55 protein-coding genes, 3 tRNA genes, 2 riboswitches and 1 other annotated feature (1 of these 61 running past the window's edge) are annotated in these 57,671 nt (G+C 32.6%); of the genes, 47 read left to right on the plus strand and 11 right to left on the minus strand.

Annotated features, from left to right (window positions below):
* On the plus strand, nucleotides 1-526 hold a 526-nt coding region (locus LN736_RS08065; protein ID WP_229981318.1), incomplete at its 5' end, for a transposase.
* A 457-nt stretch (nucleotides 527-983) separates the two neighbouring features.
* On the plus strand, nucleotides 984-2,336 hold the full coding sequence (locus LN736_RS08070) for a DUF2334 domain-containing protein (RefSeq protein WP_150358870.1): 1,353 nt from the start codon (nucleotides 984-986) through the stop codon (nucleotides 2,334-2,336).
* Nucleotides 2,337-2,403: 67 nt separating this feature from the next.
* Here the strand turns inward: LN736_RS08070 and LN736_RS08075 are convergent, their stop codons facing one another.
* The 3 genes from LN736_RS08075 to LN736_RS08085 form a co-directional block, all read right to left on the minus strand.
* Entirely contained in the window at nucleotides 2,404-3,327 is a 924-nt protein-coding gene (locus LN736_RS08075; protein WP_150358871.1) for a S66 peptidase family protein, read from the minus strand.
* A 172-nt stretch (nucleotides 3,328-3,499) separates the two neighbouring features.
* Nucleotides 3,500-3,835: a cupin domain-containing protein gene (locus tag LN736_RS08080; RefSeq protein ID WP_150358872.1), complete on the minus strand. Its 336-nt coding sequence runs from the start codon at nucleotides 3,833-3,835 to the stop codon at nucleotides 3,500-3,502.
* A 369-nt stretch (nucleotides 3,836-4,204) separates the two neighbouring features.
* Nucleotides 4,205-4,480, minus strand: a complete 276-nt coding sequence (locus LN736_RS08085; protein ID WP_150358873.1) for a hypothetical protein — start codon at nucleotides 4,478-4,480, stop codon at nucleotides 4,205-4,207.
* A gap of 233 nt (nucleotides 4,481-4,713) precedes the next feature.
* Between LN736_RS08085 and LN736_RS08090 the strand changes: the two genes are divergently transcribed.
* Nucleotides 4,714-5,301: a hypothetical protein gene (locus tag LN736_RS08090; RefSeq protein WP_150358874.1), complete on the plus strand. Its 588-nt coding sequence runs from the start codon at nucleotides 4,714-4,716 to the stop codon at nucleotides 5,299-5,301.
* 337 nt (nucleotides 5,302-5,638) lie between these two features.
* Here LN736_RS08090 and LN736_RS08095 read toward each other — a convergent pair whose 3' ends face one another.
* Nucleotides 5,639-6,025: a GtrA family protein gene (locus LN736_RS08095; protein WP_179977834.1), complete on the minus strand. Its 387-nt coding sequence runs from the start codon at nucleotides 6,023-6,025 to the stop codon at nucleotides 5,639-5,641.
* Between the two features lie 203 nt (nucleotides 6,026-6,228).
* Here LN736_RS08095 and LN736_RS08100 point away from each other — a divergent pair, with 203 nt between their 5' ends.
* The gene (locus LN736_RS08100; RefSeq protein WP_179977833.1) at nucleotides 6,229-7,245 is read left to right on the plus strand and encodes an alpha/beta fold hydrolase; all 1,017 of its coding nucleotides are present in this window, start codon (nucleotides 6,229-6,231) and stop codon (nucleotides 7,243-7,245) included.
* A gap of 79 nt (nucleotides 7,246-7,324) precedes the next feature.
* Here LN736_RS08100 and LN736_RS08105 read toward each other — a convergent pair whose 3' ends face one another.
* On the minus strand, nucleotides 7,325-7,516 hold the full coding sequence (locus LN736_RS08105; protein WP_407647121.1) for an alpha/beta-type small acid-soluble spore protein: 192 nt from the start codon (nucleotides 7,514-7,516) through the stop codon (nucleotides 7,325-7,327).
* A 391-nt stretch (nucleotides 7,517-7,907) separates the two neighbouring features.
* Here LN736_RS08105 and LN736_RS08110 point away from each other — a divergent pair, with 391 nt between their 5' ends.
* The 4 genes from LN736_RS08110 to LN736_RS08125 all read left to right on the plus strand — a co-directional run bounded on the left by LN736_RS08110 (nucleotide 7,908) and on the right by LN736_RS08125 (nucleotide 12,238).
* Nucleotides 7,908-9,284, plus strand: coding sequence for a PhoH family protein (locus tag LN736_RS08110; protein ID WP_150356946.1), 1,377 nt, complete (start codon nucleotides 7,908-7,910; stop codon nucleotides 9,282-9,284).
* A 224-nt stretch (nucleotides 9,285-9,508) separates the two neighbouring features.
* Nucleotides 9,509-10,510 carry a phosphodiester glycosidase family protein gene (locus tag LN736_RS08115; protein ID WP_150356947.1) on the plus strand — a complete coding sequence of 334 codons (1,002 nt, stop codon included), beginning with the start codon at nucleotides 9,509-9,511 and terminating at the stop codon, nucleotides 10,508-10,510.
* Nucleotides 10,511-10,544: 34 nt separating this feature from the next.
* Nucleotides 10,545-11,570, plus strand: a complete 1,026-nt coding sequence (locus LN736_RS08120) for a hypothetical protein (protein WP_150356948.1) — start codon at nucleotides 10,545-10,547, stop codon at nucleotides 11,568-11,570.
* Nucleotides 11,571-11,587: 17 nt separating this feature from the next.
* Nucleotides 11,588-12,238, plus strand: a complete 651-nt coding sequence (locus LN736_RS08125; protein WP_179977832.1) for a site-2 protease family protein — start codon at nucleotides 11,588-11,590, stop codon at nucleotides 12,236-12,238.
* Nucleotides 12,239-12,252: 14 nt separating this feature from the next.
* Here LN736_RS08125 and LN736_RS08130 read toward each other — a convergent pair whose 3' ends face one another.
* Nucleotides 12,253-13,329 (minus strand): hypothetical protein, encoded by a 1,077-nt coding sequence (locus tag LN736_RS08130; protein ID WP_229981319.1) that lies wholly within the window; start codon nucleotides 13,327-13,329, stop codon nucleotides 12,253-12,255.
* Between the two features lie 184 nt (nucleotides 13,330-13,513).
* Here LN736_RS08130 and trmB point away from each other — a divergent pair, with 184 nt between their 5' ends.
* Entirely contained in the window at nucleotides 13,514-14,158 is a 645-nt protein-coding gene (gene trmB / locus LN736_RS08135; RefSeq protein WP_179977830.1) for a tRNA (guanosine(46)-N7)-methyltransferase TrmB, read from the plus strand.
* An 86-nt stretch (nucleotides 14,159-14,244) separates the two neighbouring features.
* A complete protein-coding gene (locus LN736_RS08140) occupies nucleotides 14,245-16,224 on the plus strand; it encodes a methyl-accepting chemotaxis protein (protein WP_229981320.1) in 1,980 nt (659 codons plus the stop codon).
* A gap of 54 nt (nucleotides 16,225-16,278) precedes the next feature.
* Here the strand turns inward: LN736_RS08140 and LN736_RS08145 are convergent, their stop codons facing one another.
* From LN736_RS08145 to tpx, 4 genes are all read right to left on the minus strand, one after another.
* Nucleotides 16,279-17,337: an HD-GYP domain-containing protein gene (locus tag LN736_RS08145; protein WP_179977828.1), complete on the minus strand. Its 1,059-nt coding sequence runs from the start codon at nucleotides 17,335-17,337 to the stop codon at nucleotides 16,279-16,281.
* Between the two features lie 130 nt (nucleotides 17,338-17,467).
* Nucleotides 17,468-18,826, minus strand: a complete 1,359-nt coding sequence (locus tag LN736_RS08150) for a PFL family protein (protein WP_150356953.1) — start codon at nucleotides 18,824-18,826, stop codon at nucleotides 17,468-17,470.
* 18 nt (nucleotides 18,827-18,844) lie between these two features.
* A complete protein-coding gene (locus tag LN736_RS08155) occupies nucleotides 18,845-19,114 on the minus strand; it encodes an ACT domain-containing protein (RefSeq protein WP_150356954.1) in 270 nt (89 codons plus the stop codon).
* 146 nt (nucleotides 19,115-19,260) lie between these two features.
* Nucleotides 19,261-19,350: riboswitch (glycine riboswitch) on the minus strand.
* Between the two features lie 168 nt (nucleotides 19,351-19,518).
* Nucleotides 19,519-20,013, minus strand: a complete 495-nt coding sequence (tpx, locus tag LN736_RS08160; RefSeq protein ID WP_179977827.1) for a thiol peroxidase — start codon at nucleotides 20,011-20,013, stop codon at nucleotides 19,519-19,521.
* Between the two features lie 184 nt (nucleotides 20,014-20,197).
* On the opposite strand from tpx, the gene ymfI reads away from it, so the two are divergent.
* The 4 genes from ymfI to LN736_RS08180 all read left to right on the plus strand — a co-directional run bounded on the left by ymfI (nucleotide 20,198) and on the right by LN736_RS08180 (nucleotide 22,749).
* The gene (ymfI, locus tag LN736_RS08165; protein ID WP_150356956.1) at nucleotides 20,198-20,941 is read left to right on the plus strand and encodes an elongation factor P 5-aminopentanone reductase; all 744 of its coding nucleotides are present in this window, start codon (nucleotides 20,198-20,200) and stop codon (nucleotides 20,939-20,941) included.
* A gap of 128 nt (nucleotides 20,942-21,069) precedes the next feature.
* Entirely contained in the window at nucleotides 21,070-21,906 is an 837-nt protein-coding gene (locus LN736_RS08170) for a response regulator transcription factor (protein ID WP_179977826.1), read from the plus strand.
* Between the two features lie 71 nt (nucleotides 21,907-21,977).
* Nucleotides 21,978-22,352, plus strand: a complete 375-nt coding sequence (locus LN736_RS08175) for an SdpI family protein (protein WP_179977825.1) — start codon at nucleotides 21,978-21,980, stop codon at nucleotides 22,350-22,352.
* A gap of 61 nt (nucleotides 22,353-22,413) precedes the next feature.
* Nucleotides 22,414-22,749 (plus strand): hypothetical protein, encoded by a 336-nt coding sequence (locus LN736_RS08180; RefSeq protein ID WP_179977824.1) that lies wholly within the window; start codon nucleotides 22,414-22,416, stop codon nucleotides 22,747-22,749.
* 62 nt (nucleotides 22,750-22,811) lie between these two features.
* On the opposite strand, the gene LN736_RS08185 is transcribed toward LN736_RS08180, so the two are convergent.
* The gene (locus tag LN736_RS08185) at nucleotides 22,812-24,038 is read right to left on the minus strand and encodes an SH3 domain-containing protein (RefSeq protein WP_150356960.1); all 1,227 of its coding nucleotides are present in this window, start codon (nucleotides 24,036-24,038) and stop codon (nucleotides 22,812-22,814) included.
* Between the two features lie 527 nt (nucleotides 24,039-24,565).
* Between LN736_RS08185 and aroF the strand changes: the two genes are divergently transcribed.
* From aroF to LN736_RS08350, 33 genes are all read left to right on the plus strand, one after another.
* Nucleotides 24,566-25,600 carry a 3-deoxy-7-phosphoheptulonate synthase gene (gene aroF / locus LN736_RS08190; RefSeq protein WP_150356961.1) on the plus strand — a complete coding sequence of 345 codons (1,035 nt, stop codon included), beginning with the start codon at nucleotides 24,566-24,568 and terminating at the stop codon, nucleotides 25,598-25,600.
* A gap of 31 nt (nucleotides 25,601-25,631) precedes the next feature.
* Entirely contained in the window at nucleotides 25,632-26,501 is an 870-nt protein-coding gene (locus tag LN736_RS08195) for a prephenate dehydrogenase (RefSeq protein ID WP_150356962.1), read from the plus strand.
* Nucleotides 26,502-26,514: 13 nt separating this feature from the next.
* Nucleotides 26,515-27,597, plus strand: a complete 1,083-nt coding sequence (gene aroB / locus LN736_RS08200) for a 3-dehydroquinate synthase (protein ID WP_179977823.1) — start codon at nucleotides 26,515-26,517, stop codon at nucleotides 27,595-27,597.
* Between the two features lie 14 nt (nucleotides 27,598-27,611).
* Nucleotides 27,612-28,898, plus strand: coding sequence for a 3-phosphoshikimate 1-carboxyvinyltransferase (aroA, locus tag LN736_RS08205; protein ID WP_229981321.1), 1,287 nt, complete (start codon nucleotides 27,612-27,614; stop codon nucleotides 28,896-28,898).
* A complete protein-coding gene (gene aroC, locus LN736_RS08210) occupies nucleotides 28,876-29,958 on the plus strand; it encodes a chorismate synthase (protein ID WP_150356965.1) in 1,083 nt (360 codons plus the stop codon). The genes aroA and aroC overlap by 23 nt, the downstream gene beginning before the upstream one ends.
* Nucleotides 29,959-29,973: 15 nt before the next feature.
* A complete protein-coding gene (locus LN736_RS08215; RefSeq protein WP_150356966.1) occupies nucleotides 29,974-31,092 on the plus strand; it encodes a bifunctional chorismate mutase/prephenate dehydratase in 1,119 nt (372 codons plus the stop codon).
* Nucleotides 31,093-31,167: 75 nt separating this feature from the next.
* Nucleotides 31,168-31,980 (plus strand): shikimate dehydrogenase, encoded by an 813-nt coding sequence (aroE, locus tag LN736_RS08220; protein ID WP_150356967.1) that lies wholly within the window; start codon nucleotides 31,168-31,170, stop codon nucleotides 31,978-31,980.
* A 3-nt stretch (nucleotides 31,981-31,983) separates the two neighbouring features.
* A complete protein-coding gene (locus LN736_RS08225; protein WP_150356968.1) occupies nucleotides 31,984-32,493 on the plus strand; it encodes a shikimate kinase in 510 nt (169 codons plus the stop codon).
* Between the two features lie 170 nt (nucleotides 32,494-32,663).
* Complete coding sequence (locus LN736_RS08230; RefSeq protein ID WP_150356969.1) at nucleotides 32,664-33,095, plus strand: hypothetical protein; 432 nt, start codon at nucleotides 32,664-32,666, stop codon at nucleotides 33,093-33,095.
* A 107-nt stretch (nucleotides 33,096-33,202) separates the two neighbouring features.
* Complete coding sequence (locus LN736_RS08235) at nucleotides 33,203-33,856, plus strand: L,D-transpeptidase family protein (RefSeq protein WP_150356970.1); 654 nt, start codon at nucleotides 33,203-33,205, stop codon at nucleotides 33,854-33,856.
* Between the two features lie 90 nt (nucleotides 33,857-33,946).
* Nucleotides 33,947-34,705 (plus strand): YncE family protein, encoded by a 759-nt coding sequence (locus LN736_RS08240; RefSeq protein ID WP_150356971.1) that lies wholly within the window; start codon nucleotides 33,947-33,949, stop codon nucleotides 34,703-34,705.
* Nucleotides 34,706-34,915: 210 nt separating this feature from the next.
* On the plus strand, nucleotides 34,916-35,188 hold the full coding sequence (locus LN736_RS08245; RefSeq protein ID WP_150356972.1) for a metal-sensing transcriptional repressor: 273 nt from the start codon (nucleotides 34,916-34,918) through the stop codon (nucleotides 35,186-35,188).
* 37 nt (nucleotides 35,189-35,225) lie between these two features.
* Nucleotides 35,226-37,466 carry a heavy metal translocating P-type ATPase gene (locus LN736_RS08250; RefSeq protein WP_229981322.1) on the plus strand — a complete coding sequence of 747 codons (2,241 nt, stop codon included), beginning with the start codon at nucleotides 35,226-35,228 and terminating at the stop codon, nucleotides 37,464-37,466.
* An 84-nt stretch (nucleotides 37,467-37,550) separates the two neighbouring features.
* A complete protein-coding gene (locus LN736_RS08255; protein WP_150356974.1) occupies nucleotides 37,551-37,778 on the plus strand; it encodes a heavy-metal-associated domain-containing protein in 228 nt (75 codons plus the stop codon).
* 238 nt (nucleotides 37,779-38,016) lie between these two features.
* Complete coding sequence (locus LN736_RS08260; RefSeq protein ID WP_150358978.1) at nucleotides 38,017-40,188, plus strand: heavy metal translocating P-type ATPase; 2,172 nt, start codon at nucleotides 38,017-38,019, stop codon at nucleotides 40,186-40,188.
* Nucleotides 40,189-40,252: 64 nt separating this feature from the next.
* The gene (locus LN736_RS08265; protein ID WP_179977820.1) at nucleotides 40,253-41,767 is read left to right on the plus strand and encodes a phosphohexomutase domain-containing protein; all 1,515 of its coding nucleotides are present in this window, start codon (nucleotides 40,253-40,255) and stop codon (nucleotides 41,765-41,767) included.
* A gap of 139 nt (nucleotides 41,768-41,906) precedes the next feature.
* Nucleotides 41,907-43,907: a fructose-1,6-bisphosphatase gene (locus tag LN736_RS08270; RefSeq protein WP_150356915.1), complete on the plus strand. Its 2,001-nt coding sequence runs from the start codon at nucleotides 41,907-41,909 to the stop codon at nucleotides 43,905-43,907.
* Between the two features lie 363 nt (nucleotides 43,908-44,270).
* Nucleotides 44,271-44,666: an HNH endonuclease gene (locus LN736_RS08275; RefSeq protein WP_150356914.1), complete on the plus strand. Its 396-nt coding sequence runs from the start codon at nucleotides 44,271-44,273 to the stop codon at nucleotides 44,664-44,666.
* Between the two features lie 234 nt (nucleotides 44,667-44,900).
* Nucleotides 44,901-45,080 (plus strand): hypothetical protein, encoded by a 180-nt coding sequence (locus LN736_RS08280; protein ID WP_150356913.1) that lies wholly within the window; start codon nucleotides 44,901-44,903, stop codon nucleotides 45,078-45,080.
* Between the two features lie 192 nt (nucleotides 45,081-45,272).
* The gene (locus LN736_RS08285; protein WP_150356912.1) at nucleotides 45,273-45,719 is read left to right on the plus strand and encodes a CBS domain-containing protein; all 447 of its coding nucleotides are present in this window, start codon (nucleotides 45,273-45,275) and stop codon (nucleotides 45,717-45,719) included.
* Nucleotides 45,720-45,787: 68 nt separating this feature from the next.
* Nucleotides 45,788-46,032 (plus strand) — a binding site (T-box leader).
* A gap of 147 nt (nucleotides 46,033-46,179) precedes the next feature.
* Nucleotides 46,180-46,695: a tryptophan transporter gene (locus tag LN736_RS08290; RefSeq protein WP_150356911.1), complete on the plus strand. Its 516-nt coding sequence runs from the start codon at nucleotides 46,180-46,182 to the stop codon at nucleotides 46,693-46,695.
* 166 nt (nucleotides 46,696-46,861) lie between these two features.
* Entirely contained in the window at nucleotides 46,862-47,059 is a 198-nt protein-coding gene (locus LN736_RS08295; protein WP_150356910.1) for an alpha/beta-type small acid-soluble spore protein, read from the plus strand.
* Nucleotides 47,060-47,142: 83 nt separating this feature from the next.
* A riboswitch (cobalamin riboswitch) is annotated at nucleotides 47,143-47,317 on the plus strand.
* Between the two features lie 272 nt (nucleotides 47,318-47,589).
* Complete coding sequence (locus LN736_RS08300) at nucleotides 47,590-49,107, plus strand: hypothetical protein (RefSeq protein WP_150356909.1); 1,518 nt, start codon at nucleotides 47,590-47,592, stop codon at nucleotides 49,105-49,107.
* A 146-nt stretch (nucleotides 49,108-49,253) separates the two neighbouring features.
* The gene (locus LN736_RS08305; protein WP_150356908.1) at nucleotides 49,254-49,844 is read left to right on the plus strand and encodes an ECF transporter S component; all 591 of its coding nucleotides are present in this window, start codon (nucleotides 49,254-49,256) and stop codon (nucleotides 49,842-49,844) included.
* Between the two features lie 79 nt (nucleotides 49,845-49,923).
* Complete coding sequence (locus tag LN736_RS08310; RefSeq protein ID WP_150356907.1) at nucleotides 49,924-50,883, plus strand: P1 family peptidase; 960 nt, start codon at nucleotides 49,924-49,926, stop codon at nucleotides 50,881-50,883.
* A 78-nt stretch (nucleotides 50,884-50,961) separates the two neighbouring features.
* On the plus strand, nucleotides 50,962-52,140 hold the full coding sequence (gene rpsA / locus LN736_RS08315) for a 30S ribosomal protein S1 (protein WP_179977819.1): 1,179 nt from the start codon (nucleotides 50,962-50,964) through the stop codon (nucleotides 52,138-52,140).
* 189 nt (nucleotides 52,141-52,329) lie between these two features.
* Complete coding sequence (locus LN736_RS08320; RefSeq protein WP_150356905.1) at nucleotides 52,330-54,105, plus strand: EAL domain-containing protein; 1,776 nt, start codon at nucleotides 52,330-52,332, stop codon at nucleotides 54,103-54,105.
* Between the two features lie 195 nt (nucleotides 54,106-54,300).
* Nucleotides 54,301-54,375 (plus strand) — tRNA-Gln (locus tag LN736_RS08325).
* Nucleotides 54,376-54,377: 2 nt separating this feature from the next.
* Nucleotides 54,378-54,453 (plus strand) — tRNA-Lys (locus tag LN736_RS08330).
* Between the two features lie 67 nt (nucleotides 54,454-54,520).
* Nucleotides 54,521-54,604, plus strand: a tRNA-Leu gene (locus tag LN736_RS08335).
* A gap of 152 nt (nucleotides 54,605-54,756) precedes the next feature.
* On the plus strand, nucleotides 54,757-56,094 hold the full coding sequence (locus tag LN736_RS08340) for a hemolysin family protein (RefSeq protein WP_150356904.1): 1,338 nt from the start codon (nucleotides 54,757-54,759) through the stop codon (nucleotides 56,092-56,094).
* Between the two features lie 122 nt (nucleotides 56,095-56,216).
* A complete protein-coding gene (locus tag LN736_RS08345; protein ID WP_229981323.1) occupies nucleotides 56,217-57,401 on the plus strand; it encodes an SAM-dependent methyltransferase in 1,185 nt (394 codons plus the stop codon).
* Between the two features lie 81 nt (nucleotides 57,402-57,482).
* Nucleotides 57,483-57,671: the 5' portion of an HAD family hydrolase gene (locus LN736_RS08350; protein WP_229981324.1), read on the plus strand. The gene runs 471 nt beyond the window's last position; the window shows 189 of its 660 coding nt (coding positions 1-189); its start codon is at nucleotides 57,483-57,485; its stop codon lies off the right edge, out of view.

Below are 57,671 nucleotides of genomic sequence, written 5' to 3' on the forward strand. Positions count from 1 at the left end.
ATTTGCAATATGTTCAGATGGATATAGAGAGGCCAACCCAAAATATCTGAGAAAATCAGAAAAAAGGCTTGTCAAACTTCAAAGGGATCTATCAAGGAAGAAAAAAGGCAGTAATAACAGAAAAAAAGCTAGGTTAAAATCATCTAAATTACACGAGAAGATAGTGAATCAAAGGGCAGACTTCTTAAATAAGTTATCAATAAAACTAATCAGAGAAAACCAATCTATAGTTATTGAGGACTTGAAAGTTAAGAATATGCAGCAGAATCACAGGCTGGCAAAGGCAATAAGCGAAGCAAGCTGGAGTGAATTCAGAAGAATGCTGGAATACAAGGCTGGATGGTATGGCAGAAAAATAATAGTGGCACCCGGTAATTATGCAAGTAGTCAATTATGTTCAGTTTGTGGATATAAGAATAGAGAAGTAAAAAATCTTGCACTCAGGGAATGGACCTGTCCTAAATGCAGCACACACCATGACAGGGATATAAACGCCAGCAAAAATCTGCTGAAATTAGCCATATAATTTTGGTAATACACTGAGGTTGGTTCGACCTTTAGAGCTTAGGTAAACTTATTCCGTTAGGAATATTGACTAAGAAGCCATCCACTTCTATAAGTGGTGGTAGTTCACATAAGAGGAAAGAAGAAAAATTAGTAAATACTAAAAAGTGTAAGTACTGTTTGAGTGATATTCCCATAGATGCAACTAGATGTCCGTATTGTACTTCGCATCTTGATTAATACATATAAACCTAGGCCTGTGATTTCAAGGTTAAATGAAGTCGCCAATTATGTATTATAAAAGTTCAATAAAAAGAGAACCATTTTATAGACACCCGGCTTTAATCGGGTGCTTTTTTGCGGAAATTTTTACTTATCACTCCTGATGTGTAAATATAAAGAGTATTATATCTTTACAAATGTAAAATATAAATATATTACATTTATGTTTTATCAATCAATCAGGAGATGAATAGATAATGTTCATAAAAAAAGCAAAGTATAAATTTAAATTAATATTATTAGCAGGTATTGTCATTGTCATTTCTGGTGCATTTATCTTAGGAAATAAGAAGCTGCCGAAACAGAATGACGCAAGTAAAATTTTAGAACAATCTAATAGAAAATTTAGCTCTTTTAAAGGCTTAGATATGAAAGAAGAAGACATAAGATTAAATTTTAAAATGAAACCTCTGAGTCTTCAACTTCCTATATATAATGATAATAATAGGTTATATATTCCGGTTTCTGAAATATGTAATACAGAGCTTACAAAAGATAACGCTGTTGTTAAAATGAACGATAAATCTGTACGAATTAATCTATTGAAAAACTCCTATTATGAAGGTAATAAGGAGTATAATTTACGAAAAAAGGCCATTGCATCAGAAGATGTTCTTTACCTATCTCTTTTTGACTTCACTAAGTTATTTAATTTGAAAACAGATTGGGATGTTGAAACAAAAACATTGTCTTTATTTTATAATTCAGATATTTTATTACAAAAGATTGAGAAAAAACATGGCAGGCCAGCTTTAATTAGGTTAGAGGATATTACTGCTGGCCAAAGGTATGCAACATCAGAGTCACTGGAAAAACTCCGAATTATAGCAGATTATTTATACCATGAAAATGTCCCCTTTCATGTTGCCTGGATTCCTAGATATATGAATCCTCCAAAAGGTATTGATAATGATCCGTCTACTCAGCTTAGCATGTATAATACAGATTTTGTATTTACACTTGATTATCTTATAGATAAAAATGGAATAGTTGGTTTACATGGATATACACATCAACAGGGAGAAGAAGAAAGTGTTGATGGAATTGAGTTCAATAGCAAAATTAATGCTGGTGAAGAATGTGTTCGTAGAAGAGTCAATTTAGCAATAAATTGTGCTAAAAAGCTAGATATACCCGTATACTTTTTTGAAAGCCCCCATTATGATGCAACAAGGTCACAAAAAAGAATTATGGGTGAATATTTTAATTATATTTATGAAGCATATAGATCTCAGAATGAAAAAGCAATAAGCAAAGTAAAAATTCAAAATAGAGTAGTGAGTTTTATTCCTACTCCACTTGATTGTGTGAATGGTGCAAAATGTATAGATAATATGATTGATAGAATTTATACATTACCTAAAAAAACCTTGGCTAGTTTTTTCTATCATCCTAATATTGAATTTGAATATATTAAGATTACAAAAGACAAATCAGGGTATACCACTTATACTTATTCTGAAGAGTCACCTCTTCATCAATTGTTAAGGGTATTCTCAGATAAAAATTATGAATTTAAATCCATTAAAGACTTAGACACCAGTATCTAAAATACATCGTCTTATTCCTATCTAATCTCACAACTAAAAAACGAACAAGAACAATTAGCAAAACAAATTATATATGCACTGTTGGTTCAAGTATTGTCAACGTATTATTATAAGTATTAAGGTTAGCTTGAGCACCTATAGGTATAGCCATTTTATACGTGCCATGCCCAGATGCTAAATTTGTCATAAGAGGTTTATTCAATGGTATTATAACTTCATTAATTAAATCTGCATATGATTTACCATATGCAGGATCACAATTTGTGCATTCACCCATAATGATACCTGCGCAATCCCTAAGTTTACCTGATAATATTAAATGGTTTATATGTCTGTAGACTGTATTAATAGGTTCATGAACTTCTTCAATTAGGAGTATCTTTCCTTTAGTATCAATTTCAAAAGGTGTGCCAAGGTTATCTACAAATGATGTAAGATTACCTCCTACTATAGTTCCTGTTACATTGCCAGGAACCCTGCTTATTAAAGGCATTCCAGGAGGATTTTCAAGTCTTCTTGGTGAGGTAAGTGTAGATGTAGCAGTGAAAAATTGATTCATGTTGTATGCGGGAGTACTTGGTTTAAAGTCTATTAAAAGAAGACTATGAAAAGTAATTAAATTGGCCCATGTATACAAAACATTTAATAAGATTGTTATATCACTGTACCCAGTGATAATTTTAGGATTCTGTGTGATAACAGGATAATCAAGATATGGTATAATACCTGCGACGCCTACTCCACCTCTTGAGGGTATGATAGCTTTTACATCAGGATTCTTAAACATTTCCATTAAATCAGAGGCCCTCTGTTGTTCCGTGGCTGCAATATATCCATCATAAGAATATGTGTAGTTCCCTAAGATTACATTAAAGCCCATATTTCTAAGAGTTTGTATACCAGTATTAATGACATCTGCAGATAATGGGCTTCCTAAAGTAACTATTCCTATTGTATCTCCTGCACGTAAAATTTCTGGCCTTATTGCCATGTCAATTCACCTTCTAAATAATTTAATGACATATAATTTCAAATTTCCTCATGAACAGAAAATTTGGATTTATAAAATTACTAGGATATTATATGAAGTTACTCAAATAGTTGTTAATTAATAATAAAATGAATTTGAAAAAAGGCAGCATAGCTGCCCTTTTTCAAATTGTTTAATGTTTTATAACTGTTAGAAGCATTTTAAATCTTTCACGAGCTTCAAGTCCATGGGGAATATCAGAAGGCATTATTATTGTTTCACCTGCTTCAACATTAAAAACATTATCACCTATAGTGATTTCAGCTGCACCGTCTAATATTTGAACCATAGCATCTCCAGAAGTTACATGAGTGCTGATGCCTTCACCTTTATCCAGTGAGAATAAAGTAATATTGACAGAAGATATTTGTGCAATAGTTCTGCTTATAACCTGGCCTTCTTGATAAGATATTAGATCATTTAGATTAAGTACCTTGGAAAATTCTACATTTTTAAATAAGCTATTCATATTTTTACCTCCTTGTATAATTGAATTTTTATTTTAGTATAGCGTTTTTAGTGATAAAAATATGTAGCGTATGTTACCGTTTAAAAAATAAGTAAAATCATATAGAAAAAATCCGTAGATGAGAATAACTGGAAGTAGATATTTGTTATATAGGTGCTTATTTTAAGCATTGTTTACAAATAGTGACAGTAAGTTATGGCGAATACTGCATATAATATAAATGTACTAGGGAAATAAATCCTTAGTGAAAAAATGAGTATTACTCTTTAAATAATTAATTGTTTTGTAGAACAGGCGCTCTTTATTTAGAGTGCCTGTTTTGCGCAAAAGTAGGTGTAAAATGTGTGGAAAGGAATTTTAATGTGAGGCTTATAGAGAGGTCAGAAATGCCTCATAGGTATCTTCAAATGATTCATAAGGGTCGGGATTTCCACCGTTTGTACTTTTACATTGATTGCTGCTGTATTCTTGACCAATTGCAAAGAGTTCTCCAACAGTTATAGGATGTCCTGCATCACAAGCTACTTTACAAAAAGTATCCATGGGATCATCTGCTGAACGGGTTGCAAGCAGCTTCTTTTTTAGCAAAGGGTCTTTTTTAGCGTCAGAATAAAGTAGTTCCAATTCAATAATTGTTTTGTTCATGATTACAGCTCCTTACTTTAAATTAATATTATTATAGCATTATATCAAAATTTGAGCTATCATTCTGATAATTTTAAAAATAGTGGTGAAGTGTAATAAAAACACTATTATATCTTAAAATATTAGAAAAAATATAAAATGAGACACCCTAAAATCAACTTTGATATTCGTAGATAATATAGAGAAGTTTATATTTAATATAAAAATTGTATAGAATCAATGGGGTGATGTTGTTGAATGATTATATTTTGGGTATAATATTTTCAATTGGGTATATATCACGGGGAAGGTTAATTTTTAAGAATAAGAATAAATATTTTCTTGAACAAATACAAAAAGTTTGTGGAAATAATATATATGAACAAAAGGATAAGAATAATATACAATATGTATTGAGTACTAAATACTTTAATATAGAAAAATTAAAATCCATAGGCTGGAATAATAGAAGTTCTGATGTCCGAAAATTGCCTGAATTAAATCAATATAGCGATTTCCTAAGGGCATATATAGAATTGCATAGTAGGTTTGATTATTCCACTAGATATAGAAATAAACGGAAAAAAATAAAATATAAGGCTTTACGTTTAAGAATATACGGTAATAAGGTATTAATTAAGGATATAAATAAAATATTAAATATGGATGCAAATACTACGCTAAAATCTCCTCAAAATGAAAAAAATAATAAAACTTCCTGTATATCGTATACGTCCATAAATGAAATAAAGTCCATATTTCAGTATATAGAAAAGAGACCTTATTTTAACAGCTTTTGGGAAGAAATTGAAAGCAAATTGAGAATGCCTATTATAGTGTAAAAAAATATACTTAACAAATAATTAACCTGTATGATATGAACACATAATATTTTTATCATACAATAAAAAATGAAAAGCTTAATGATTAAATTATAACTAACCCTATGAGTACTGAATCCCCAATCAGTACTATTTTTTTATATATTTTATTAATAAATAGATAATTAACAGGATATTATTTGTCGTTATGACACATTATTGTCACAATGATGATGTATAGTATTATACAGACTAAGGGAAATCTTAGTAAAAAATTATATAACCTATGTACATGAATTGCTGTGTAATTTGATTATGCAGCAGTTCGTTTTTTTGTACAAATGCAAAACTTAAAACATTAAGAAAATGTCCATAACTTATTCATCATATAATTAAACATCCCTGTGATAATAGTAGACATTAACTGTGATAATATTTTGTTAAAATAGAGATTATTGACAAATAAGATTAAAAGTATACTACTGAAAATAATTGATATTGAATTTACAATAATAAATTTAATAAATAAAGTACCTGTATTGCCATCGGATTTAAATACCCAAAATTTATTGCAGATAAATCCGTTTATAATTCCAAGAAGATATGCTATAACATTTGCTTCTATATAATTAACGTTGATCTTTATAAGAATATTGTAGGCAATTAAGGTTATAAGTGTATTTAAAGTTCCCGAAATAACATACTTTATAAATTGTTTTCTCTTTAATAATATATTTAAAAACATTTCTTATCTCCATAAAACTTTCTATTTATATAATTATATAATATGTTTAATTTTATAAACAAATTTAATATATTATTCTTAATACTTTCTTAAAAACAATTGCTGTTATTATAAAAAGAATATACATTAATGATAGGAATTTAAAGGAATTTAAAGATTTATGTGGAATGTTAAATAAAAATATTTATTTTGGGGGAATTTGTATGAAGAAAATTTTTTCGTTAACTTTTATAATTGTCCTGGTTTTAAGTTTTATAGTAATACCCTGTAGAGCAGATGACAATATTAGTCAAAGGTATGTTGATTATAGAGGAATAAAAATATATACTGAAGTTTATAACTACCACCCAAACTCAAAGGAAGCGATTGTATTTCTGCATGGATTGGGTGGCAGTCACAGCCATGGTGAATTTTTATACAACAAGAATAATCCATATATGACAATAACTTTAGATTATTTAGATCATGGCAATAGTGGGCATGTACCTTTTATCTCCTGGAATACTCAATTGAATTCAATAAAGGCGGTGTTGGACTCATATGGTATAAAAAAAGCACATTTAGTTGGACATTCTTTTGGAGCAGATACAGCCATGATGTTTGCTAAAAAATATCCTGAAAGGGTAAAGGATGTAGTGCTGTTGGACAGAGCTTATTATAATTTTAAGGATTTTGAAAAATTCAATGTTACAGAAGATACTATGAATATTTTAGAGTATGAATCGGATTCAGGATTATCCTATAATGAATTTTTACAGTATATGGACATGGCATGGGATAATGATATCACTAAGACCTGGAATATCAACAAAGATGTGTTGCTGCTTGGAGGCAATTGCAAGAATTTTCTCGGAGATCCTTCTACAGGTACCCCTTCATTGGCAGGAATTATTTCAATGATCAAAGAGGATCCTTTGAAATTTGGAATTGATCCTGATGAGGCTAAATTACTTCCGGACATTACAGAAAACGATGTATTATCCTTGGTCGATTTTTTGAAAAAGAAGATCAATAATTTTGAAAATGTCAATAGGAGATTTAGTGTAATACAAACCAATTATGCCCATGGAGATATGGTCAGGGATCCGGAGGCTATGAATGCCATGGAAAATTATGTTATTGAATATTTACAGAGCCAAAATAAACATATATATAAAACTAAGTGTGGTGTTGATGAAAAATATAAGCGTTCGATTTATAAATACAATTTTTTGCATTAAGAATTCTTGAACTTATTTAATGGCAATTACATATAGAGTGGATATTTCAAGAATGCAATTTTGAAATATCCGCTCTATATTACTTTAAATTTTGTTTATATGCTTCAACCATTTTTTTTACCATGTTTCCACCTATGGATCCAGCTTCTCGAGAAGTTAAATCTCCATTATAGCCTTCCTTTAGGTTTATTCCAATTTCTTTTGCTGATTTTATTTTAAAATGTTTTAATGCCTCTTTAGCTTGAGATGTAGTTAATTTATCGTTGTACACTGATATAATAACTCCTCCTTTTTATATTTATAGTAGATTCTACCGCTTATAATTAAGTTTGTGCATTATTATGAAAATTACTACAGGTAATTGGATGAACGCGTGTAATAAAATGTAAAATTAAATTATTCATAAAATGTTCAAAAAATAAACAACTATTTAATATATATGACACAGTATTGTAACATCAGATGTATAAAATAAAGATACAAGAAGTAAACGACCTAGTTATATAGATCTCCCTTAAAAAAGTAAGCATTGGAAATGTACAGTGCTTACTTTTTATAATATATAAATATATTTAGCGGCAAATTCGATTTTATAATTAAATAAATGCATTTATATGTACAGATGAATATATTATAATAATGATTAGAGGGGAGGAATAGCTTTGAAAAAGACTTATGTTTTAGATACCAATGTTATTCTGTATTCACCAGGGGCCATGTTGTCTTTTGGAGATGGTGATGTAGTTATACCGGAGGTGGTACTTGAAGAATTAGATGGATTCAAAAAAGACAAAAGTGATTTAGGTGCCAATGCAAGACATGCAGCTAGGTTAATAGATGGCCTGAGGAAAAAAGGAAAAATTAATAAAGGCGTACAGCTAACATCTGGAGGAAAATTCAGGGTTGAAATGAATCATTATGATGTAAAGCTGCCGCCAGCCTGGGATAAGAGCAAGCCGGATAACAGAATAATACAGGTATGTAAGGGGCTTAAAGATCAAGGCGAAAATGTCTGCCTTATAACAAAAGATATTTTTGAAAGAATTAAAGCTGATATTATAAATATAGAAGTAGAGGATTTTTATGAAAAAGTTGTTCCGGAGGATAAAAGCCAATATACAGGAAGGATAGATATATATGCATCAAAGCAGGACATAGAAAATTTTTATAGAGAAAAGTATATGAAAACTGATAAAATCACCTGTTATGATGAAGAAACTGAAGAATATTTTATACCGGTTCTCTATGTGAATGAATTTGTCATAATACACTGTTTTGAACATCCTAAACAAACTGCTCTTGGAAGATTTGATGGGCAAAAAATTGTTCCGCTTAATTTTAAGGACAGCTCGCCTCTGGGAATAAATCCAAGAAATGTGGGTCAAAAATTTATGCTGGAAGCTCTCCTTACAAATGCGGAAAAAGCTCCCCTTGTGATAATAAAAGGACCTGCTGGTACGGCAAAAACTTTTTTTTCATTAGCTGTAGGACTTCACAACATGATGGAAGAGGACAACAGAATGTATAGAAAAATGTTAGTATGTAGGCCCAATGTTACTATGGGTGAAGATATAGGATTTTTGCCAGGTACAGAACAAGAGAAAATATTTCCGCTTATGAGGCCAATATTGGATAACCTTGAGGTATTGGTGGATTCTGATGAGAAGGAAAGATATAAAAATGAAAAAGAATTAGAGGATAAAGTAATGGAACTGTTTGATAGAAAAATTATAACTACAGAAGCGGTGGGCTATTTGAGAGGACGTTCTATTACAAAAAACTGGCTTGTAGTTGATGAAGCTCAAAATTTAACACCCAAACAGGTAAAGGCTATAATAACAAGGGTGGGAGTAGGTACCAAGCTGCTGTTAATAGGAGATCCAGATCAAATAGATCAAGCGTTTTTGGATTCCAGATCTAATGGATTATCCTATGCATCGGAAAAGATGAAGGGAAGTACCCTATGTTATCAGGTTACTTTAAAGAACGATGAATGTGAAAGATCCCCACTGGCCTATGAAGCTTCTAAAAGACTATAAATGGAATAATATTAAAGATAATGGTACCATAAAAAGATATTTTACTATGAACATATTGTTATATGTTATCATAGTGGATATCTTTTTTATTTGACCCGTTATGAAGTTTTTATGCTATTTATAATTATTTCTATTTAAAAATTTTATCGTTTATTGTACAATATTGAAAGATATATTTTTAATTTATCATGTATTTTTAGGTTAGAAAGGAAAGGTTTTAATATATGAAAAAAAGGAGAACATCGGGTAAAAAGAGAAAATCAGTTTGGAAACTGGTGCTTTGTTTTTTGTTATTTGAGTGTATATTTACCGGAATGACGGCCCCTTTCTTGATATTTTACGGTCCTTTTGAAAACATAAAGAGAACTGTAGTAGGTGCAGCTATGACAACTTTAAGTCATCAATACATTGCAAAATTATTTTTGTCAGATGAAGATATAAAAAAAATACTGGCGGGAAATACTGTTGGAAATGTGGATAATGCAAAAATTTTAAATTTTGAAAATAAACATGATAGCAGTATAGAAAGGGAAGATATAAGTGATGATAAAAAGAAATTTAAGGGATATATATTGATAATTCATGATCCCACTAGAGTCAAGGTTGGATACAGCAGCAAACTGGGAGTAGTGGGAGAACTCACCAGCAGAATAGCAAGGAGAAATAATGCCGTAGCTGCTATAAATGGAGGGGGATTTAAGGATAGTTCCTCTGGGGACAGTAAATGGACCGGCACTGGAGGGAAGCCTACAGGTATACTGATGAGCAATGGTAAAATCCTGTCTAACGATTTAGAAGATCCCGATAAAAAATCAGGTGTAATGGCAATTACAAGTAAAGGGCAGCTTTTAGTAGGAAATCACAGTTTGAATGATATGAAAAAAAGAGGTGTCACAGAGGCTATATCTTTTAAACCTGCTCTGGTGGTAAATGGAAAAGGAACCATAACAGGAGACGGCGGATGGGGAATAGCCCCAAGAACAGCTATAGGCCAAAGGGCAGATGGATCTATAATTTTTCTTGTTATAGACGGACGTCAGACTAAAAGTATAGGTGCTTCCCTGAGAGATCTTCAGAATATAATGATTAAATATGGAGCAGTAAATGCCACAAATTTAGATGGGGGATCTTCTTCCACTATGTATTATGAAGGAGAAGTAATAAATAATCCCTGTGATACTCTAGGTGAAAGATCTGTTCCATCTGCTATTTATGTGAAGCCATAGAAACTATTGTAAGATTATTAAAGGGGAGTGTGAGATGAAAGTTTTTAAGAGAATTATTGTATGGATATCTATATCACTGGTAGTACAATTTGCGGGATTATTTTATATAAATAATTATTTTCTGTCTTCTCAGACAGAAATAAAAGCCAAAAAGGTTTTAAAAAGTGAACCTAAGAAAAAAGATGTTGTTGTAAAAATACCGCAAAATGCTAAGAATGTCAGTGTTTCCTTTGATGGAAGATATGTGGCTTATTACCAAGATAACATTTTAAAGGTTGTGGATTCAAAAACTGGTGATGGAAAAAATGTAGAATTTGAAGATGGAACGGAAATATCTTTTTATAAATGGCTTAAAGATAGAAATAGAATGCTTATAGCAGAAAAACGTAATTCTGATGAAGGTTACAAATTTAATTTGTCATATTATGAAGCTGACAAGGATATAAAAGAAAACAGTAAGGAATTGGATTGTTATGATGAAAAGGCTCAAATCAATGATATACAGGAATCTCATTATACAAATGTAATATATGTTAAAATACAGAACAGAGGACGAAGAACAAATATATACAGAATAAATATAATGAATGAAATGCAAAAAGTATATACGAAGTCCTATATGATAGGCAATATAGGAATTTTATATCTTGATGATAAATTAATATATGAAGATGATATATATCACAATATATATGTTACAGGCAGAGAAGAGCCTATTACCATTAAAGGAGTTAAAAATCCTGTATGGATAGGGGCTGATGAAAATGATAGAATATATATTGGAGATGAACAGAATGGAAAGATATCAAATATTTATTGCGGCAGTATCAATTCAGATGAAGATGCTTATGAAAATATAAATTTAAATAAATCTGTAAATAGAGATGACATATTTTTAATGCCCTCAGGGAAAATATACATAAATGACAATTTAAAGGGAGTTGTTACTGATGTAGCAACTGGAAAGCAATATATATATAAGGGAAATTTTATACAGATATTTGAAGGCGGGGTTGCATCCATAAGTAATGGCCAATTGGAAGAAGTATCGTTAAACTAAAATTAAAAAAGGAAGGAATGAAATATTTGACTGAAACTATATTAGAAAAAGTACTTATCATACCTGCTATATTGATAGGATTTGCATTTCATGAGTTTGCACATGCAATTACAGCAGATAGGTTAGGAGATAAAACTCCTAAATTTCAAGGAAGGCTTACATTAAACCCCTTTGCTCATGTGGACATTATAGGATTTATAATGATATTGTTGGTTGGGTTTGGCTGGGCGAAGCCGGTGGAGATCAATCCCAGTGCTTTTAAAAATAGAAATAAAGATGACTTGAAGGTTTCTATTGCAGGCCCACTTGCAAATTTAATAATAGCATTTTTGGCTGCTATGCTGGTAGTGCTGTTGTACAAGTGGGGAGGATTGGCTACAGAAACTTCTTCAATTTTTAATCTAGTGGTTAAAATTATACTGTACATTGTAAATATAAACTGTATGTTATTTGTCTTTAATTTGATACCAATACCTGGTCTAGATGGATTCCATATATTGAGAGATATTTTTCCATCACTGTTTTATAGAATATCAGGAAGTATATACAGATATCAGATTATAATATTACTATTGTTTGTGGCTACTCCATTGGCCAAGTATGTAGTGGGTATTCCATCTTTTATGATATATAAGACTTTTATCAGAGTAGCTAATAATATCTTTTGATTTAAACACGTTAATTACTGTGAATGAGTTGTATAATAATAATTTATCTCTTTAAATATAGATTGTACACCTTTTCCCCAGTTTTTATCTTGTGCATATTTCTTACCTATCCAAATAAAGGGGTTATTTTCTTTCGGTCTGTTTATAGATAGATTTATAATGGTATGAGCGGCTATTCTTGAGGAATCCTCTATATTTGTGTTATACTCCTTCCAACTGTGGTATACATTAAAAGGGTTGTTGGCTATTTTGTAAGCATTAGGTGTATTTGCAGGGACAAAATTTTGTTCCTGGACCGTTATGGCAAAAAGTAAAATAGGATTTAAATTAAATTCTCTTGATGTATTGATTATAGTGGAGAAGTAAGGTTCCTTACATAATAGTGAATTTCGAGTATTTAAATAGGATTTTAACTTATTTACATTTATACTCTGATACTTCAAATATTCCGGCAGATATATATTGGGAAAATTCTTTTTGTAATTTTCTAAGGTTATACCGTCAATTAAATTTTCCATTTGTGAAAATTTAATTGCATTAAAATTTGATTGTAGCGTAAATTGACTTATTATACCTATAATTAAAATAGCTGTTAAAATAACTTTCACAAGTCTTTTTGGTAATTTTAAACGCTTTGAATCAAAAATTGAGGTGTGATTGAATATACCTTCACTGCACTTAGTTGATGGTGAGGGCATATCTTTTTTAATGCTTTTTTCATAATTGGTTAGATCGATTTCTTCAATCTTGTTCTCTATATTGTTATTTACCCATTGGGTAAGTTCCTTTCTAAAATTCTTTTTTAAAAATTCATTTTTCATACAGTAGCTGAATATATCATACATGAAGATGGATTTTTGGTCTTTAAAAAGGGTTTCTTTCAAAATATCTAGTTTTATAGTTTGCCTGTAGGTTTCAGGAAGACCATTCAACTTTTTATCTAAAATATGATGTATAGTGTTGGAAAGCATTTTTGCTTTTTCTCTTGAACTAATTTTAAGATATTTTTTGTCTATATAATTTTTGAGAATTTGTATATCATCTTTACTGATTATCTTTTTGTTTTTAAGTTCTTCTACAAAATATTCCATGATTTCACAACCCAAATGCTATTCTATGTATAATTATTTTACTCATTATTATCGTATATTGTAGAAAAAACTTTAATATAAAATATATTTGAAGAATGTTATTGACAAGTTTCCTGTTAAAAGAGATAATAAATTTTGTCTTAGGAAGCTGTATATCACAAATATAAGAAGGGAATTTTCTAATATGAGACTCAGAAAAAAATGGTGGGCTAGGCCTGAAATGGAGACCAGCTTTTTTGTAATAACAGAACCTGAAAAATGTAAGGGAAAGTGGAAAGACAAATTCGGAAACAATAATAGCATATACTTGGAACTGGGCTGTGGAAGAGGGAAATTTTTATGCGAGCAAGCTCTGAACAATAAAAATATAAATTATATAGGAATTGATTTAAAGGATGAAGTTTTAGTATATGCATTGAGAAAGGTAAAGGAGAATAGAATAGAAAATGTAAGAATAGTGCCTATGAATATAGTAAATGTTGAGAAAATCTTTAGTGAAAATGAGATTGAAAGAATATATATAAATTTCTGCAATCCATGGCCTAAGAGAAGACAGAAAAAAAGAAGGTTGACTCATACTGTATTTTTAAATATGTATAAAAAATTTTTGAAGTCGGGGAGTCAGATATGGTTTAAAACAGATGATAGGGGACTTTTTGAAGAATCTCAGGGTTATTTTATAGAGAGCGGGTATAAGATAGAGTATTTGACATATGATCTACATAACAGCGGCTTTGATGAAAATGTAGTGACGGAATATGAAGAGAAATTTGTTCAATTTGGTATGAAAATAATGTTTTTTATAGCAGAATTAGTGCGAAATAGGTGAAAATTTTAGGTATTTAGTGGATTTTATAGACATAATATGGTAGTATGTAGATAATTGGATATTATAAACATAAGGGGGATTAAATTATGGAGAATAGGATGTCATTACACCATAAACTGATTGGTATATTAATATTGCTTATTATAATACCATTACTTATAATATCGATTTTTTCTTATTTCATTTTGTCTAAAATTACAAATGACAACGCTGAGGAACTGACTTATCAAATAGCAAAGGAGAAGGTTTCGTATATTGATTTACATAGCCTTTCATTAAAGCATGATCTGCAATCATTATCAGTTAATAAAGACGTGCTTTCACAGGATAAGGGGGAGCTATTAAATGCACTGGGGAGCATAACACAGAGTAACAAGGATATAATGCAGTCATATTTAGCGGATGAAACAAAGCAGATGATAGTATATCCTCAAAGTGTAAAATTACCTGCAGGATTTGATCCAACATCCAGACCCTGGTATAGAGATGCCATGGCTGCCAATGGACAGATATATGTAACGGCACCTTATAAAGATGCCCTTACAGGTAAACTTGTCATAACCATTGCTAAAAAAATTCAACTTAGTAACGGCAAGAAGGGTGCTGTGGGTTTTGATATTGATCTATCCACGTTGAGAGACAAGTTAGTTACGACTAAAATAGGGAAAAGTGGATATGCATTACTGGTTTCAGCAGACGGCACAATTATTGCGGATTCTGATAAGAGCAGGGTAATGAAGAATATAAAAGTGGAAATCCCTTCTGGGCAATCCGTTTTAAGTAAAAGTCAAGGGAATGTGGCATATGGAAGTGGAAAGGAATCTAAGATAGCTGGATTTAATAAATCCAAAGAAACAGGATGGACAATTATGGCGGTCAGTCCCAAAAGTGATTATGCACAGGGATTGAATGCCGCTATCACAACGGCCATTATAATTTTATTGATTATGCTGGTAATAGCTGTTATATGCGGCATATTTATTGCAAAATACGCAACAGAACCTTTAACTCATATACAGCAATTTGCTAAGAGATTGTCAGAATGTGATTTTAGCACTCCTATAATTATAAAGAGAAAGGATGAATTTGCAGATGCAGCTCTTTCACTCAATAAGGCTCAGGAAAATGTGAAATCTTTGGTGAAGACCATAATTGACAATTTTGAGAATATGAGTGCTTCTGGTCAGGAACTTTCTGCAACTGTCCAGGAAATGACGTCTAAATTTGAGAACATAAACAATTCTATAAATGATATCGTAAACGGTTCTCAGGAGACAACAGCTTCTGCTGAGGAAGTTACTGCATCTGTGGAAGAGATAGATTCAAATATAAATCAATTATCAGATAAGGCAATTAATGTAAATACAAATGCAAGTAAGTCTAAGGAAAATGCTCTTTCTGTCCAGGAAAACGCTCAAAATGCCATAAAGGAATGTAAAGACATCTATAAAAATGAAGAGATGAATATACTAAAGGCTATAGATGAAGGAAAAGTAGTTTCAAAAATAAAAGAGATGGCAGATATAATAGCAAGTATTGCGGAGCAGACTAATTTGTTGGCATTAAATGCAGCCATTGAAGCTGCGAGGGCAGGGGAACATGGTAAAGGATTTGCGGTAGTTGCAGAAGAAGTGAGGACACTTGCAGAACAATCTTCTGAAACAGTTTCTACAATTCAAAATGTTGTAGTAAAAGTTCAAGAGGCCTTTAAAAATCTTTCAAATACCAGTCATCAAGTTTTAAAATTTATTGATGAAAATGTAAATGTCCAATTGGATAATTATCTGAGTACCGGAGAAAAATATTATAAGGATTCTCAATTTACATCTGATTCTCTGAAGCAACTTACGTCGATGACAGAGGAAATAAAAAGTACAACGAATGAAGTGACTAAGGCAATTAATGGCATGGCTGGAATTGCGCAAAAATCTTCTGAAAGTACTAACCAGATTCAAGATGTTATAAATGATGCAGTGCAGGGTATGGTTCAGATTGATAAAACTGCCAAAGACCAAGCGGATTTAGCTCAAAAGTTAAATGAAATCATTCAAAAATTTAAAATTTAATTCTATAAGGTGTTACTTACAGTAGGTATATCTGCATAAATAGGGAAAAGCTGGTTATATAACCAGCTTTTCAACATATAAGTCACTTTCTTTTTTCAAATCCAAAAAATTTCCCTCATCTAAAAGCAGAGGATTTGTCAAATCATTTACATGAACTTGAATCACCTTGTATTTTTTACCATTGTTTAACAGTACATTTTCTCCCATGAAATAATTTATTATATGGTTTAAAAATACATCACAGTATCTACAATCGAGCTTTCCAAGACTTTGTTCTTGAATGATCTTCAGAGCTTCAAAGGGGCCCCTTACTTTCTTATAGTATCTTGAGGAGTTTACTTCATCAAATAAGTCTGCAATAGCTATTATTTTAGCAAATAAATGGATTTTATCTCCAGCTATACCTAATGGATATCCGGATCCATCCATTTTTTCATGGTGCATCAACACTCCGTAACTTACAGAAGGATCCAGATATGGAATGCTTTTTATAAAATTATAACCTATGACAGGGTGGGTTTTAATAATTTTATACTCTCTAGAAGTAAGAACTCCATTTTTATTCAGTATATCTCTATTTATTTTTGTTTTGCCAAAATCATGTAATATTGCTGAATAGGTCAATAAATTTAGATCACGTTGATTTAAATTTAGCCATTTCCCCAGTATAAAGCTTATAGCGGATACATTTATACTATGCCTGTAGATGGCATCTTTTCCGCTGCCGTAAAATACAATATTTCTAATGACTATCCCCGTTGATTTAAATTCCTCCTGTATCTTTTTTGAAAAAGATCTTATTTCATTCATTTCAGGAACTTTTAACTCAGATATATTATTAAATATACGTTTTAAGCTCAGAGAAAATTCATTAAAATCATTCTCTATTTTTTGTATTGTATTTGTTTCAACAATTAAAGGACTGTCAGAATCATTTTTTACGTAGACTTCTACTTTGTCCACAAGATAGTTTTGCTTTAAATTATTTATAGTAGACGCTGTAATAATAATATTTTTAGCCAATAACATTTTACCTTCAAAAATTACATCACTTGAAGACATCATTCCAGGTTTTAATTCATCAAGTGAAAGTAACTTCTTTTCCCATGTCATATTGTCTCACCTCATATATCGTTAATTTAGAAATATATAGTAATTAAGTATTTTATCGTATCCTTTTCATAATTCTAAATATGATTGAGGCAAAATAAACCATTTTTATTATTTTCTAATCTACATGTAATTAATTTTTGAAGCTGTGAATTGGAGCAGGGATTCTACCGCCCCTATTTATAAAAGACTCACTGGAAAATTTACTTACGGACATTATGGGAGCTTTTCCAAGGAGGCCTCCAAAATTTGCTTCTTCTCCTACAGATTTATTGTAAACTGGGATTAATCTTACAGCAGTTGTCTTACAGTTTATCATTCCGATGGCGGCTTCGTCTGCAATTATTGCTGATATGGTGGATTCAGGTGTGTCCCCTGGTATCCCTATCATATCAAGTCCTACAGAGCATACACAGGTCATGGCCTCTAGTTTCTCCAAATTGAGGGAACCCGCATTTACAGCATGTATCATTCCTTCATCTTCACTTACAGGTATAAATGCGCCGCTTAGACCTCCAACTTGTGATGCAGCCATTATACCACCTTTTTTGACTGAATCGTTTAAAAGTGCAAGGGCTGCTGTTGTACCTGGACATCCGCAGCTTTCCAGTCCCATTTCCTCAAGAATTCTTGCCACACTGTCTCCTACAGCAGGTGTAGGAGCAAGAGACAAGTCCACTATTCCAAAGGGAACATTTAATCTTTTTGAAGCTTCACCAGCTACTAATTGTCCCATTCTAGTTATTTTGAAAGCAGTCTTCTTTATAGTTTCGGCTACTGTGTTGAAGTCCTTATTTTTTACTTCCTCCAATGCTGATTTTACAACACCAGGACCACTGACACCAACGTTTATTATGGCATCGGCTTCTCCAATTCCGTGAAATGCTCCGGCCATAAATGGATTATCCTCTACGGCATTTGAAAATATCACTAGTTTGGCACACCCTATACTGTCATCTTTTCTGGTGAGATAAGCGGTTTTTTTCACTACTTTTCCCATATCTTTTACTGCATCCATGTTTATTCCAGCTTTTGTAGTCGCTACGTTTACTGAAGAACATACTTTATTGGTGGATGCCAGTGCTTCTGGTATAGAGTCTATGAGTATCTTATCCCCTTTTGAGTAACCTTTATGTACAAGCGCTGTAAAGCCTCCGATAAAATCTATACCGAGAGTCCTGGTAGTTTTATCTAGAGTTTGTGCAAATTTTACATAATCCTTATCTGAAGTTGATTGGGCCACAAGGGAAATGGGTGATACAGATACTCTTTTATGTATTATTGGTATACCATACTCTATTTCAATCTGTTCTGCAGTTTTAGCCAGATTTTCGGCATATTTGGTTATTTTATCATATATTTTTGTCCGTGCCTTTTCTCCATCGCTGTCGATACAATCCATAAGTGATATGCCCATAGTGATAGTTCTTATGTCAAGATTTTCCTTGTCTATCATTTTTATTGTTTCCATTATATTTTTAGTATTTATCATTATTGTTCACACTCCAGTTTAAATTTCTTGCATAGAAGTAAATATATCTTCTCTTTGAATCTTGACATCAACGCCTATTTCCTCTGCCTTATTTTCAAGAGCATTTTTTATACTTGTAAAATCTGCATTCATTTTACTTAAGTCTACAAGCATTATCATAGTAAAATAGTTTTCTATTAGAGTTTGATTGATATCCAAAATGTTTATGTTATTTTTAAATAGTACAGAGGTTATTTTATAAATTATGCCCACTTTATCTTGTCCAATTACCGTTATAAATGCTTTCATTTACTATGTCCATCTCCTTTTAATATTAGTTAATTTACACTAAAGTACAATTTATTTGAGAAAATAAAAAGAGATTAAAATAAGGTTTAATCTCTGGTAAACAAGGAATTAGAATAGTAAAATAGCTGAAATCTACTATTTTAAATAAAAAATCCCCCGTCCCTTTTACCTGAGAGTTTCACTGTAATCAGTTTTCCCCTTCGGTGCTCTTTGAGAGTCTCTCCAGAGGCTTGTCAGTTAACGGTCTATCAATGTATTCCACTAACTTCATCCAGCCTATTAAATTGTTAAAGTGATTATAACATGTTTCATAAATTAATTCAAATACAATATTTCAATTTTAAATCAAATTAAAAAAGAATTCTTGAGTTGTTAAAGCCCAAGGATCCTTTTATTTTAATGTACTATTTTGCTTTTTTAGCGGCATCGAGTATAGCATCAAAATTTGGTTGATTTGTAACCTCTGGAACATACTCCACATAAGTAATTTTATTTGAACTGTCGACTACAAAGGCAGCTCTGGCTAAAAGACCTAAATCATCCATATATGTTCCAAAATTTTTACCGAAGGTTCTATCTTTAAAATCAGATACCGTAATCACATTTTTTATTCCATTAGCTGCGCACCAGCGGCTCTGGGCAAAAGGCAGATCCATGGATACTGTATATACAGTTACACCAGGAATTTCTGATGTTTTTTCATTAAAAGTTCTGGTTTCTAGATCACAAACTGGAGTATCTAGGGAAGGCACTGTTAAAAATATTCTAACTCCCTTTGTATTCCCTAGAGAAATAGTATCCATTGCATTATTTATAAGTGTGAAATCTGGTACAGTATCACCGACTTTAAGGGCATTTCCAGAAACCTTCACAGTTTTTCCCTGAAATTTTAAATTCATTTATATCCCTCCAAATAAAATATATTAATTGAGAATAATTATTTATTATCATATTTATAATAGCATAAATGTGCAAAATATGCAAATTTATTATAATTTTTATTTCACATGTTGTATAGAATTAATGTATAATATCTTTTAGAGTATTACAGATTAATTTTGCTGTGGAGAGTGGGAATTTTATATGGAAAACTTAGGAGGAAAAGTTGCCGTAATTACTGGGGCATCTAGAGGTATAGGGAGAAGTATTGCTGTAAATATGGCAAAGTGCGGTGCCAGTGTGATAATAAATTTTAATCAAGACGAGGAAGGGGCTTATAAAACTCTTGAAATGGTGAAACATATAGGCTCTATTGGAGTTGTTTTGCAGGGAGATGTAAGCTTGTACAATAGTGCCGAAAAAATGATAAAAAGCACTATAGACAAAATGGGAAAAGTCGATATACTTGTAAATAATGCAGGGGTTTGCTACATAGGGCTTTTTATGGATATGCAGCAGAAACAGTGGAATTCTATAATAGATGTTAATTTTAAGGGTATGCTGAATTGTACCCACTGTGTACTAAAACATATGATTTCAAGAAAAAGGGGCTCTATAATAAATATCTCATCTATGTGGGGAAATGTAGGTGCCTCTTGCGAATCAATTTATTCTGCTACCAAGGGAGCCATAAATCTTTTTACTAAGTCACTTGGGAAAGAAATGGCACCGTCTAATATTAGAGTTAATGCTGTGGCGCCTGGAGTAATAGATACCGATATGAATGCCTGTTTAAAAGCTGATGATAGAGATATGTTGAGAGAAGAAATTCCAATGGGCAAATTTGGAAGCAGTGATGAAGTGGCAAAAGTAGTGTGCTTTTTAGCAGGAGAATCTTCATCCTATATAACTGGACAAATAATAACTGTGGATGGCGGAATGTCATAGTTAAGTAGGGCTTTTTTAAAGTAAATTTTAAATCAAACGATAAATATATATAATGCTAAAAATTTGATTTTGTAAGTAAAGTAAATACAATTTAGTAAAATATTATTAATGAAAATAGGATGATAATTATGTGTAAAGTTATAATATTGGATGATATGGCGTATATGAGATATAGAGTAAAAGACATTCTGGAAAAGACAGGAATCGAAGTATATGAATCGGGAACTTCCTTTGATTTCTTTAACAAACTTCATGATAAAAAAGAGGAAATAAATTTAATAATATTGGAAGTGGGCCTCAGTAATGAAGATGGTTTTGAAGTGCTTAGAAAAATAAAGGCCAGGAATTTAAGTATTCCAATAATGATACTTACAAAGATGAATACTAGAAGCGCATTTATAAAATGCATAAAAGAGGGAACGTCAGAATATATATTAAAGCCTTTTAACAATAAAGTGCTGCTTGAAAGGATAAATAAGCTTATAAAATCCAGTAAAAACAAAGATGAGCAGGGTGAAATAATATATTTAAATTTTCAGCAGTATATTACAAAGCAGATTATCAAAGCTAGGGCTGAAAATACCAAGCTCTCGATTATAATGGTCAGCTTGATAAAAAAATATTTTACGGCAGTGGATGAAAAAATAGATATAAAGGACAATTATCTTATATTGATGGACTCACTTTATGAAAAATTAAGACCTATTTTTAAAACACCGGATTTATTTGAAAAGTATGGATTTTCTACTCTTGTAGGTGTGCTCCCACGATGCCAAAAAGAAAAGGTTCTTTCTATTGTCAATAGAATAGATGGAATATATAACAGAATTAAATCTATAGATGAAAAATACAGCGAATATCACCTTGAGTACAGTTATGTTGTTTTTCCCGATGATGGAAAAGACAAGTCACAGCTTTTGGATAAGCTGACATCAAATATGAAAAATAAAATGGATGGAAAATAAACTGGCTTTTTAAAAAAAGATGTTTTATTATTAAAGGGGTTGGATATTAAGTTTTTAAGGGAGATGAGTATATGATATATTCATTGGTATTTGGTTTGGTAACCATGGCGTTTGGTATTATACCTAAAATAGTTAGACCTAAAAAGATCAATTCCTGGTATGGGTATCGAACTGAGATTTCCATGAAAAATCAGGACATGTGGAATGAGGGAAATAGATATTCTACTAATCAGTATATACTTGCAGGAATAATTCTTCTTATTTTAGGTAAAATAGGTTACTATTTTCTACAGGGGAAAGGCTATCTAGTTCCATTGATAGGCTTTATACCTGTTTTAATGGTTACAGTGTTTACTACTGAGAAACACCTGAAGAAAACCTTTGATGAAAACGGTAAGAGAATTGATAAATCCAGTAATTTAAAACAAAATAATATTGATGATTGATAAATAACATTGTGAATGAGATTGTAGAAAGACAAATATTCAATTTAAAAGGGGGACAATCATGGAGGTTGTAGCTGTCTGGAAAGGTTGTCAGTATTTTAAGAATTGTAATAAAAAAATAGATACATTTGTCATAAAGTGCACATTATATGAAACTAAATGCAAAATAGAACCTCTTCTTACGGGTATTCAAAAGCATGATTTGTTTATGAGCAATAAAACCAGATCCAGTGCTCATCCAGATTTTTATTTTTTGGTATCTGATGATATAAAATATATTGAACCACTTGAATGGTTTTGTGATGTTTTCAGTCTTTTGGGGCAAAATTCACCCTATAAAAAAATAAAAAATTTTAAAATAGAAAATTTAGAAGATATTAAAGATATTAATTATTGATTGAGGACAATCTGGAGGGAATCCAGATTGTCCTCAATCAATATAGCTAAAATATTTGATATTTAAACTCTTATATAATCCGAATGAACATATCCAATTATAGATCCTGCCTGTACTTTATACCAACGGCCATCAGTACTTAAAATTGTAACTTTACTTCCATAAGGAAGAATTGTGAGAACACGGCCTGTCCATGGACTGTTTCTTAAATTTAAGACTGAAGATCTATTATTTAAAATTACAGTGCCGGTCTTGGATTTAGAAGCTGCCGATGTAGACGAAGATTGGGAAAGACTTATATAGCTAGAGTAAACATAGCCTGTTCTACCATTTGCAGTTACTTTGTACCAGCTGCCGGAACTTCCCGAAATAGTAACCGAAGTTCCATTTGACAGGGAACCTATTATGGAACCCTGAGGTGCTGTTCTCAGATTCAAAGATGAAGAGCTATTTTGAAGTTTAACATAACCTGTTTTTGAACTGGAGGAAGAAGTTCCGCTAGAAGTTGAAGTACTGCCTCCCCCTGAATTTATGTAGGTAGAAGCTACATATCCATAGGATGAATTTAACTTGATCTTATACCAGCTTCCCACAGAGCCAACTATTTCAACGGACTGTCCCTTTCTTAAGCTTCCAAGTATTCCAAAGGACGTGCCTGCCCCATTTCTTACATTTAAAGATGAATTACTATCTGAAATATTTACAATTCCGGTCTTATAAGTATTGGTACCTCCGGAAGAGCTGCTACTTGAAGATGAAGTTGGAACTGATTGCCTTCCGTTCCCCACATATATGTATCCTTTTAGATATAAGTTGCCCCTGTTTTTTATGGCTTCTTTTGAGAGAGTTTTTACATTCCCGTCATAATTGCCCCTTATGCTAAAATTGCCTTCGTTAAAATATACGGTATTACCCTCCACTTTTTCTACAAAGCCAACATGTCCGTATCCAACGGGACCACCACCCCATACTATTATGGAATTTGCCTTTGGTTCAGAACCATAAGGATACACATTATCCCTTGCATTGGCATACCACCAATCAACCGCATTTCCGTAAAATTCCGAAGGAAGTGCAATCCCTAATTTTTCAAGAACCCTTCCATATGTAAACCAGGTGCATTGCCCGCTGTAGCCGCATTTGGCAAATATATTTCCAACTGCAGTATAGGCGCTGCTTTGAATATTTGGTAAAATACCAGCAGCATGTACGGTATTTATTATATTTTTGTTGTTAATAAGAGATGCAGAAATAAAAAAAGCAAAGACTAATTTCTTGTACTTATTCATGCTGTGTCCTCCTGAAAATATAATTCAATCTAAAACTTACAAAATCATTATAGTTATCGTAATTAGCTAGAAATAATTTAGTTAATTGTACTATATTTTTTGGAATAATTCCATGAAATTACATAAGCTTTATGTATATTGACAAGAATAATTTCCAGATAAATAGTAAAATTTCGTGTTGACATAAAAAAAGAACCTGTTATAATTAAAAACAAATAGATTTCGTAGTTTACATTATAATAGGGAGGTAAAAACAAAGTGAAAAATATCATTGGGAGGAAAATGAAAGCAGTAAATAGAAATTACTATTACTTTACTTTTAGCTTGGGCTATTTTTATTTTAGCGCTGGTTATTTTTGCTTTCAAAAATATTTAAGATTCCTTCTAATGAGTAGATATAGTTATGTGTGTTGATTCAAATCTTCTTGCATACTGGGTGAAAATGTAATTGGTTAACTTTAGACAAGGCTCATTAAGAGGCCTTGTCTTTTTATTTTATTTAAATTTATTTACGGGAGGAATTTATAATGATAGTGATTATGAAGCCAAAGTCGCCATTGAAAGAGATAATGATGTTAAAACAAAAAATTGAGATGGATAATGATGTATCGGTAAATGTAATACAGGGAAAGGAGTATTGTGTGCTGGGTCTTATTGGAGATACTACGACAGTTGATGCAGGCAAAATTAGAGCTAATGAATTTGTGGAAAATGTAAAAAAGGTACAGCAGCCCTACAAACTTTCTAATAGATTATTTCATCCAGATAATACCGTGGTAAAAATAAAAGATGGGTCTATTGGTGGAGATGAGCTAGCTGTTATAGCAGGTCCATGTTCTGTAGAAAGTGAAGAACAGATTGTAAGTATTGCAAAAGATGTAAAAAAGAGCGGAGCTAAATTTTTAAGAGGAGGTGCTTTTAAGCCCAGGACTTCACCTTACAGCTTTCAGGGACTCAGAGTCAGAGGACTGGAGCTTTTGAAAATAGCCAGGGAGGAGACAGGACTTCCCATAGTTACGGAGATCATGTCCACTGACATGATAGATAGATTTGTTGAAGATGTGGATATAATACAGGTTGGAGCGAGAAATATGCAGAATTTTGAGCTCTTAAAACAGCTTGGGAAGACTAAGAAACCCATTCTTTTGAAAAGAGGAATTTCAGCTACTATTGAAGAATTGCTCATGTCTGCTGAGTATATAATGTCCGGTGGAAATGAAAATGTAATACTCTGTGAAAGAGGAATAAGAACTTTTGAGACTTACACAAGAAATACATTGGATTTAAGTGCTGTACCAGTTATAAAAAAATTAAGTCATCTTCCAGTAATAGTAGATCCTAGTCATGCAGCAGGAATTTGGTGGATGGTTGAACCATTGGCTAAAGCGGCAGTGGCTGTAGGGGCAGATGGGCTTATGATAGAAGTTCATAATGATCCTGTCAATGCAAAATGTGATGGACAGCAGTCCATAAAGCCAAAGGTGTTCCAAAAGCTTATGAAAGATATAGATAAGATGATAAATGCGGGAATGAGCAGGGAGTACGATGTTGTGAACATATAATACTATGATATTTAAGGAGGTGAAGTTACACGTGGAAGATTGTGACTTTAAAGTGAATATAGCTGTTGTTGGAATGGGACTTATTGGGGGGTCCTATGCTATGGCACTTAGAGTTCTAAATCCAAAGAGTATAATTGGAATAGATAAAGACAAAAAAGCTTTAGATAATGCTCTGCACAGGGGTATTATAGATAGGGGATATGAAAGCGGTGGAAGGTTCTTGAAGGAAGTTGATCTGGCTATAATAGCTCTTTATCCTAGGGATACAGTGGAGTTTGTAAAAAATAATCTAAGTAATTTTAAAATGGAAGTGCTTATAACAGATACTTCAAGTGTAAAGAAGGACGTGGTAAACAATATAAATGCATTTTTGCCTGATGGAATGGAATTTGTTTCAGGACATCCTATGACAGGCAGAGAGTGCAGAGGAATAGAGTTTGCCTCAGCGGATATTTTTACAAAAGCCAACTATATAATAACACCAAGCAGTAAGAATACTTCCAGGGGACTTAAAGTAATAGACACCATGGCCAGAAAAATGGGCTGCAGCAATGTGACTTATGTTAGTCCGGAAGAGCATGATGATGCAATCGCTTTTACCAGTCAGCTTCCACATGTTGTAGCTGTTTCTCTTATGAATTCCCATGAGGAAGGCTTTATAGACCATATGGCGCTGTTTACGGGGGGAAGTTTTAGGGACGCCACCAGGGTGGCACAGATCAACTCAGGGCTGTGGAGTCAATTGTTTATAATGAATTCTAATAAATTGGTAGATGAAATAGAAAGATTTCAAAGGAGTATAGATAGATTAAAAACAGCTATAATATACAGGGATATGAAGAGCATAGATCATATTTTTCAAAATGCAATTCGCAGGAGAAAAGCTCTAGTTAAGAGGTAAGGATAGTGATTTTATGAATATTATTAGTATAAATCTTAAAGAAAAATGTTATAAAATCTATATAGAGAGAGGAAGTTTAAAATGTATAGGAGAAAAATTGAAATCTGTATACAAAAGTAGAAATGTAGTTGTAATTACTGATTGCAATGTGGGAAAATTATATTTGAACACACTTAGAGAATCACTTTTGAGTGCTGGATTTAAAGTGAATTCAATATCCATACCGCCGGGAGAAAAAAGTAAAACTCTGGATGTACTGAAAGGGGTATATGAGAATTTATGCAAGTTCAATACTAGAAGAAGTGATATTATAATTTCTCTTGGAGGTGGAGTAGTAGGAGATCTGGCGGGCTTTGCTGCAGCTACTTATTTAAGGGGAATAAGATACATTCAGGTGCCGACTTCGATTTTGGCACAGGTTGACAGCAGTATAGGAGGAAAAGTAGCAGTGGATTTACCCTGGGGAAAAAATCTGGTAGGAAGTTTTTATCATCCAGATGCTGTATTTATAGATCCTGAAGTGCTTGTATCTTTAAATGATAGATTTTTTAGTGATGGAATGTCTGAAGTTATAAAATATGGATTTATACGTGATAAAAGTATTTTAGAAACTTTAGCTTCCCTTCCCAGTAAAAACGATGTTTTAAATAATATTGAAGATATAATATGTAAATGCTGTAATATAAAAAAACAACTGGTGGAGATGGATGAAAGGGATTTAGGAGATAGGATGATGTTGAATTTTGGGCATACTCTGGGGCATGCTGTAGAGAAGTATTATAATTATGTAAAATACAGCCATGGAGAAGCTGTAGCCATTGGTATGGCTGCTATAACTAGAAGAACTGAAGAAATGGGCATTACTAAAAGCGGGACTTATGATTATATGAAATACATATTGGAGAAATATGTGCTTCCCACTTGTATACCGGATTTAAACAGGGAGGCTGCTGTAGATTCTATAGCGCTGGACAAAAAATCATCAAGTAATGGTACTTTAAATCTTATAGTTTTAGAAGAAGTGGGAAAAGCAAGAATAATGAAAGTAAAGATACCTCAAGTGCAGGAGTTTTTATTTTTAGATGAAACAAAATGAGAGGAGAATGTATTTTGAGGTATTTATACATAAAACCATCTGAATTAAAGGGAAAAGTGATTGTTCCCACTTCTAAAAGCATATGTCACAGAGCAATAATATGCGCTTCACTATGTGATGGTATTAGCAATATAGGAAATGTGGATTTTTCCAGGGATATAGAAGCTACCTGTGATGCCATGGAGAATTTGGGTGCAGAAATACAAAGGGGAAAAAATAATTTGATTGTAAAAGGAAATTCCAGGATCCATGTAAAAAATACCAGTATAAATTGTTTACAGTCAGGTTCTACCATAAGATTTTTAATACCTATAGCTGCTACAATTGATGAAGAAATTATTTTTACAGGTGAGGGAAAATTGGTGAAGAGGCCTCTTGATATTTATTATGATATATTTGACAGTCAAAAAATATATTATAAAAATTTTAAGGGAAAGCTGCCCCTGATTTTAAAGGGGAAATTGAAATCGGGGGAATACAGGGTTAGAGGAGATGTGAGTTCTCAATTTATAACAGGGCTTTTGTTTGCCCTTCCAAGGTTAAATGGAGATTCTACAATATATGTAACCACTCCGTTGGAATCCAAACCCTATGTGGATATTACACTGGATTTACTAAAAAAATTTGGAATAAATGTGGATGAAGATGGACATGGAAAATATACAGTTAGGGGAGGGCAGAAATATAAGAGCAGAGACTACTATGAGGTGGAAGGAGATTTTTCACAGTCCGCCTTTTGGCTTATCATGGGAGCCCTTGGCAAAGGTATTACTTGCTGCGGATTAAAAAAAGACTCTCTTCAGGGAGACAAGATCGTAGTAGATATACTCAGAAAAATGGGTGTGAAAATTGAATGGGAGAAAGGCGGCTTAGTTGTCAGTCCCGCCCGTAAAATTTACAGCAGCACTATTGATGCTTCACAATGTCCTGATCTTGTACCTGCACTTGCAGTTTTGGCCTCTGTGAGCTGCGGTACTACTGAAATTAAAAATGCAGGAAGGCTCAGAGTTAAGGAGTCAGACAGACTTAAGGCCATATCAATGGAGTTGAATAAAATAGGAGGGAATGTAGTAGAAAAAGAAGATGGACTCATTATAGCAGGGAGGGAAAAACTCACAGGCGGCGAGGTGAACAGCTGGGATGATCATAGGATAGCCATGGCTCTGGCATCGGTGTCTTCAAAATGTCAGAACCCTATGATAATAAAAGGAGCCGAATGTGTGAAAAAGTCCTATCCAAATTTTTGGAAAGATTTTAAGAACTTAGGAGGAAATATAAATGAGCGGAATATGGGGAAATAAAATAAAATTATCCATCTTTGGCGAGTCCCATGGAAAATCTGTAGGCATTACTATAGACGGATTGAAGCCTGGTATAAAAATTGATCTGGAATATATAAGAGGACAGATGAAAAGAAGGGCACCGGGATTTACAGAATTTTCTACAGCCAGGAGAGAGGAGGATAATTTTCAGATTTTAAGTGGGTATTTTAAAGGTAAGACAACGGGCACACCTCTTTGTGCAATTATACTGAACAATGACACTCACTCAGAACACTATGAAAAAACTTCGGATATATTGAGACCGGGGCATGCAGATTTTACTGGAAAAGTTAAATATAATGGCTTTAATGATTACAGAGGAGGAGGCCATTTTTCGGGGAGGCTCACAGCACCGCTGGTTTTTGCTGGTGCATTATGCAGAAATATATTAGAGGAAAGAGGAATAATAATAGGAAGCCGTATAGAGAGCATAGGCACAATTAAAGATAAGAAAAGCTTTGACGTTGTTTCTACCGATGAGAATATGCTCAGGGAGCTTTCAAAAGACAAATTTCCTGTACTAGATGAAGATTACTGCAAAAAAATGAAGGACAGTATATTAAAAACCAAGTCAGAAGGGGATTCCCTTGGAGGAATTGTAGAGACGATAGTTTTAAATTTACCAGCAGGTATAGGTGATCCATTTTTTGATTCGGTGGAAAGTACTCTTTCCCATCTTTTATTTTCTATTCCTGCAGTTAAGGGAGTGGAATTTGGAATGGGATTTAATATGACCACTATGAAAGGCTCAGAGGCCAATGACGAATACTATATGTCAGAAGATCATAAAATAAAAACTTACACGAATAATAACGGAGGAATTCTAGGAGGAATCACGGATGGCATGCCTCTTGTATTTAGGGCAGCTGTAAAACCAACTCCCTCTATAGCAAAACCTCAAAGGACTGTGAATATTAGAAATGAAAAGAAGGAGATTTTGAAAATAGAGGGAAGACATGATCCCTGTATTGTACCCAGGGCTGTGCCGGTAATAGAGGCGGTTACAGCTATTGGAATATTGAATTTAATGGATGAGTGAAGTGGTGGTGATATTTTGGAAAGTTTGGATGAATTAAGGAATAAAATAAATAAATTAGATGGAGAAATGGTTAGAATTTTTATTGAGAGAATGAATGTGGTTTCTAAAGTAGCTGAGTACAAGAAAGAAAATCATATGAATGTACTGGATGAAAATAGGGAAGAGAATATCATAAAAACACAATTAGAGAATTTTAAACAAAGCTCCATGAAAAACGAAATAGAAACTTTTTTGAGAGACATTATGAGTATAAGTAGAGACCTTCAAGAGAAAAAGATAAAGGAAGATAATAAACCGGAAATAATGGGGTATAACCATTCCTGTAAAGTCGGATTTCAGGGTATACTGGCGTCTTTTAGTTATGAAGCTCTAATTGACTATTTTGGGGATAAGGTTAAAACCCTAGGCTTTGATAACTTTGAAGATGTGTTTAATTCACTGGAAAATGGGAATGTAGATTATGGAATCCTTCCAATTGAAAATTCTTCTACTGGAGGAATTTCTCAAGTCTATGATCTGCTTGAAAAATATGATCTTTATATAGTGGGAGAGAAGTGTATTAAAGTAAACCATAACCTTCTAGGTGTTCCGGGAGCTTCAATAGAAGACATAGAGGAAGTATATTCACATAGTCAGGCATTTATGCAGAGCAGTAAATTTTTAAAAAAACACAAACATTGGAAGCTTATACCTTATTTTAATACAGCTAAAAGTGCTGAATACATAAAGAAAGAGAATGACAAGAGTAAAGCTTCCATAGCCAGCAGGAAAGCTGCGGAATTTTATGGATTGGATGTATTGAAGGAAAATATAAATTACAACAGCTATAATTATACAAGATTCATAGTAATAAGCAGGAATATGGTATATGATAGAAAATGCGATAAAATCACTATTCTCATTACTCTACCCCATAAAGTTGGAAGTTTATACAATGTACTCAAGTTCTTCTGGGAAAATAACTTAAATATGACTAAAATAGAGTCAAGACCTATGGTAAACAGACCGTGGCAGTATTTTTTTTGTATTGATTTTTATGGAAATATAATGGAGATGGGGACTAAAAGTGCACTGGAGGGAATAAAAAAAGAGAGCTCCTATTTTAAATTACTGGGAAATTATAGGGAAGGATAAGACAATTGACAGTTGACAAATTACAATTGTCAATTGTGCATTGTAAATTGTCAATTGCACTGGAGGTGAGTTTAATTGAGTGATTTTTATGGGCTTATAGGAAAAACATTAGTGCATAGTTTTTCTCCTGTTATACATCATCTTATTTTGGATGTTATGGGGAAGAGTGGAGAATATAATCTCTTTGAAATAGAGGGAAAAGATCTAGGCAAATCGCTGGAGAGCTTAAGAATTTTGGGGTGCAGAGGTATAAATGTGACCATACCCTATAAAGTTGAAATTATGAAGTATTTGAATGAAATATCCAAAGAGGCAAAGGACATAGGGGCCGTGAATACCATAGAGTTTATCGATGATGAATTGATAGGTCATAACACTGATTATTATGGTTTTGGATTGACCTTAAAAAGATATGATATAGAGCTATTTAATAAAACCGTAATACTGTTGGGTACAGGAGGAGTTTCCAAAGCTGTAGCCAGATATATTTTAGACAATGGGGCCAGGGATATGGTATATGTAAGTAGAGATCCGCATAAATTTCATGAATACGGATTTAAAGTTATAAGCTATGATGGACTGCGTAAAATAAAAAAAGGTGATATTATAATAAATTGTACACCCTGTGGAATGTACCCGGATATAAATGATTGTCCTGTAGATAGGAAAATTTTAAGTAAATTTAACACAGCAGTGGATTTGATATACAATCCTCAAAGTACTTTATTTCTGAAGTTGTCAGATGAGTTAGGACTTAATACTGTGAATGGATTATATATGTTGGTGGCCCAGGCTGCAGCATCTCAGCGAATTTGGCAGGGAAGAGAAATACCTTTGAAAATTATAGATAAAATATATAATGATTTGAGACAAGGGAAAAAGATTTGATTTATGAAGAGAATATATAAAAATGTAGTTCTCATAGGTATGCCTGGATCCGGGAAAACTACCATAGGCAGAATGTTATCCAAGGAATTAAATAAGGGTTTTATAGATATAGATGATTATATAGAAAAACAGCAGGGACGTACTATTTCAGAAATTTTTGAAGGTGGAGAGAAGTTTTTCAGGAATTTAGAATTAAAGGCAGTAAGTCAAGTGAGTCAAAAAGAAAATATTGTGATATCCACAGGCGGAGGAGTAATAAAAAATGAGGAAAATATATTAAATCTTAGGAAAAAAGGATTGATAATTTTTATAGATAGACCGCTTGAAAAAATAATCTGTGATTTGGATATAGATAACAGGCCCCTTTTAAAAAATAATACAGGGGAAATTGAGAAAATTTTTAAAGACAGATATCATATTTATATGAATTGCTGTGACTTTTCTGTTAAAAATGTAGATACTGTTGAAAGTGTATTGAAGAGTATAATTAAAGTTTATACCGGGAATCTGTAACTTTGTATGATAATAAACTGACGGTAAATTTATTTTGCTGTCAGTTTATTATCATATTTTTCATCATAATGGTAGTATTATATGATATATAATACTATTGGAACTATTATATATCATATACAGAAAAATCGAATTTTAAGGGGTTAGATTCTAAATTGGGGAGGATATTTATGGAAAAATTAAAGGCCATTTTAACCGAAATTGCAGTTGCGGTTATAATATTACTAGTTATATGTATGGCATCACTGGTGGATATAAAATCGAGAGAATCCCCCCAGACCTCACGGATGCTGGAAGATATGAACATTACCCTTCAGCAGTATAAAAAATCAATAGATAATTTAGGAAACATCGTGCAAAAAGAGAACATAGAGCTGCAGAAGCTAAAAAACGATATGAATTCTGCTGGATTAAAAAATACTTATAAATGGAATGAAACAGTAGTGGCGTATAATAGTAAATTTACAGAATATAATTCACACGTAAGTGAATACAACAAAAAAATGGACGATTATAATAAAAGATACCAGGAGTATGAAAGCATAAAAAAGAAAAATGAAAATATAATAGAATGGATTAAAGCTGTAATTGGAGTAAATTAGAATCATTTATCAAGGTGCGTAGCAGTACTTTAGGAAGCTGGGGGTGTTAGCCAATGGCAGCATTCTTATAAGATGAGATATGGAAATGAGTAAAAGGTGGGATAAAGATGAAGAGTAAAGGTAAAAATTTTCCAATTTTATTTCTGATTTTTGGACTGATTTTAGTAGGAATTATCTCTACAGTGTCCATAAAAAATTATGTTAGAATGAATTCCGGTAAAAAAGTTATCCATCAGGGTATTTTATTTAAAGAGAATGAAGGTGAAAAAATATTTTTTAAAAAACCTTCTGCATCTCCAAATAAAACTTCCATAAAAATATATAAGAGTAAAAGGGTAATGGAACTTTATGGAGATGGAAATTTAATAGGAAGATTTAAAATTGGGCTTGGAAGAGTTCCCCAGGGTAAAAAAGAAGCAGAAGGAGATAAAAAGACTCCGGAAGGAGATTATTATATATGCTATATAAATTCTCAGACAAAGTATACATATTTTTTAGGAATAAGTTATCCCAACGTAGAAGATGCACAAAATGCATTGGATAAAAATATTATCAATAGAACTCAATATGAAAGAATAAAATATGCCATTAAAAATAAAAAACAGCCGCCGTGGAATACTCCCCTTGGAGGTGCCATAGGGATACATGGAGGTGGTTCTAAATATAATTGGACTTATGGGTGTGTGGCTTTATCCAATGAAGATATGAACATATTAAAGAAGTATGCACATCTTGAAACATCTGTGAAAATATATAAGTAAAAAAAATTTTAACTCGTTACCATCAAGAGGAATATATATGTTAAAAAAAGCACAAAATAAGATAGAAAACGAGGTAAGGGGTGTTTTGATATGTCCAAATGCAAGAGAAATAATGTTATATTAGCTTTAAGTTTATTGATAGTATTTTTAATTGGTGCATTTACAACTATGGGATATAGGGCAAAATCCCTGGCAAAAGAAACGCGGGATCCAAGGAATTATTATTTTGTAATTACTGGAGAAAAAACTATATGTAAAATTGATTCCGTTACAAATCAGATTGTGAGCAGAATCAATGTGGAAGGAAGACCTGAAGATATAAGGGTATCTCCAGATGGAAAAACTTTAGCAGTAGTAGTATTGAATATTAAAGATGAAGACGATAACGGATTTATCCTATTTTACAATGTTCAAAACGACAAGCTTGTAAAGAAGCTGCAAATTGGGAGGCATCCTTCACGAATTGCTTTTGTTCCTAATAGGAATTACATAATGGTAACTAATACTAAAGACAATGACATATCCTTGATTGATTCTGAAAATTATATTGTGCTTCAACCCATATCCACTGGAAGGAGACCAAAAGCTCTCTGTCTATCTGCTGATGGCAAATGCTGTTATGTGGCAAATACTGGAGAGGATACTATAACTGTAGTGGACATGGAAAATTTTAAAAAAGTAAAAAAGTTAAGAGTGGGGAGGTATCCTACGGATATATCCTTGAATAAGGACAGTGGTAATATCATGGTCACTCTAAGCAAGGAAAAAGCTGTGGCGCTGGTAAATCCACGCAGGTCAGGTATTCAAAAGGTGAATTTAACGGATATACCTAAGAATATCTGCAGATAAAATTCAAAATGCAGATATGTGTAATGTCTGTGAATTTACTATAGTATTGATAAATATGTTAAAAAGGTATATACAAAATGAAAATTTGAGTTATAATGTAGATATAGAATGATTATTAATCGATAATAAAATTTAAACAAGAAGTTGATATTGTTTAAATTTTATATTTTTTATAAAATACCACCCCACAGGGGTGGGGAGGAGGTAGAGATGAATGAAGAAAAAAAGAGGGCTTTTCAGGCATTAAAAACTTCAAAGGGTCAAATTGAAGGAATAATGAAAATGATAGAAGATGGAAGATACTGTATTGATATATCCAATCAAATTGTAGCAGCTCAGGCTCTATTGAAAAAAGCAAATTTGTTAATACTAAAGCAGCATTTAAATCATTGTGTGAAGGATGCCTTTCTTCATAATTCTGGAGAAGAAAAGGTGGATGAAATAATGAATTTATTAGGTAAGTTGCTAGACAAGAATGGATAAAAATATAAATGTGAATTTGTTTTAGGGAGGTTTTAGAATGAAAAGTAAAATTTTTCAAATAGAGGGAATGAGTTGCGCAGCCTGCGCTAGAACAATAGAAAAGGTGAGCAAGAAAGTAGAAGGAGTGGAGGAGGCCAGTGTAAATTTTGCTACTGAAAAACTAGCTGTAACTTTTGATCCTTCTAAAATGAAAATTGACAGCTTGAAAAAAGATATCGAGAAGGCAGGATATAAAATTTTAGAAGAGGAAAGTGCTGCTGACAAAGAAAAAAAGAAAAAAGAAGAAATTGGAGAATTGAAAAGAAGGTTTATAATGTCTGCTGTATTCACAATTCCACTTCTTGTTGTAGCTATGGGTCCTATGATAGCCGAAAGTTTAAATGTAATGCCTCCTGCAGCAGTGGATCCTATGGTTCATCCCAGGGCATTTGCGGTAATTCAGCTTTTATTAGTTCTTCCGGTGATAATAGTTGGGAAAAAGTATTTTACTATAGGATTTAAGTCATTGTTTAGAAGAAGCCCAAATATGGATTCGCTTATAGCTATAGGGACATCGGCAGCATTTTTGTACAGCGTGTTTTCCGTATTTAAAATATTACAGGACAACAGTTATTACCATATGTATTTTGAATCTGCAGGTGTTATACTTACTCTTATAACTTTGGGAAAATATTTTGAAAATCTGGCTAAAGGAAAGACTTCTGAAGCAATAAAGAAATTAATGGATTTAGCTCCTAAAACTGCAAATATAATGAGAGATGGAGAAGAAATAAAGATTCCAATTGATGAAGTGGAAGTTTCTGATGTGCTTGTAGTAAGGCCTGGAGAAAAAATCCCTGTGGATGGTGAAGTTATTGAAGGAATGACTTCTGTAGACGAATCGATGCTTACAGGGGAGAGTATACCGGTGGAGAAAACTCCGGGAAGTAAAATTATAGGTGCAAGTATAAATAAAAATGGTTCTATAAAGTATAGAGCTACTAGAGTGGGGAAGGACACTGTACTCTCTCAGATAATAAAACTGGTTGAAGAGGCTCAGGGATCTAAGGCACCTATTGCAAAACTGGCTGATATAATAGCTGGTTATTTTGTGCCTGTAGTGCTTGTATTGGGTATATTGGCATCTATAGGCTGGTATGTATCTGGGCAATCTGGTGTATTTGCAGTAACCATATTTATATCTGTACTTGTAATAGCTTGTCCTTGTGCACTGGGATTGGCTACACCAACGGCTATAATGGTGGGAACTGGCAAGGGGGCAGAGTATGGGGTACTTATAAAAAGTGGTGGAGCTTTAGAAATTGCCCATAAAATACAAACTGTAGTATTTGATAAGACCGGCACTATAACTGAAGGGAAACCAAAAATTACAGATATAGTTCCATTAGACACAGTGAAAGAGGATTATTTACTTCAAGTTGCAGCTTCTGCTGAAAAAGCATCGGAGCACCCGCTGGGAGAAGCTATAGTTAAAGAAGCTAAGAATAGGAGCATTTTATTGAGAAAGGTAAATTCTTTTGTTGCTATACCCGGCCGCGGCATTGAAGTTTCCGTGGGAAATGATGATGTGCTTTTAGGCAATAGAAAACTTATTCTAGACAAAAAAGTTTCTCTGGAGAATATGGAGATGGTGTGGAAAAAACTTTCTAGTGAAGGCAAAACGCCTATGTATGTAGCATTAAATAATAAATTAATAGGAATAATAGCTGTAGCGGACACGGTTAAAGAAAACAGCAGAAAGGCTGTAGAAAAGCTCCATTCCCTTGGTATAGAAGTGGCTATGATAACTGGAGACAATAAAAATACAGCTCAGGCCATAGCGGAGCAAGTTGGAATAGACAGAGTGCTTGCAGAGGTTCTTCCAGAGGATAAGGCCAATGAGGTAAAAAAGCTGCAGAATGAGAATAAGAAAGTAGCTATGGTTGGTGATGGAATAAATGATGCCCCAGCTCTGGCACAGGCGGATGTAGGCATAGCAATAGGCTCTGGCACAGATGTGGCTATGGAATCAGCGGATATTGTCCTTATGAAAAGTGACTTGATGGACGTGGTTACGGCCATAGATCTGAGCAAAAAGACCATAAAGAATATAAAAGAAAATTTATTTTGGGCTTTTGGATACAACTCATTAGGTATACCTGTGGCCATGGGAATACTTTTTATATTTGGAGGACCACTTTTGAATCCTATGATAGCAGCACTAGCTATGAGTTTTAGCTCGGTTTCAGTGCTTTTAAATGCACTTAGGCTTAAGAGATTTAAACCAGTGTACAATTGAGAAATTTAATCGGCAATTTAAGTTGGAAGTTTGAGTTAAAGCTGACAATTTAAAATAAATATAAAAATGTAAAGAGGTGTAAATATGTTTTTTAAAGGAAAAATAAAAAAAATAGCACATGTAGAGGGAATGAGCTGCCAGCATTGTGTTGAACATGTTAAATCAGCTTTAGAGTCAATAGAAGGAGTTTCAAGTGTGAAAGTGGATTTGGGAAGTAAAACTGCAGTTATAAAATCTTCTTCTGAAATCAACAATTCGGATATAGAAAAGGCTGTTAAGGATGCAGGCTATGAAGTAAAAGATATAGAGTAAAAAGTACAATATATTTTGATAATGCTGATGTAAAAATAGCTAATGAAGGTTTCTTCATTAGCTATTTTTAATTTAGTCATATTTATTTAGACAAATTATTGACATTTATAGATTATTAAAATATACTAATAGTATAAACATATGAACAATTACTCATATATTCATATGTAAATTTTAATACATATAGAAGGAAATATTATAAGCAGCTGTATAAAAGAAAGAGATGGAGGGAATTTGAATGAATGTGACTGTGGACGGCAAATTAAGTGACAGTAGGATTATAGATGTTAAAGGTAATGATAAAAAAAGAGAGTTTATACTGGAGAACTTATGCTGTGCTAATTGTGCCAGTAAAATTGAAAGTCGGGTAAAGAATATTCCTGAAATAAAGACTGCATATTTAGATTTTCTGTCTAAGAAACTTATTGTACAATTGGAAGACGAACAAAAGCTGGATTATGTTGTAAAAAAAATAGAAAATATAATAAATACGATAGAACCGGAAGTAAAGGTACTATATGGCACGAAAAATCTTAAATCGGAGGAAAAAGGAAATTGTGATGAAACAAAAAATAACAGAATGGAAAATATAATTCAGGGAATAGGTGTTGTGCTCTATATAAGTGCTATAATTTTTAACTTTCAGTTCAAAATAGAAATGACATTGTATTTGATAAGCTATATTATAATTGGAAGAGAAATATTATTAAAAGCTTTTAGAAATATAATTAGAGGACAGGTATTTGATGAGAATTTCTTAATGTGCATTGCAAGTATAGGTGCTCTTTCCATTAAGCAGTTTCCAGAGGCTGTGGCAGTAATGCTGTTTTATAGAATTGGTGAGTATTTTCAGGATAGAGCTGTAGATAATTCCAGAAAATCCATATCAAATTTAATGAATATAAAACCGGATTTTGCCAGTGTAAAAGTGGAGGATGGAGTAAAAAAGATGGCTCCGGAGGAAGTAAATATTGGAGATATAATATTGATCAAGCCGGGAGAAAAAATACCTCTTGATGGAAAAGTAATAAACGGAGATTCCATGATTGATACTTCAGCTCTTACTGGAGAATCACTTCCAAAGAAGGTTTCTATAGGCGATGAGGTATTGGGTGGATTTATAAATAAAAATGGAGTGCTGTCTGTAAAAGTAACCAAGGAATTTGGACAATCTACTGTGGCCAGAATATTGGATTTAGTTCAAAATGCCAGCAGTAAAAAAGCTCCTACTGAAAATTTTATAACCAAATTTGCCAGATATTATACTCCTGCAGTAGTTATATTGTCCTTTATGCTAGCTGTCCTTCCACCTGTTCTCATGAGTGGAGAAACTTTTTCCGACTGGTTTTATAGAGCATTGATATTTTTGGTAGTTTCTTGTCCCTGCGCACTTGTTATATCCATACCGCTGGGATTCTTCGGGGGAATAGGAAGTGCTTCTAAAAATGGAATCCTTGTAAAAGGAGGAAACTACTTAGAAGCTCTAAATGATGTAAATACGGTGGTATTTGACAAAACGGGTACTCTGACTAAAGGGGTATTTGAGGTTGCGAAAGTGAAAAACTGCGGCGATTTTAAAGAAGAAGACATTTTAAAATATGCATCCTATGCCGAGTCTTATTCGAATCATCCTATTTCAACTTCAATATTAAGAGCTTATAATAAAGGAATAGAGAGGAATTTGATAAAAGACTATAATGAAATTCCGGGAAAAGGTATACAGGCTAATGTAAATGGTGTTCAAGTGCTGGTTGGAAACGGAAATTTGATGCTGGATAATAAAATTGCGGGAGAAAAAGTTCAGGAAATAGGAACTGTAGTACATGTGGCAGTTGACCGCAATTATGCAGGATATATAGTTATATCTGATGAAATAAAGGAAGATTCCAGAGAAGCAGTGGAAAGTTTAAAAAAAGTGGGCATAGGAAAGGTGATAATGTTAACTGGAGATAGCTATTCAGCAGGGAAAAAAGTAGCGGAAAATATCGGATTGGATGAGGTGTATACAGAACTTCTCCCAGATGGAAAAGTGAAAAAATTAGAAGAAATATACGGCAGAAATAATGGAAGACATAAATTGGCATTTGTAGGGGATGGAATTAATGATGCTCCGGTGCTTGCAAGAGCAGATGTAGGAGTGGCCATGGGAGGAATTGGTTCAGATGCTGCCATAGAAGCTGCGGACGTGGTTATAATGACGGATGAACCTTCAAAAATACCAGTAGCCATTAAAATAGCGAGAAAAACCAAAAAAATAGTTGTACAAAATATAGTGATTGCCCTGGGAGTAAAATTTGTAATTTTGGTTTTGGGAGCTCTGGGAATAGCCAATATATGGGAAGCAGTATTTGGAGATGTGGGAGTTGCCCTTATAGCGGTGTTTAATTCTATGAGGACCATGAGATTTTAATCTATATAAACTTCAAATTGTTGTATAATATTACACGTAAGAATTAAAGATTGGGAGGATATATATGCTGGAAGAATTGTATAAATTGCAAAATGGAACAGATATAAGGGGAATTGCCATTGAGAACAGGGAAAAGGATATAAATTTAACTGCTGAAAGAGTGAAAATGATAACCAGAGGATTTGTGATATGGCTTAAAGGTAAAAAAAGCATAGGAAATGAAAAACTTAAAGTTGCAGTTGGTATGGATTCAAGACTGTCAGGTCCGGAAATCAAGGATGCTGTATCCGGAGAACTTTTAAATCTTGGATGTACTGTATGTGACTGTGGATTGTGTACTACGCCGGCTATGTTTATGACTACCGTACATCCAGACTATAAATGTAATGGTTCTATTATGATAACGGCGAGCCACCTGCCCTATTATTATAATGGATTGAAATTTTTTACTGAAAAGGGCGGCTGCGAGAGTGATGATATAAAATATATATTGACAAAAGCTCTGGAGGGTAATTATGAAGATGCCTGTAGGAGGGGAAAAATTTTAAAAATAGATTTTATAAGTGAATATTCTAAGCTGCTGATTGAAAAGATCAGGGAGAGTATAAATTCAGAAACAAATTATGAGATACCGTTAGCAGGTCTTAAAATCATAGTGGACGCTGGTAATGGAGCAGGAGGATTTTTTACAAGCAAAGTCTTGGAGCCATTAGGTGCTGATACCGATGGGAGCCAGTTTATCAATCCAGATGGAAGATTTTCCAACCATATTCCCAATCCAGAGGCTAAAGAGGCCATGGATTCCATAAGAAACGCCGTAATTGAAAATGAGGCTGATTTGGGAGTAGTATTTGATGCAGATGTAGACAGGGCAGCTATTGTAGATGACAGCGGCAGAAAAATAAACAGAAACGCTCTCATAGCTTTAGCCTCTTCTATAGTTTTAGAAGAACATCCGGGTACTGCTGTAGTTACTGATTCTGTAACTTCGAGAGGATTAAGTGAATTTATTGAAAATTTAGGGGGAATACATCACAGGTTTAAGAGAGGTTATAGAAATGTTATAAATGAAGGTATAAGATTAAATAATGAAGGAAAAGATTGTTTTTTAGCCATTGAAACATCAGGCCATGCAGCTTTAAAGGAAAATTATTTTTTAGATGATGGTGCTTATTTAATAGCAAAAATACTGATAAAAATGGCTAAACTTAAAAAACAGAGAAAAAATATAGAAAGTTTGATAGACAGTTTAAAAACTCCACTGCAGAGTTTAGAATTTAGGTTTCCTGTTTTAAAGGACAATTTTATAGAATATGGTTCTACAATAATAGAGAATCTAAAAGAATATATAAAAGGAATTAAAGGATGGAAAGAGGCAGCCAATAATTATGAGGGAATAAGAGTGGAGTGTGACAATAAAAATGGGGATGGATGGTTTTTATTAAGACTTTCTCTTCATGAACCGGTGTTGTGCTTGAATATTGAGTCAGATGCTGAAACGGGATCAGGGGTAATTGTGGATAGGCTAAAGCCATTTTTTACAAAATATGAGGATTTAAACAGCAGTAGTTTCAAATGAGCACATAATTTTTACTATATACGGTATGTGCTATACTAGATATCTTAATTTATACTATACATGATAAAAATGATATACTATAATATATTATAGTATATCATTTTTATATCTATAATATTTTAAGAAGGAGAAAGTAAATATGATTTTCTATGATGAAAACAATTTAGATATAATAGAAAAAGATTTAAGATATCTTCAATTATTATCCAAAGAATATCCTACAATTTCCAGCGCAAGTACGGAAATTATAAACCTTGAAGCTATATTGAATTTGCCTAAAGCTACGGAACACTTTATAAGTGATATTCATGGAGAATATGAATCCTTTACCCACATGCTTAGAAATGCCTCTGGAGTAATAAAGAGAAAAATAGATGATGTATTCGGAAATTCGCTTAGTGAAAAACAAAAAGCGGCATTGGCTGCAGTAGTGTATTATCCGGAAAGGAAGTTAGAGCTCATCAAAGAAAAAGAGGTAAATCTTCAGGATTGGTATAGAGTGACCTTATACCAGCTCATTGAATTGTGCAAAAATGTATCTTCAAAATATACCCGCTCCAAAGTTAGGAAGGCTTTACCAGAGGATTTTTCATATATAATAGAGGAACTTCTTCATGAGCAGGAAGATAGAGTAGACAAACAAGCTTATTATAATGGTATAATAAAAACTATTATAGACATAGATCGCGCTCCTGAATTTATCATAGCAATATCCAATGTAATACAGAGGCTGGTAGTGGATAGACTTCATATTATAGGAGACATATATGACAGAGGACCTGGAGCTGAAATAATAATGGATGCCCTTATGGATAATCATTCCGTAGATATTCAATGGGGAAATCACGACATGCTCTGGATGGGAGCGGCTTCCGGCTGCAGATCCTGCGTGGCAAATGTACTCAGGATATCTCTTAGATATGCTAATCTAAAAACTGTAGAGGATGGTTATGGAATAAATTTGCTTCCACTTGCGACTTTTGCCCTGGAGTTTTATAATGATGATCCTTGTAAAAGTTTTATACCGAAAATATTGGACAAGAAGATAAATGAAAATGAATTACAGCTTTTGGCAAAGATGCACAAGGCTATTGCCATAATGCAGTTTAAGATAGAAGGTCAGATAATAAAGAGGCATCCTGAATTTAAGATGGAAGATAGATTGTTATTAGATAAGATAGACAGAAAAAAATGGGAAATAACTTTATATGGTCATACTTATAAATTAAATGACACTAGTTTTCCAACTGTTGATTGGAGTGATCCCTATAAGTTGACGGACAGGGAACAGGAAATCATTCAAAAATTGACAGATTCTTTTGTAAACAGTGATAAGCTCCAGAGACATATTAAATTTTTATATGGAAAAGGCAGTATGTATCTGGTTTATAATTCCAATCTTCTCTATCATGGATGCGTTCCCCTTAATAAGGATGGAAGTCTTAGAGAAGTTAAAATAGGAAAAATAAGCTACAGGGGGAAAGAACTTCTGGACAGATATGATCGTATAGCCAGAGATGCCTATTTTTTCAAGCCCAACAGTCCTGCAAAAAGATATGCAATGGACATGATGTGGTACATGTGGTGTGGGGAGGATTCACCTATGTTTGGGAAAACCAGAATGACCACTTTTGAAAGATATTTTATTGATGATAAGGAGGCGCATTATGAGCCTAAAAATTATTACTACCAATACAGGGATAACGAACAGGTATGTAAGAATATACTGTCAGAATTCAATTTAGACCCGGATACTTCCCATATTATAAATGGTCATATTCCCGTAAAGACTAAGGAAGGAGAAAGCCCTATAAAGGCAAATGGACGGCTGCTTGTAATAGATGGCGGCTTCTGCAAAGCATATCAGCCTGAAACTGGAATTGCAGGATATACACTTATATATAATTCTTATGGATTACTGCTTACTTCTCATGAACCTTTTTCAGCTATAAAAAATGCCATAGAAGAAGACAAAGATATTATATCTTCTACTGTAATTTTGGAACATGTAGCTAAGAGAAAAAGGGTGGCAGATACGGATATAGGGAAAGAGCTGAAAAAGCAGATAGCTGATTTGGAAAAGCTTTTGATAGCCTATAGAAAGGGGCTTATTAAAGAATATAATAATCATATAGAGTAAATTATAGTAATTAATAGCTGCTTCATCAAAATTTGAATATTTTTGTGAAGTAGCTAAATTTAATTTATAATTTTTAAAGGAATTTCATTTTTAATGTAGAAACTCTATAAGTATTAGAGTATATGAAGAGGGGACTGAGTTAATGAATATTGATTTCGATAAGATAATATACTATTCTGCAGTGCCTATTTTTGTAGCATTATTTATTTTCCTTTTGGTGGTTTTTATTAAAAATTTAAAGAATAATAAAAAATAATTTAGTTAATTCACAAATTTTTATAAGTGTAATACAGCATAACCTGTGTTATAATGTTAATAGAAGTTATAATAAAAATCCATTATAAAAAACTGGGAGGGAAGAAATTGTTAAAATGCCAAATATGTGGTAGACCAGCGGATAGGCATCATATAGTTTATAAAAGTCAGGGGGGTGTGGATTTCCCTTTAAACTTTAAGTATTTATGTCCTGAGCATCATAGGGGAGATTATGGACCTCATAAGAATAGAAAATTGGATTTGAAATATAAGCTGGAGATGCAGCAAAAACTTAAAAACTTGCTTTACAAAGAGTTCTATACGTTGGATGAATTAATTGCTCTTCTTCAAATAAACAAGGGTATGTTGAAAAAACTTTTAAAGGATTGTAAATTGCACAAAGAAGGATATAGGAGTTTTGACGTAATATACAGGCTTATGGGAAGAAAGATATACACAGAATATATGATGGAAGAATATTATGATTTTATAGCGAATTTCTAATAACAGTTTTAAAATTGTATTTTAAATAATGGTAATATCAGTTATAATTAAAAAATAAACAGCAGGTTAATTTACTTTAATTTGCTGTTTAATATAAAAAATATTTACTGGACACTAATTTATAAATTATCTCTAAATAAGCACTTTATATTAACTTAAGTTTTACAAAATATAAAAGGGATAATAGATATAGTCACTTTCTAAAAAATTAAGTTAGATAAGGGGGTTATTGACATGAAAGAGAATATACTTATGTTGTTAACGCTGGAGGAAATAAGTAATATAACTAAGGGCTTGAAAATTGCAGTTGATGCTGTAAATGAGGACAATATAAAAATTGATGAAAAATTAGTGGATGATATAGAGGACGTACTTAGAAAATTACTTCAAGTAGAAGCTGAATGTTCAAAGTAACATTTTCTAAAATCCAAGGCTGTTAGGCCGATTATCATATAAAATCTATATGTTTTTATTTTAAATATTGACATTGATAATTGGCCTATTAATAGGGCTTGAATTTTTATGAACACTGAAGTTATCTAATTGAGTTACTATATTTAATTTTGAAATTGAGTATTAAATAAAGGCATTGAGGGGTAAAAACGTATGAATATAGCATTTTTTCTCACACCTAAGGCAGAAGTAGTTTATGAAACACCAAATTCGACTATGAGACAAGCGTTGGAGAGAATGGAGCTGTATAGGTATACAGCTATTCCTCTTATTGATGACAAGGGAAAATATGTGGGAACTCTTACAGAGGGTGATTTACTTTGGAAGCTTAAGAACACTCCTGATTTGAACTTTAAAAATACAAACAAAGTGCTCCTAAAGGAAATTTCAACCCGTATGAATAATAAATCGGTTAGAATCAATTCTGACATGAAGGATTTAATATCACTTGCTGTAAATCAAAATTTTGTGCCGGTAATAGATGATAAAAATGTATTTATAGGTATAATAAAGAGAAGTGATATAATAAATTACTGTTATAGAGAACTATTTGATAAAAATGACAATTCAATTATCAAAATAAAAAATAATCTGGGTTAAATCTTGGTTTGAAAAAATATGTGTTGACATTATGAAAAACAAGTGATATTATATTTTTAATTTAAATATTAAATCCTTTGACGAGGAAGAGTAACTATGTAGTTAAGTGACAGAGAGTTGGAAAAGGTGGAATCCCAATACTGAGTATGTAGTGAATGGACCTAAGAGGAGTAAATTGAAATCTACTCAAGGTAGAAAGTAGTGGTTAACGTCAGCCGTACGTTATAACGGATAGGATATGTTTGTATCTGAAAGAGAGGTGTTTTTAAATAAACACAATTTAGGTGGTACCGCGGATATCTCCGTCCTAGTTTTCTAGGATGGAGTTTTTTAATGGGAAAAATTTGAAAATTGGTGGTGTTTGTTATGCTTTGAAATGAATATATAAAAAATATATATAGATTACATCACTGTCTTAGAATTTAGTATTTAAAATTATAATTTTAGGAGTGTATCAATTATGAACTTAAAAAAAATGATTATAAATTCCATATTACTTGCAGTTGGTGCAGTACTGCATCAGATAGTGCCTCCAATTTTATTTGGTATGAAACCTGATATATCCCTTGCAATGCTTTTTATAATACTTATATTTAATAAAGATTACAAGACCTGCGTTTGTTCAGGTGTTATAGCGGGAATATTAGCAGCAGCAACTTCAACTTTTCCAGGAGGGCAATTTGCCAATGTAATTGATAAATTCATAACTATAAATGTGATGTTTGTCTTAATAAAGCCTTTTAGAGATAGAATAAGCAATCAGATAAATATAATACTGGCTACAGCAGTTGGAACGATAGTAAGCGGTACTACATTCTTAACGGTAGTTTTGTTTACGGTAGGACTTGGAGCTAGCTTTACAGCATTATTTTTAAGTGTAGTTTTGCCTGCAGCTGTTGTAAATACTGTAGTAGGTGCGGTCTTATTCAATATAATAAATGTGGCAGTGAAAAGGGGAGCAATTAAACAGGTATAATTTAAATAAAACCAAAATCACTGGAATTTTTAACAAGATTTCAGTGATTTTTTCATATTTGCTATTAATTTAATAGTTTATAAAACGTTAAATTACATAAACTCTAAATACACAATCAATAAAATACTTCAATAAAAAATCTATATGAAATAAGGAGGAATTCACTATGGCAAGAAATGGAAATAAATCTTTGATTCCAGAGGCAAAGGAAGGTCTCAATAGATTTAAAATGGAAGCAGCTAGAGAAGTAGGAGTAAGTCTAAAAAATGGATATAATGGAGATATTACATCCAGGGAGGCAGGATCCATCGGAGGACAGATGGTGAAGAAAATGATACAGGCTTATGAAGAAGGATTAAAGTAACTGTCATTTGCTCAATATGATTGGGAAAAGTGTAAAAAAAGTTGCTTGACGTATATAAATGGTAGGTATATAATGAATGCATAACTTAATAATAGGGTATATGGTTTAAATGATAATTAAAAGGGAATATGGTGAAATACCATTACAGCCCCCGCTACTGTATGAGGTGACAATTTTAATTTTTCACTGGATTGTTCCGGGAAGGAAAAAAAAGGATGAGCCGATAGTCAGGAGACCTGCCTGTACCTGTATGCATAAGAATCTTTCGGAGGGAAGGATTTATCAATTGTGATGCTGATGTTATTTTTAATAACAGAGCTTTGTAATATGGTAATTAGGGACTTCTTTCAGAAGTCCCTTTTTATATATGTTGGTGTTAACTTAAACATATCTAATCCCTTTAAAAATGCACTTATTGTGAATGAATAAGTGCATTTTTGTATTTTAAATATTTTAATATTAGGTTATAATATTGTAAAAATGATCATGAGGATCACTTGATTAATTAAAAAAAAGGAAGGATATGAATCATGCCTGAAAAATATTGGCCTGAAACCGTTATACTTTGGGGGGCTGGTGCGACTAAAAGTTTAGGACTTCATGCAACTAACGAGTTGATGAGGCTTGTTTTAAAAATTAGTAAAAAGGATTTTTCTTTCTTAAATGGGAAAGATGAAAAATTATCCAATGCTTTTAAAAAACTAATTGTAGAAGATTTAATTAAAGACACTAAAATATCAAAGATATATGATTTAAAAGCCCTTGAAGCTATAATAAGTACTAATGACAAACTTAATATGCATGAGCTTTTTACCATGCTCGATCAGCTTATTGACAATAATATGGGATTTAATGCTTTTCTTCATGGGAAAACACAATTTTTGAGAGCGGAAAGAGTTCAGGCAGCCAAAAGATGTCTTATTTTGATTATTGAAGAATTGGAGAGATTTAGCATACAAAATACTCCTGGTTATACGGATAGAGAAAAAATGGAACCTTATTATCAATTTGCAAAGATACTTACAGAACTTATGATAGAAGAGGCTCAGGAATTTGAGAACAGAGGCTATAGAAGGGATACCAGACGTTTTTACCTTTATTCCTATGCTATAATATCTTTTAATTGGGATCCTATAATTCTTTGGAATCTGTTTAATGCCCATAAAGAGAAAAATCAAAATCCAGTTAAACTAAAAGATGGTTTAAAATTGCAACTGTATGATGATTTTGGGACTCAAATTTCTTCTGCTCAATTGGATGGCAATGAATCCGGTATATGGTATGTTACAGATGAACCTCAGTGCAAAGGTATAAATGATTATAATTATCCTTCCAGGATAATAAGAATAGGAAAAATATTGTTTCCACATGGTATGTTTGGATCCAGAATTTGCCCTGAATGTGGAAAATCAATAATTAGTTTTGCGAAGAAATGGAATAGATTGTCTACAGAAATTTTTGGCCCATCTATTCTAAAACCATTGCAGAAAAATTGGAGATATACTACGCAAAAAGAGAAAATATATAAGAGAGGAGCCATAGAATGTCCCTATTGTGGGCAGATAACTTACCCCTATGATATGACTCTCATAATACAGAGCCTTTCCAAGAAAAGAAGTGTGCCAACACTAGAAGAGCTTAAAACTGAAATGGGGCTTCTTATGAAAAATGCAAAGCATATAGTTTTTGCAGGTTATAGTCTGCCGTTAGATGATATTATGGTCAAAACTTTTTTTATGTCCTCTATATCTGGAAATGATAAAAATAAATTGAAATGCACTGTAATAAATTACGATGAGGAGTACAGAGAATCAGGTTGGTTAAGTGGAAATAATATATTGGAATATGTAAAAAAATCGAAGAATAATTCTGCAGCTGAATGTATAGAAAATATATGTGATATATTTCCGCTGGAAAACATAAGGGTAAATTTGAGTGGAATACCTGATGTATTTATGGAAGATGGGAAATGCAGTAAAAAAAAGGTAATGGATTTATTGTATCCTGAAGAATATTTTAAAGAAGGATTCCCAATATACAGGGACTAAAAGACATTGTGTTTTTTTTAACTAATTTATTGTATTTTTTGTTAAAAGTGATAAAATAAAGTCGTCAGTATTTATTAAAAAACTGAACTAAATTTTATAAAGGAGGTTCCGTGTTATATCGTAATGAATAACAACGGAGAAGGTTTATGGAAAGACAAGTTAAAGGATGGTCAAAGCTCAGTGTTAGGCAGATTACTGTAATTGGCATGCTGTCTGCAATTTCTATTGTACTTGGTGTAACGGGATTGGGTTTTATACCTATTCCGCCGGTGAAAGCTACTATAATGCATGTTCCTGTTATAATAGGTGCTATTTTGGAAGGACCATTGGTAGGCGCTATGGTGGGGCTTATTTTTGGTATATTCAGTGTAATTCAATCTATAACTACACCTACTCCTGTTTCTTTTGTGTTTATGAATCCATTGGTATCGGTTCTACCAAGAATACTGATAGGATTAGGGAGTTATTATGTGTTTAGGGCTATAAAGATGAAAAACAGGTTTTTGCCTGTGGGAATAGCTGCTGCTGCTGGCTCACTTATAAACACTGCAGGTGTGCTGGGAATGATATATCTTATATACTTAGGGCCCTATTCAAAGGCATTGAATATAAGTTTAAGTGCGGCTAAAAAGGGGATATTGGCGGTAGCTTTTACAAACGGAATACCTGAAATGATTTTATCTGTACTTATTGCAGTATCCGTTGTTACTGCTGTTACTAAAATAAGACATAAATAAGTTTATTTTTTAATCAAATGAGATATGAAATTAACCCTGAGCTTTTGCTGGCTTGGGGTTTTATAGTGTGGAGGTAGATATGAAAAAAATTTTATTCAATAGTATAGATGAAATAAGAATAGGAAATGCTGAAAATTTAGAGGGACCTACAGGATGTACTGTAGTTATATGTGAAAAGGGTGCATCTGCTGGAGTGGACGTAAGAGGAGGATCTCCAGGTACACGTGAGACGGATCTTTTAAATCCTGTTAACTTAGTAGATAGAATACATGCAGTGGTTCTCGCAGGAGGAAGTGCTTTTGGATTGGATGCAGCAGGTGGTGTAATGCAGTATTTGGAGGAGAGAGATATTGGATTTGACGTAAATGTTACAAAAGTACCTATAGTATGTGAGGCTGTACTATTTGATCTCGATATAGGTGATTGCAAAATAAGACCTGATAAATCCATGGGATATAAGGCCTGTATAAATTCTGAATTTAATTTATGTAAAAATGGAAATATAGGTGCAGGAGCTGGAGCAACTGTAGGTAAAATACTGGGAGATGAATATGCAATGAAAGGGGGACTTGGGTCTTATGCTCTTCAAGTGGGAGAGCTTAAAGTTGGCGCGATAGTTGCAGTGAATTGTCTTGGAGATGTGATAGATAGTAAAAGTGGGAATATAATAGCAGGCGCATTGAGAAAGGACGGAAAATCTTTCGCAGGTACCGAAAATATAATGATGAAAATGTATTCCCAGAAAAAAAATCTGTTTAGTGGGAATACCACTATTGGTGTGGTAGTAACCAATGGAAGCTTTACAAAATCTGAAATGAACAAGATGGCATCCATGGCCCAGGATGGATATGGAAGAGCAATAAGACCTGCCCATTCCATGTTTGATGGAGATACTATATTTACCATGGCTACTGGAAAGGTAAAGTCGGATTTGAGTGTGGCTGGATTCTTAGCTGCTGAGGTGGTAGAAAAGGCCATTGTAAAAGCAGTGGAGAGTGCAGATCCAATTTTGGGATATAGAAGTTATAAGGATATTTAAATTATTACCTTAGGGCCATTATTTGTGATAAAATATAACTGTTGGCTGTAAGTATAAATGAAAAGGAGAGATATTTTAATGGCGTGTGACAAGGAAGTAAATTCAATGGATGAAGTTATCGATCAAATTGATTCAACTATGGGAAATGTAAAAAACGGAGAGATAGTAAAGGGAAAAGTGATTTCCGTAAATGATAAAGAGGCTGTAATAAGTATTGGATATATGGTGGATGGAATACTGCCTAAAAATGAAATATGCAGTGAAGAAAATATAAATATGGAAGAACTTTTAAAAGTTGGAGATGAAATATACGTATATATAATGAGTTTAAATAATGGAGAAGATGGATTGCTGCTTTCGAAGATAAAGGCTGATGAAATAAGAAATTGGAATAAGGTTGAAGATTCGTTTAAAAAGGGAGAAGCCTTTGATGTAATTGTAAAGAAAGTGGTAAAAGGGGGAGTATTGGCAGAATTATATGGCTTTAGAGCTTTTATACCGGCATCTCAGCTGTCAGTAAAGTATGTAGACAATCTGAACGATTTTCTAAATAGGACATTAGCCGTAAAGGTGATTGAACTGGATAAAAACAAGCATAAGATAGTGCTGTCAAGGAAGGAAGTTGAGCAGTTAGAACTTGAAAAAAAAGCGGATCAGTTATGGAACAATATACATAAAGGTGATAAAATAGAGGGAATCGTAAGCAGGATTACGGGGTTTGGAGCATTTGTTGATTTAGGCGGTGTAGAGGGATTAGTTCATATATCACAACTTTCCTGGAAGAGGATAAAAAACCCTGCGGAAGTAGTATCAGTGGGGGAACGTGTTAAAGTCTGTGTAATGGATACTGACAGAGAAAGAAATAGAATTTCACTTTCTATGAAGGCCATGGGAAATAGTCCCTGGGATAAAGTAAATGAAAGATATAAAATAGATGACATAGTTAAGGGAACTATAACTAAAATTATAAATATAGGTGTTTTTGTGGAAATTGAAGATGGATTGGAAGGGTTTGTACATATATCTGAGATATCTCAGGATCATATTGTAAAACCTTCGGATGTTTTAAATATAGGAGATGAAGTACAGGTTAAAATACTCAACATAGATGCAGATGCCAATAGAATGTCACTTAGTATAAAAGAAGCTGTAGATAGTCCTAAGGAGAATTTTAAAAAGTATTTAAATGATTCTGGTGATAAAATTACATTGGGAGATCTGTTTAAGGATAAATTGAAAAATATGAAATTTGATTAAAAGATAATCCATAATTTGCAAAATAATCATATGCACTTTTTGTAAAACATATAATAGATATGGGGTATTTAAAATAAAATAAGCTTTCTACAGGATAAATTAGTTAAATTGTTGCATATAGCATATATGATAACACAGTTGCAGTATTTATTGAAATAGGATTTACAGGTAAGAAAAGATGTAGTATAGATGAAAGTTGGTGTTAATATGGGAGATGGATTACCGAATATAATAAACATGAATGAACTTGAAAATTTAATGGAAAGTTTTTTTTCTATAACAGGAATATCATGTTTAGTAAAATATACTAATGGAGACATGTTTAATGTCCCCTTTAAGTCTCATTTATATCCTAACCCAGAATTTGTGACATATGAGGAGCGTATACTTTCTCGGATTAATGGGCGAAATAAGATAGGTGTTTATAAACATAAAAATGGCTTGATTTATATAGGTATACCTATAATTGTAAATAAAAAACATATTGCAACAATTTTTTTAAATCCAATATTTTTTAAAGAAGATTGCAACAAAAGTGATTATGTAGGAAAGTTAAGTAAAATTGAATTAATAAATAATAAGTATTCTATTGTCTCAAAGAAAAATATAAAAAAAATTATCAATTTTTTTTACAATGAATTTATGGTATTAACTAAACTGGAGTTTAAATATAAAAAGGTGGAGAAAATAGCTTATTATGATAGGCTAACTGAACTATATAATTTCAATTATTTTATGAAAAAAATTGAAAAGCAAATTAAAATGTATTCACAAAGTAGTTTTTCAATATTTCAAATTGAATTAAATAATTTTAAAAGTATAAATGATATTTTTGGATACGAATACGGCGATAAATTGTTAAAAAGAATAGGAAACACCTTAAAAAAATTGGACATTGGAATAGTTTCAAGGATGGGTGGAGATGGATTTTTACTCTTAAAGCAAAAAATAGATGGTGGAATAGAATTAAAAGATTTGGCTCAACATATAGTTGATACTATTAGTGGACTGTGGAGTTTTGATGGAAATGAAGTCCTGGTATCAGTTAATATAGGCATAACGATTTTCCCCAGAGATGGAGGAGAAGCTGCGAAGTTGATTAGAAATGTTGATATAGCATTAAATAGAGCTAAATTAATAGGTAAAAATACATATATATTATTTGAAAAATATATGTATGATGAGATCTTAAGGAAAACGGAATTGGAAAGAGGGTTGAGAAAGGCAATAAAAGATAATGAATTTATACTGTATTATCAACCCCAAGTTGATATGAGAACTAGAAGGGTAGTTGGATTTGAGGCCCTAATTAGGTGGAACAGTTCTAAGTTTGGCTGGATAATGCCTATGGAATTTATAAGCCTTGCAGAAGAGACAGGACTTATAGTACCTATAGGCGAGTGGGTCCTTAAAACTGCGTGCAGACAAAATAAGTTGTGGAAAAACAGGGGGTATTCCTATGATTTCATATCCATAAATGTTTCTACAATACAACTTAAAAATGATAATTTTATCAATACAGTTAGAAATGTTTTAGAAGAAACAGGCTTAAAACCTGAATATTTGGAAATAGAAATAACAGAAAGTGTCATGATGGAGTCCTTTGATTGGAGTTTAAGAGTGATAACTGAACTTAAAAATATGGGAGTTAGAGTAGCACTAGATGATTTTGGAAGTGGATATTCTTCTTTAAACTATTTAAAGAGCATTCCCATAAATACTCTTAAAATTGACAAAACTTTTATAGATGGTATATGCAAGGGAGCTTATGAAAACATTATAACTGGAGAGATAATAAAACTTGCCCATAAGATGAAGTTAGAAGTGGTAGCAGAGGGTGTGGAGATGGAAGAACAGATTCGATATCTAGAGGAGGAAAATTGTAATAAAATTCAAGGATATTATTTTGGCAAGCCAATGCCGCCGGAATGTATAAATATGTTTTTAGAAAAAAGGGAAAGTTAATATGTAATAAGATAACTTGTTTACATATTCTGATAATAAGCTGGCTTACTTGCCTAAATTGGCACGGTAAAGGCTATTGACATTCCAAAAATTGTGCTTTATAATTTAATTTACAGTTACAAAAAATTCTAATTTAAATACGGAATTATTTTATAGATGTTTTATTTATTTTGTTGTAAATATAAGTTTAATTATTGGGGTGTAGCCAAGTGGTAAGGCAGTGGACTTTGACTCCATCATTCGTAGGTTCAAATCCTGCCATCCCAGCCAGAGGTTTACTAGCTCAGTTGGTAGAGCACATGACTTTTAATCATGGTGTCCGGGGTTCGATTCCCCGGTAAGCCACCATTGAACTGAGATTATAAATTGTGAGGGTAAGATTAATATGATAAAATCCTAGTATTTATTTTTATATGCAGGTGTGGCGGAATTGGCAGACGCACTAGACTTAGGATCTAGCGCCTATGGCGTGGGGGTTCAAATCCCTTCACCTGCACCAATTATTTACAATAAAATTCGTTTTATAATGATAAGAATGGTTACAAGGTTATAATATTTAGCATAGTGAGGAATTTTATTGCAGGAATTAGACTTATCATCTAATTCCTATTTATTATCTTAGGAAATAAATGAAAGGATGTTTGATTTAGCATGGACGTTACCTGGCAGAGTATAGTATTCGAACTTATGTTGATATTAATACTCACGGTGATTAATGCATTTTTTTCAGCCATAGAAATGGCTATAGTTGCTTTAAATAGGAGCAGGATAAACTATTTAGCAGAACAGGGGGACGAAAAGGCAGAAATAATACTGAAATTATTAAAGGAACCTAATAATTTCTTAGCTACTATACAGGTGGGAATAACTCTTGCTGGTTTTTTTGCCAGTGCATTTGCAGCTACCACACTGTCGACAAAATTTGCATTTTTTTTAGATGAAATGGGTGTACCCTACAGTGATAAGGTATCTGTAATTGTGATTACACTACTGCTGTCATATATAACTCTTGTTTTTGGAGAATTACTTCCCAAGAGAATTGCACTTCAAAATTCAGAGGCCATGTCAATGGCTTTCGTAAAGCCTATTTTGTTTATAAGTAAATTGATGCTGCCATTTGTGAAATTGTTATCGGGTTCTACTGCCATTCTTATGAAATTGTTTAATGTAAGTACAGAGGATATTGAGAATAGGGTATCTGAAGAGGAAATCAGATCTATGCTTGAAGAGGGTCAGGAAACAGGTGTATTTAATCAGTCTGAAAAGGAAATGATAGAGGGAGTATTTAAATTTGATGATAAGCTGGCAAAGGAAGTTATGACTCCTAGAACAGAAGTATTCGTCATAGACATGGATGATTTGAATTCATGTACTGTGGAGAGTATAATTGAAGAAAAATATTCCAGAATACCTGTATATAAAGATGATATAGACAATATAGTGGGTATACTTTATATCAAGGATTTATTTGCTCAATTGATGAAAACTCCGGTGAGTAATATAGATATAAAATCGATGCTTAGAGCACCTTATTTCGTACCTGAAAATAAAAATATAGATGTACTTTTTAAAGAACTTCAGGGGACCAAAAACCATATGGCTATTTTGATTGATGAGTATGGAGGGTTTTCAGGAATTGTAACCATAGAGGATTTGATTGAAGAGGTAATGGGAAATATATTTGATGAGTATGACGATAATGAACAGTATATAAATAAAATTGATCAGAACACTTATCTTGTAAGTGGACTATTGTCTATAGATGAAGTTAACGAATTTTTAGATTTGGACTTAAAATCGGAAAATTCGGATACAATAGGAGGATTTGTAATGGATCTTTTGGGAAGTATTCCAAAAGAAGGAGAGGAAAATACTGTGGAGTATGGAGATGTGATTTTTAAAGTGGAAAAAGTAGACGAAAAGAGAATAGAAAATTTAAAAATATATACTCCTAAAAAATTAAACCCTCAACTTGAGGAGTCAAGTTAATATTTAAAGTCTGTATCAGACTAGTAATATATGTTTTCTGGAAAATTTGGCAGAAGCTCTTTTAATAAGAGGATCTGCCTGTTTATATATAGGTTATGTATAAGAAAAGAGGTAGTAGTAATATGAATTTAGACAAAATGTTTTTTGGAGAGTTTTTGAAAAAGATATTTTCAGACACTGTTCAGGTTAAGTACTGGGATGGTACGGAAGAGAAGTATGGAGAGGGAGAAGCCAAATTTAAAATATTCATAAATAAAGATATATCTAAAAAAGATGTTATTAGGGATCCTTTTCTCACTTTAGGGGAAGCCTATATGGACAATGTATTGGATTTTGAGGGAAATATTAGAGAAATTATAGAATCGGTGTATAAAAACAAGGAAAGTTTTTTAAATAAAGCTGATATGTTTTCAAAATTGTATAAGGTTCTTCCCAATACTTTAAAGAAAAGCAAGACAGATGTACAGTACCATTATGATTTGGGAAATGATTTCTACAGTCTATGGCTGGATAAAACAATGACATATTCCTGTGCCTATTTTAAAAATGAAAATGATTCTATCTATCAAGCTCAGATAAATAAAGTCAATTATATACTAAAAAAACTCAATCTAAAAGAAGGTCAAAGGCTTTTGGACATAGGCTGCGGTTGGGGAGAACTTGTAATTGAAGCTGCAAAAAAATATGGCGTAAACGCAGTTGGAGTAACTTTAAGTCAGGAACAGTTTAAGAAAGCTTCTGAAAGAGTTGTAGATAATAATCTAGATGGAAAAGTTGAAATAAAATTAATGGATTATAGAGAACTTGTGGGTAAGACAGATAAATTTGACAGAATAGTAAGTGTGGGAATGATAGAACATTCAGGAAGGAAAAATTTACCTGTTTATATGCAAGATATTAGAGACATGTTAAATGAAGGCGGAGTATCTCTCCTTCATTGTATTACTGCACAGACAGAAGGAGAGGCAAATCAGTGGATAAAAAAATACATATTTCCAGGGGGATATATTCCATCCATAAGGGAGCTGGTGAGCTTGATGGCAGACAATGATCTTCATCTTGTAGATGCAGAGAGTTTAAGACTGCACTATTATAAGACGTTAAAGTGTTGGGCCGAAAATTTTGAAAATAACTTGGATGAGATAAGAAAGATTAAAGATGATAGATTTATTAGAATGTGGAGACTTTATTTAAATGCTTGTGCGGCGTCATTTCATTATGGAGTAGTAGATATACATCAATTTTTATTTACCAAGGGCCTTAATAATGAATTGCCTATGACTAGAGATTACCTGTATGAAGATTAAATATAATGTAAAAATCAGAGCTGCGTATGCTCTGATTTTTTAAACATGAATTTACCATGATATAAGAGGGAGGCTGGTGTATTGCTCATAGATGCAGTTATTTTTGATATGGATGGGGTCATCATAGATAGTGAGCCGCTACATAGAAAACTAGATGATGATCTATTAGCTGAATATGGTATAAAAATAAGCAAAGAAGAACAGCTTGGTTTTATAGGAGTTACAACTGGTTACAAATGGAATATAATTAAAAAGAAGTATAAATTATCT

It is taken from the genome of Clostridium aromativorans, assembly GCF_020908015.1.
GTDB lineage: Bacteria > Bacillota > Clostridia > Clostridiales > Clostridiaceae > Clostridium_B > Clostridium_B aromativorans.

Excerpts from the sequence above, each read along its gene's own strand:
- LN736_RS08070 (WP_150358870.1), top strand. The coding sequence starts at position 984 with ATGTTCATAAAAAAAGCAAAGTATAAATTTAAATTAATATTATTAGCA.
- LN736_RS08075 (WP_150358871.1), bottom strand. The coding sequence starts at position 3,327 with ATGGCAATAAGGCCAGAAATTTTACGTGCAGGAGATACAATAGGAATA.
- LN736_RS08080 (WP_150358872.1), bottom strand. The coding sequence starts at position 3,835 with ATGAATAGCTTATTTAAAAATGTAGAATTTTCCAAGGTACTTAATCTA.
- LN736_RS08085 (WP_150358873.1), bottom strand. The coding sequence starts at position 4,480 with ATGAACAAAACAATTATTGAATTGGAACTACTTTATTCTGACGCTAAA.
- LN736_RS08095 (WP_179977834.1), bottom strand. The coding sequence starts at position 6,025 with ATGTTTTTAAATATATTATTAAAGAGAAAACAATTTATAAAGTATGTT.
- LN736_RS08100 (WP_179977833.1), top strand. The coding sequence starts at position 6,229 with ATGAAGAAAATTTTTTCGTTAACTTTTATAATTGTCCTGGTTTTAAGT.
- LN736_RS08115 (WP_150356947.1), top strand. The coding sequence starts at position 9,509 with ATGAAAAAAAGGAGAACATCGGGTAAAAAGAGAAAATCAGTTTGGAAA.
- LN736_RS08120 (WP_150356948.1), top strand. The coding sequence starts at position 10,545 with ATGAAAGTTTTTAAGAGAATTATTGTATGGATATCTATATCACTGGTA.
- LN736_RS08125 (WP_179977832.1), top strand. The coding sequence starts at position 11,588 with ATGAAATATTTGACTGAAACTATATTAGAAAAAGTACTTATCATACCT.
- LN736_RS08130 (WP_229981319.1), bottom strand. The coding sequence starts at position 13,329 with ATGGAATATTTTGTAGAAGAACTTAAAAACAAAAAGATAATCAGTAAA.
- trmB (WP_179977830.1), top strand. The coding sequence starts at position 13,514 with ATGAGACTCAGAAAAAAATGGTGGGCTAGGCCTGAAATGGAGACCAGC.
- LN736_RS08140 (WP_229981320.1), top strand. The coding sequence starts at position 14,245 with ATGGAGAATAGGATGTCATTACACCATAAACTGATTGGTATATTAATA.
- LN736_RS08145 (WP_179977828.1), bottom strand. The coding sequence starts at position 17,337 with ATGACATGGGAAAAGAAGTTACTTTCACTTGATGAATTAAAACCTGGA.
- LN736_RS08150 (WP_150356953.1), bottom strand. The coding sequence starts at position 18,826 with ATGATAAATACTAAAAATATAATGGAAACAATAAAAATGATAGACAAG.
- LN736_RS08155 (WP_150356954.1), bottom strand. The coding sequence starts at position 19,114 with ATGAAAGCATTTATAACGGTAATTGGACAAGATAAAGTGGGCATAATT.
- tpx (WP_179977827.1), bottom strand. The coding sequence starts at position 20,013 with ATGAATTTAAAATTTCAGGGAAAAACTGTGAAGGTTTCTGGAAATGCC.
- ymfI (WP_150356956.1), top strand. The coding sequence starts at position 20,198 with ATGGAAAACTTAGGAGGAAAAGTTGCCGTAATTACTGGGGCATCTAGA.
- LN736_RS08170 (WP_179977826.1), top strand. The coding sequence starts at position 21,070 with ATGTGTAAAGTTATAATATTGGATGATATGGCGTATATGAGATATAGA.
- LN736_RS08175 (WP_179977825.1), top strand. The coding sequence starts at position 21,978 with ATGATATATTCATTGGTATTTGGTTTGGTAACCATGGCGTTTGGTATT.
- LN736_RS08180 (WP_179977824.1), top strand. The coding sequence starts at position 22,414 with ATGGAGGTTGTAGCTGTCTGGAAAGGTTGTCAGTATTTTAAGAATTGT.
- LN736_RS08185 (WP_150356960.1), bottom strand. The coding sequence starts at position 24,038 with ATGAATAAGTACAAGAAATTAGTCTTTGCTTTTTTTATTTCTGCATCT.
- aroF (WP_150356961.1), top strand. The coding sequence starts at position 24,566 with ATGATAGTGATTATGAAGCCAAAGTCGCCATTGAAAGAGATAATGATG.
- aroB (WP_179977823.1), top strand. The coding sequence starts at position 26,515 with ATGAATATTATTAGTATAAATCTTAAAGAAAAATGTTATAAAATCTAT.
- aroC (WP_150356965.1), top strand. The coding sequence starts at position 28,876 with ATGAGCGGAATATGGGGAAATAAAATAAAATTATCCATCTTTGGCGAG.
- LN736_RS08225 (WP_150356968.1), top strand. The coding sequence starts at position 31,984 with ATGAAGAGAATATATAAAAATGTAGTTCTCATAGGTATGCCTGGATCC.
- LN736_RS08230 (WP_150356969.1), top strand. The coding sequence starts at position 32,664 with ATGGAAAAATTAAAGGCCATTTTAACCGAAATTGCAGTTGCGGTTATA.
- LN736_RS08235 (WP_150356970.1), top strand. The coding sequence starts at position 33,203 with ATGAAGAGTAAAGGTAAAAATTTTCCAATTTTATTTCTGATTTTTGGA.
- LN736_RS08240 (WP_150356971.1), top strand. The coding sequence starts at position 33,947 with ATGTCCAAATGCAAGAGAAATAATGTTATATTAGCTTTAAGTTTATTG.
- LN736_RS08245 (WP_150356972.1), top strand. The coding sequence starts at position 34,916 with ATGAATGAAGAAAAAAAGAGGGCTTTTCAGGCATTAAAAACTTCAAAG.
- LN736_RS08250 (WP_229981322.1), top strand. The coding sequence starts at position 35,226 with ATGAAAAGTAAAATTTTTCAAATAGAGGGAATGAGTTGCGCAGCCTGC.
- LN736_RS08255 (WP_150356974.1), top strand. The coding sequence starts at position 37,551 with ATGTTTTTTAAAGGAAAAATAAAAAAAATAGCACATGTAGAGGGAATG.
- LN736_RS08260 (WP_150358978.1), top strand. The coding sequence starts at position 38,017 with ATGAATGTGACTGTGGACGGCAAATTAAGTGACAGTAGGATTATAGAT.
- LN736_RS08265 (WP_179977820.1), top strand. The coding sequence starts at position 40,253 with ATGCTGGAAGAATTGTATAAATTGCAAAATGGAACAGATATAAGGGGA.
- LN736_RS08270 (WP_150356915.1), top strand. The coding sequence starts at position 41,907 with ATGATTTTCTATGATGAAAACAATTTAGATATAATAGAAAAAGATTTA.
- LN736_RS08280 (WP_150356913.1), top strand. The coding sequence starts at position 44,901 with ATGAAAGAGAATATACTTATGTTGTTAACGCTGGAGGAAATAAGTAAT.
- LN736_RS08285 (WP_150356912.1), top strand. The coding sequence starts at position 45,273 with ATGAATATAGCATTTTTTCTCACACCTAAGGCAGAAGTAGTTTATGAA.
- LN736_RS08290 (WP_150356911.1), top strand. The coding sequence starts at position 46,180 with ATGAACTTAAAAAAAATGATTATAAATTCCATATTACTTGCAGTTGGT.
- LN736_RS08295 (WP_150356910.1), top strand. The coding sequence starts at position 46,862 with ATGGCAAGAAATGGAAATAAATCTTTGATTCCAGAGGCAAAGGAAGGT.
- LN736_RS08300 (WP_150356909.1), top strand. The coding sequence starts at position 47,590 with ATGCCTGAAAAATATTGGCCTGAAACCGTTATACTTTGGGGGGCTGGT.
- LN736_RS08305 (WP_150356908.1), top strand. The coding sequence starts at position 49,254 with ATGGAAAGACAAGTTAAAGGATGGTCAAAGCTCAGTGTTAGGCAGATT.
- LN736_RS08310 (WP_150356907.1), top strand. The coding sequence starts at position 49,924 with ATGAAAAAAATTTTATTCAATAGTATAGATGAAATAAGAATAGGAAAT.
- rpsA (WP_179977819.1), top strand. The coding sequence starts at position 50,962 with ATGGCGTGTGACAAGGAAGTAAATTCAATGGATGAAGTTATCGATCAA.
- LN736_RS08320 (WP_150356905.1), top strand. The coding sequence starts at position 52,330 with ATGAAAGTTGGTGTTAATATGGGAGATGGATTACCGAATATAATAAAC.
- LN736_RS08340 (WP_150356904.1), top strand. The coding sequence starts at position 54,757 with ATGGACGTTACCTGGCAGAGTATAGTATTCGAACTTATGTTGATATTA.
- LN736_RS08345 (WP_229981323.1), top strand. The coding sequence starts at position 56,217 with ATGAATTTAGACAAAATGTTTTTTGGAGAGTTTTTGAAAAAGATATTT.